Raw genomic sequence first — 57671 nt, 5'->3', positions numbered from 1 at the left:
TGGTGTTGGGGAAGAAGACACCGGTACCGAAGATACCCATCAAGCAGGCGAAGACACACTGCCAGACGAACGATGCCTGCACTACGTAGATCAACACACCGATTACCGCCATCACGACCAAGGAAACCATCAACAGGGTCCTCTGGTTGATCCGATCACCGATCCAGCCGCCGAACAGCCCTGCCACGCCTCCAATGCCTACGAAGCTGAGCGCCAATGCGGCCTCTCCGGTGGATACGTGAAGCTGAGTCGTCAGGAACGTCGGGTAGAGACCCAGGAACCCATACAGGGCGAGGGCACCGCACCCGGAGGCGGCAGCGATCGCCATGGAGTTGCGGTTGTAGGCCTTGGCCGGCATGTAGTCGTAGGAGCCCTCGGCGCCGGTCATGCTGATGGCCCGCTCAGTGAACTTTGGGCTGACCACAAACATGGCGACCACCGCGATCACCAGGCCGAGCAGCCCGAAAATGAAGAACGGGGCTCGCCATGACCCAAAATGGCCGGCGAACATGACACCCAGTGGCGGACCGAACGTCGCACCCAGACCGAACGCGAAGCCCAAGACGCCCAAGGCGAGGCCGCGACGATTATGGAAGAACGCGCCCACCGCGGCGAACAGTGCGGCGGCCTGCATCCCTTCCCCTAGACCCGAGATGATCCGGTACAGGGCCATATCGCCCCACGAGGATGCCAGCGGCGTAGCCATCGTGCCTAGGGAATAGACCACAATGCTGACTATCAAGACCGTCTTGCGTGAGAAGCGCTCCACCAGGAACCCTGCGGGAATGCCTGCGACGGCCATCCCCAGGGTGAAGATTGTGGCCAGCAGTCCGCCGGCTTGCAGGTTGAATCCGTATTCCGTGCTGATGGTGCTCAACAGGGGCGCAAAGACCTGCCGGTCCATCGCATTGAGCATGAACGTGAACGCCAGCACCCCAAGCGAAACGCCGGCCACCACCTTTGTGGGCAGGCCCTCAGGGTTGTTCTTTACACGGGACGGTGAAGGGCTGGACGGGAGTGCATCCATCGAGATCGCATCCATGGGCTCGGGGTACGTGGGCACAGCGGTGGAACCAGCTGCAGCCGGGGCTTGACCTGCGCTGGAAGGGGTCGAGTGGGACATCGTTGTCTCCTAGTCGAGAGAGGTTTGCGTTCGCGTGCGGATTTGACCGGCGGGAAGTGGGCAGACCGGAAGTGCCACAGGGCGGGCCCGTTCCGGTCTCACCGGAAGTCACCTACCGTGGCCGCCGGTGGACACACTGGTCCCTGCCGCTCTACAGCCCTTGGGCAGCGGTTCCTCCTGACCCAAGTCTGTGAGGCGGACTCCCCATCACATGAGGGGGAAAGTAACCAGTGCTAACGATAGCACGAGTCGAGTGCGAGTCAAGAGAGGATTTTGATTGTGAGTTGCTGTTGCCGGTGGCAGGCGGACAGGAGGGGAATCTCTTGGTCGAACCAAGCAGTTGACGCCCGGGTCTGACTCACCTCGAGCCGGGCCGAGTGGCAGGAACCGCGCGCGTCATCGAATCAGTTCCCTCGGGAGTTGACGCGAGGCTTGATCCTGGTCGGGCCTATGCTATCGTTAGCACATGCGCGCCGCGCACAACCATTGCTACCCTCAAGGGGGGCTTCGAACAGGCATCGGCGTGCTGGGTGGCCGCAATACTACACAGTCCCAGGCCATTCCCCCGCGTGCGATGATCCGCTAACAGACTTGTCAGGAGGAACGATGGTCACGACCAAGGATATCGCTGCACATCTGCAGCTGTCAGTCTCCACCGTCGGTCGAGCGCTGGCGAATGACACCCGCATCAGCGAGCAGACCAAGGTCCGCGTCCGGGAGGCGGCCTCCGAGCTGGGTTACGTGGGCAACCATGCCGCCCGGATGATGCGGGGCGCCTCAAGCAATGTTGTGGGGCTGGTCATCCCCGATATTCGCAACAGCTTCTACAACACCATCGCGCACGAACTATCCGCGATCATGGCTGGCGAGGATTACCAGCTGATGCTGGCCGAGACGTTCGACGATCGCCTCATCGAGCGGCGCCACCTGCGCGAGCTGTCCGCCAGCCGTGCGGCGGGCGTGGTGATCGCACCGACCCCGGCCCCACACAGTGATTCGGTCAACCTGCTGCGGGGTATGCCGCACGTCCAGTTGCTGCGAAGGCACTCGTCCTTGGGCGCGCACTGGTTCGGTCTCGATGATCGCCGGGCGCTGCAAGACGCTACGACGCATCTGCTGGATCTGGGCCACACCCGGATCGCATACATCGGCCCGCCGGCCGACCTGCCCACCGGCCGGGAACGACTCGAGGGCTACCGCCTGGCCCTGCGCGACCGGGGCGTTTCGCCGCGCTCCAACCTGGTCGAACTCGGCCCTCCGGCCTCGCCCGAGCACGCTCAAGAGGCAGTCCGTCGCTTGCTGAACTTGCCGGGCCCACCAACCGCCATAGTCCTGGGGTCCGTCCTGCACACCGTCGGCGTGCTGGACGGCCTGCTGGAGATGGGAGTCGACGTCCCCACGGAGCTGTCCGTCGTCGGCTTCGGCGATCAGAGCGGGTTCTCCTGGTGGGGACCCGGCCTGACCACCATCAGTCTCCCCATCGGCGACGTGGCCAGCTCCTGCGGGCTCTGGTTCATCCGCCGACTCAACAACCCGCCGACCGGCAACGACCCCTACGAGTCGACGTCGGTGGGCTGGCTTTTGCCGCGCGGCAGCACTGCCGCACCCCCGGCGGCGACGCGCGAGCGCTCCGCCTGAAACCGCTCCACCAGCAAGAGGCACGCGCTTGCGTGTGTACCAAAAAACGCGCGCTTGCGCGTCCTACAAGTAAAATTGCTAACGATAGCACCCTCGATTCCATTGGAGATAGACATTATGCTGCCACCGGTCGATCTGCGCCCCCCGTTCAACATCACCCGAACCAGCCATCTGCGCCTTAATGTCGCCGACCTGGCCGAGAGCCGCGACTTCTACACCAGGGTCCTCGGCCTGGTGGTGACCGAGGAGGACGAGTCAACCGTCTACCTGCGCGGCCTGGCCGAGGCCTGTCACCACAGCCTCGTGCTGGAAAAAAGCCGCGACGGCGGCACGGCCCGCCGGATCGGATTCCGCGTCTTCTTCGAGGAGGACCTGGACGAGGCCTACCGCTACTTCCGCGACCGCGGCCTCCCCGCCGAGTGGGTGCAGATGCCGCACCAAGGCCGCACCCTGCATGTCTCCGACCCGGTCGGGACGCCACTGGAGCTGTGCGCAACCATGGAGACCCGGCCCCGGCTGCACATCAACTTCGAGCAGTACCAAGGCGCCCACGCCCAGCGGCTGGACCACTTCCAACTGCTCACACCCGACGTCTATGAGTTGTGCGCGTTCTACAGCGCACTGGGATTCCGCAACTCCGAGTACCTGGAGTACGGCGACGATCTGGTAGGCGCCTTCATGTACCGCAAGGGCACCTGCCTTGACCTGGCCATGGTGCCCGGCGACGGCCCAAGCCTGCACCATTTCGCCTACACCGTCTCCGAGAGCCATGACATCTTCACCGCCTGCGACTTCGCCGGCATCTTGGGCTACGGCGACCAGGTGGAGCGCGGCCCCGGCCGCCACGGCCCGGGCGGCATGCTCTTCGCGTACCTTCGCGATCCGGACGGCCATCGCGTCGAGGTCTTCAACAGCCACTACCAGACCATAGATCTCGAGACCGAACCCGTGCGCTGGGACGCCGCATCGGTCAGCACCAACGCTCGCTGGGGGCTCCCCGCCCTGGAGCAGTGGTACTTCGAGGCCTCGCCCTTCAACGACGTCCCCCTGAAGTCGCCGGCCGTCCGTCCTGCCCCGATGACACTGGAGAAGTTCCTGTCCACCCCCCAGCCCCGCTGACCCCAACCCGACTGGAGTATCAAATCATGTCCCGAGTTCCCTCCCTGTCCCGCGACGACGCAGCTTCGGTCCACCAGCAGCCGCTGTGGGATCGCCTCGAGGCCGAGCGCAAACTGCCGACCGCCAACATCTTCCGCTCGCTGGCCAACGCCCCCGTTCTGCTCGACGCGTTCTTGTCCTACGCCAACGCCATGCGTGACGGCTCACTGCTGAGCCCGAAGCTGCGCGAGCTGGCGATCCTGTCGGTCGGCCACGCCAGCGGCTCGGAGTACGAGATCGCCCACCACCAGTCGCACGGACGCAAGGCCGGTCTCACAGACGAGCAGCTGGCCGCTGTGGCGGACGGCGCGAGCCCGGAGTCGTTCAACGAGGCCGAACGTGCCGTGATAGCCCTGGCACGCGAATCGACCACCAAGGTGCACGTGTCCGATGCCACCTGGGCGGACGCGGCCAAACACCTCGACGACCAGCAGATGGTGGAGCTCACGCTGACCATCGCCTGGTACAACTCCGGCGTACGAATCATGGGTCTGCTCGACATTGAGCTCGAGGACGGCTACCGCAAGTAACTTTTCCGGCAGGCCCACTCCCTCACAACAACCCTTTTCTTCCCTAGAAGGAGCCCGTCAATGGCGACGATGCGCGCAGCCCGACTGCATAAGATCGGCGAACCCATGTCGATCGACACCATCGAAGTACCCAAACCCCGGCCCACCGACGTTCTGGTCAGGGTAAAGGCCGTCGGCATCGTGCCGAACATGGCAAACGTGATCAACAATTGGCCCACCTGGTTCCCCCACCAGCCCATCCCTGCCTTCCCGGCCATCTTCGGGCTTGATCCCACCGGGGTAGTGGAGGAGGTCGGAGAGTCGGTCATCAACGTCAAGCCCGGCGACCGGGTGTACGTGAGCCCGCTGCGATCCTGCGGCAGCTGCTACGCCTGTTCCGGGGGCACCCCCAGCCGCTGCCGCTACTACACCCTCAACGGGTATTTCAGCACCTCACGCGACGGCCAGCGGATCTTCGACCTCTACCCTTATGGCGGGTTCAGTGAGTTCATGACCGCGCCACAGCAGGCTCTGGTCAAGATCCCCGACAACCTTCCGTTCGAGCTGGCCGCACGTTTCGGCTACATCGGCACCGCCTACGGAGCGCTCCGACTGGCTGGCGCCGGACCGGGCACCGTGGGCCTGATAGACGGCATCACCGGGACGCTGGGTGTGGCCGCGACTGTGCTCTGCTTGAGCATGGGAGTGGCCAAGATCCTGGGCACGGGCCGCAACGAGGAGCTACTCCAGCGGGTGAAGGCACTGGCACCGGGCAGGATCGAGGTAATGAACCTCGGCGAGCAGTCGTCCGGGGAGTGGGCCAAGGCCCGGACGCGTGGCGACGGCGCCCACTTCGTGATCAGCGCCCTCGGGGCCAGGGCGGACGCCGCCACCATGGTCGACTCCATGCGGGGGGTCCGGCGCGGCGGACGCGTGGTCAACGTCGGCGGGGTTGCGGACGAGGTCCCGGTGGACATGAAGTGGCTGATGGACGAGCAGGTCCAGATCATCGGCTCGAACTGGTTCACTGCGGCCCAGGGGCAGGAGATGGCCGATATGATCGAGACCGGCACCCTCGACCTCACGTACCTGGAGACCGAAGCGTTCCCATTGTCGGACGTCAACACCGCCATCTCCGGACGGCTGAAAGACCCGCGCGGGGGCTTCAGCAACTACGTCGTCATTCCCTGACGACACAGCGGCCGGTGGTCCACTTCATGGACCACCGGCCGCCGTGTAGGGGGGGGCGCGCGTGCGCCCCCCTACCTCTGCACTGGCCCCCTATAGCACTTAGGCGCTGACGCCGGTGAGCACAAACGCCACCGTCGCCGGCGCCTGCGCTTTATTCCGCCAGGCATGCCGTGCGGCGAGCTGCACGACGGTGTCGCCAGGCGTCAGGCGCACCTGCGCGCCGTCGTCCAACTCGAGCCAAACCTCCCCTTCCAGCACCACCCCGTAGTCGACGCTCCGGGTGCGGTGCTTTCCGTCCGGCTCAAACACCGTAGCCAGGTCCGGTGCGTAGCTCGCCAGTTCCTCACCCGCTGCGGTTGGATCGAAATCCGGGCTCAGCACCACCGATTCAGGGGCGTAACGCACGATCACGAAGCTTGCACCGCCAGGGCCTGGGACCACCGGCCCGTGATTATCGGTGGGCTCGGCTTCAGGTGGCGCGGTGGAGGGCACCCCGGGGGTAAACCAAACCCGGATCTGGGCCTGTCCAGGCATTGTCTCGAAATCGTGGCTGTTGGGCACCGTCCCGTCCGACACGAACACCGACTTTCCTGCCCCGTCCGTACCGGTGACCACTCTGCGCACTGTCACTTCAGTTCCTCTCATTGGGGCATGCGATCGTTAGCACTATCTCGCGGCTGGCCCACTCTGTCAATGATTCATGAGTCGGCGGCAATTCGGGGCTCCTCATCAGAGATCGCGCGCAGTCGCAGCATGATGGATCTATGTCGTCAGGGGGTGACGTCTCGTCCGCCGCTATGCTATCGTTAGCACATGATCGAAGATGACGACCAACATCCACACTTTGCCCCTACCGGCGTCGTGCTGGCCCAGGCAGGCTTGCCGGAGGAAACAGCGGCGGTCTGGCTGGTTCACCGGGACCGGGCGCTCCCGCTGGGGAGGTGGGCGGAGCAGTGGCCGTGCGCAAGGTTCACCTCGGTCACCGATCTGGTCCGGCAATGGGCCACCCATCGCGCCGGGCTTCGACGGTTGACCGATCTGCCCCAGACCGCGCTGGCGATCGCTGAGACTGGCATTCCAGTCGCCTCGCTCAGGCTGGAGGCTCCGCTCCGGCCCGGACAGCTGTTCTGTACCATCGGCAACTACAGGCGGCAGGTCATCGAGGCCGCTGTCGACGGCGGTGACGCAGCCGACGCCGATCGTCTGCGCGCAGCCACCGTGCAGGCGCTGAAGCAGCGACGCCGGGATGGCGCCCCCTACGTCTGCCTGACCAGCATTGACCGGGTCGGTACCCCGGAGGGTGAGCTCGTTCTGGATCCGGACGTGGACACCCTGGACTGGGAGGTCGAGATCGGTGCCGTCATCGGAGCGTCCGGCTCGAAACTGACGCCGTCAGATGCGCACGGGGTCATTGCCGGTTACTGCGTGGTCAATGACCTGACGATCCGCTCCCGCGTCGTCCGGCCCGACCTCCCCGTGCTGGGCAGCGACTGGTTGCAATGCAAAGGGATGCACGGATCGCTCCCGCTCGGACCGTGGTTCGTGCCCGTGTGGCAGGTCCCCGACCCTTCGGCGCTCCGGCTGCAGCTGTCCCTCAACGGCACTCTCATGCAAGACGACACTGCCGACGACATGCTGTTCAGCATTCCCGAACAGCTTTCGTGCCTGTCCCGGCACACCCGGCTTCGCCCCGGCGATCTGCTCTGCACCGGGTCTCCAGCCGGCTTCGGCCTCCATCACGGCCGCTTCCTTCGCCCGGGAGACACCGTCAGAGCATCGGTGTCCGGGCTGGGAGAACAGATCACCCGCTGCGTGAGCCCCACCTCTTATCCGATCAATTTCCACCCGATTCGGGCCGCACAAGGCTTGACCACGACTAAGGAGAACGCGCTATGACCCCGCAGCAGACCGTCCTGCTGACTGATCGGGCCTGGCCCGACGACAGCATCGAACGAGGCATCCTCGAAGACGCCGGCTTCAGTGTCGTCGCCGGCCCTGCCGACCCGGCGCCGGTCGAGACCATCGACGCCCTGGTCGCCGAACACCAGCCGGCGGCCATCCTCACCTGCTGGGCAACTGTGTCCGCCGCAGCGATCGCATCCTCGGCCCCGCTGCATGTCGTCGCCCGGATGGGGGTGGGCCTGGACAACATCGCCGTTTCCGCAGCCACCGATCATGGAGTGCAGGTCACGAACGTACCGGACTACTGCGTCGCGGAAGTCTCCGATCACGCCGTCGGGTTGGCGCTGGCCTGGACCCGCGGCCTGGTCACCGCCGACCGAGACGTCCGCGCCGGTAGATGGAACCCTGCCGGGGCTCGGCTTCGGCGCCTCTCGAACCTGACTTGCGGCGTTATTGGGTACGGCCGGATCGGCAAAGCCACTGCCGCCAAGCTGCGGGCGCTCGGAGCCCGCGTTGTGATCAGCGATCCGCACGCTCCTGCCGACACAGGCCTCGAGGTGCTGTCCCTGGACCACCTCCTCGCCACCAGCGATGTTGTCGTCCTGCACGCACCCTTGGTCCCGCAGACCCATCACCTGATCGGCGAACGGGAGCTGGCGCTTCTGCCGCAGGACGCCTTCCTGATCAACGTCAGCCGCGGCGGACTGATCGACACCACCGCCTTGCTCGCTTCCCTGGAGGCTGGGCATCTCGGCGGAGCAGGATTGGACGTCCTGGAGGAAGAGCCAACGGTTCCCGCAGAGCTGCTGACCCACCCCGGGGTGATCGTCACCCCCCACATCGCCTTCGCCTCCGACGCGTCGATCATCGACCTGCGCCGCAGCGCCGCCGAGGAGGTCGTGCGCGTCCTCCACGGCGAACCGGCCCACTACCCCTGCAACACCCCGTCCGCCCTCTCCACTGGAGTGTCATCTTGAGCACAATCCACACCGTCCATGGCCGACAGATCTTCGACTCCCGCGGCCGCCCGACCGTCGAGGTCGACATTATCCTCGACACCGGCGCCGTTGCCCGCGCCTCAGTACCCTCCGGGGCTTCCACCGGCACCCACGAAGCCCACGAGCTGCGCGACGGCGACCAGTCGGTGTTCGGCGGCCTCGGGGTTACCGCGGCAGTCGACAACGTGAACGGCGAGATCGCCGCCGCGCTGCGCGGCTACGACGTCGACGACCAGCGGGCTATCGACGAGCGGCTGCGGGAGCTCGACGGGACCCCCAACCTGTCGCGGCTCGGTGCCAACGCCGTGCTCGGCACCTCGCTGGCGGTCTGCCGCGCCTCCGCCATGTCCAGCGGGCTGCCGCTGTATCAACGGATCGCTCAACTCGCCGGCGTCGACGAGCCGGTGCTGCCGATGCCGATGGTCAACATCCTTTCCGGCGGCCTCCACGCCGGCCGCGGTATGGACGTCCAGGATTTCCTGGCCGTACCGGTCGCGGCCACCTCCGCACTCGAAGCGATCCAGCTCACCTCCCGCGTCCGCGCGGCTGCCGCTGGCCTCTGCGCCGAACGGGGGCTGCCGACCCTGCTGGCCGACGAGGGCGGCCTGAGCCCGGGCTGCCGCACCGGCGAGGAGGCCCTCGAACTCATCACCCAATCCATTGAAGCCGCCGGCCTGCAGCCCGGCACTGACATAGCCATCGCCATCGACGTGGCTGCGACCTCCCTGTACGACAGCAACGCCGGCGACTACCACCTGCGCCGGCAGGGACGGCATCTCAGCACCGCGGACATGATCGACATGGTTTCGTCCTGGGTCGACCGTTTCGCGATCGTCTCCATCGAAGACCCGCTCGACGAGGATGACTGGGCTGGCTGGCAGACGCTGACCAAACGCCTCGGCCATCGGGTCAGGTTGATCGGCGACGACCTCTTCACCACAAATAGCCAACGGCTCGCCGACGGCATCTCCCGCGGAGTCGCAAACGGGGTCCTGGTCAAGGTCAATCAGAACGGCACCCTGACGGGCACCCTCGATGTGGTCGCCGAGGCGCGCGCCGCGGGTTACGCCCCTGTAGTGTCTGCACGATCCGGGGAGACCGAGGACGACTTCCTCGCGGACTTGGCTGTCGGCACCGCAGCCGGGCAGATTAAGATCGGATCCGTGCGGAACTCCGAGCGACTCGCGAAGTACAACCAGCTGGTGCGGATAGCCGAGGACTCGACGCTCGGCTTCAGGAATCTGCCCACATTGGCCTTGTCCGCTGACGGTGGCCGATGAACGGCGCCGAGCCCCGGACCCGCGTGCAGGATTTCCTGCGCCGCCACGAGCTGATGCAGCCAGAGGAACAGGCAATACTTACCCCCTTGACCGGTGGCGTGAGCTCGGACCTGTGGCAGGTGTCCCTGCCTGGGCGAACACTTTGCGTGAAAGGGGCGTTGGCCCGGCTGAAGGTGACGCAGGAATGGCACGCGCCCATCTCCCGCAACCGGGTGGAGTACGAGTGGCTGCAGTTTGCCGCCGCCGTCGCTCCCACGCAGGTCCCCGAAGTGCTCGCCCACGACGAGCAAGACGGACTGTTCGCCATGCAATTCCTCCCGCCCGAGGACTTCCCGGTCTGGAAGGACCAGCTCCTTGCCGGGCAGGTAGACCCGGCCGCCGCGCACGCCGTCGGCGACCTGGTCGGCCGGCTGCACTCGGCGAGCGCCAAGGACCCCTCGGCCGCGGACCTGTTCGCCACCGACGACAACTTCAGCGCCCTTCGCATCGAGCCCTATTTCCGGGTCACCGCCCGTGCCAACCCCGATCTGGCCGACCGGATCGAGGAGCTCGCCGCGGTGACCGCCGGCACGCATCTGACGGTGGTGCACGGCGACGTCAGCCCCAAGAACATTCTTCTCGGTCCGCATGGCCCGGTACTGCTCGACGCGGAGTGCGGCTGGTTCGGTGACCCTGCGTTCGACGTCGCGTTCTGCCTGAACCACCTGCTGCTCAAGGCGATCATCGTGCCCGACCACACCGCGCGGCTGCACCGCTCTGTCCGCATGCTGCTGGATGGCTACGCCCGGCACATTGACTGGGAGCCGGCGGCAGACCTGATGGGCCGGGTCGCGGCCCTGCTGCCGCTGCTCGCCCTGGCCCGCGTCGACGGCGCTTCCCCGGTGGAGTACCTGGCACCCCCGCAACGCGGCCAGGTGCGCGACCTTGCCCGGGCCCTGATGTCCCGGCCCGGATCGACCGTCGACTCGATCGTCGACGAGTGGATGCTGACGCCCGGTGCGGCCGTCGCCGGCACGACGCACATCAAGGAGCAGACCCTGTGACGTTCTCCCTGTCCACCGTCCGGATCGACGGAACGCCCACCCCCGTGCTCCGGCTCCCTGACGGCCGCCTGTACAGGCTCACCGACCTCGCGCCCGAGATACTGGCCGCCAATCCGGCGGCCGGGCTGATGACCGTCTTCGCCAACTGGGAGACCGCCGAGCCCCTGCTGCTTGCCGCCGTCGACGCCCTCTTGAGCAGTCCAGTCGGGCCGGTCGCCGAGCCGGCAAAGCCCGAGGACTGGCTAACACCGCTGCAGTACCCAAACAAGGTCATCTGCACCGGCGCCAACTTCTACGACCACGTCCTCAACGACGGTGGCCACACGGACTTCTCGAAAGAGGACAACATCCCGGTCTTCTTCCTCAAACCGCCCACCACCACCCTCGTCGGCCAGGGTGGATCCGTCCACTACCCCACCCAGACCGAGAAGTTCGACTACGAGCTTGAGCTGGCGTTCGTCATCGGCCGGCGAGGCCGGCACATCCCGGTGGACCGGGCTCGTGAGCACATCGCCGGTTACACGATCGCCTTGGACCTGTCGGCGCGGGACTGGCAGCGCCATCCCAAGCACCTCGTCAAGTTTGACCTCTTCGGCGGCAAGGTCTTCGACGACAGTTGTCCGCTCGGGCCGGGCATCGTACCCGCACGCTTCATCGACGACACCAGCCTGCAGCTGCAGTTTTGGCTCAACGGCGAGCTCCGGCAGGATGCCAACACCTCCGACCTGATCTGGTCGGTGCCCGAGCTTGTCTCCCGGATCAGCGAGCACGTGACCCTCGAACCGGGCGACGTCGTGCTCACCGGAACTCCCGCCGGTGTCGGGCTCAGCACCGGGACCTGGATGCACGTCGGCGACCAGCTCCAGGGGCGGATCAGCGGCCTCGGAACAATCAGCGTGCAGATCATCTCCGCCGAGACAGACCGACCGGGCTGACCACCTGCGCACATCGCCGAGCGCGGGCCACCCAGTCCCCCAACCCAGACACGAAGGAACACAATATGAAAGCCGCCGTTCTGACCCATACCGGAACCACGCCAAGCTACGCAGATTTTTCGGACCCGCAGCCCGACGCCGGCCATGTTGTCGTCGACATCACCGCGGCCGGCGTCCACCACCTCGACCTTGCCCGGGCATCCGGCGCCTACGGCGACCCGGGAACACTGCCCTACGTGATCGGGGCCGACGGAGTAGGCCGGACCGGCACTGGCCGCAGGGTCTTCTTCACGTCACCGGTGGCGCCTCACGGCTCCTGGGCGGAACGCACAGTCGTTGCCGAGGATGATCTGCTCGACCTTGCCGACGGGGTTGACGACGTCACCGCGGCCGCACTTGGCAACACTGGACTGGCCGCGTGGCTCGCCCTCACCTGGCGGGCGAAGCTGCAGCCCGGCCAGAATGTGCTGGTGCTCGGCGCGACCGGCGCGCTCGGGTCGGTTGCCGTCCAGCTCGCCAAAGCCCTCGGCGCGGGCAGGGTGGTCGCCGCAGACAGGGACCCCGAACGGCTGGCCCTTTCCATTGAGCGGGGCGCCGACGCGACCGTCACGATCACACCGGACGCCGACTTGGTGGGCGCCTTCCGCAACGTCGCAGGCGACCGCGGCTTCGACGTCATCATCGACCCGGTCTGGGGCGACCCCGCCCTGGCCGCCATGCACGTCGCCGCCCGCGGCGCCCGTCACATCCAGATCGGCCAGTCCGCCGCGGCAACCATCCAGCTGCCGGCCAGCCTCATCCGCGGAACACGCCTGGAGATCCTCGGGTTCGCCCACGTCGATCCGCCGGCTCAAGTCCGCCGCGACGCTTACCTGAAACTGACCGGGCTTGCAGCCACCGGCGCGTTGACCGTCGATACGATGACCCTCCCGCTCGCTGATTGCCAGCGGGCTTGGGAGCTGCAGCAACAGGGCGCCCCCAGCAAGCTCGTTCTAACCCCATGATGCCGGCAAGTCAGCCCTTCCCGTTCGAGGGAGCAATACCCACCAGACCAACGACCATGAGAAAAACCAAGGCCAGAAGAAGGACCCCAATGATTGACGCGACGATCCGCTATGCCATAGAGGTCAGGATCACCCACCGCAGGGAGCTCGAGAACAAGCTCGACCGAGCCGTCGAGGGAGCGATCCGGGAAGCTCTCAAGGAACCCGGGCGCGGAGTGCTGGTGACCCGACATGACCACCAGACGTTCACCGTGGAGCTTTCCCACTCCGTTCCACACGGGACGATCTCCGAATTGGCCACATAAACGTCAAACACTCAATCCACACCGCATGTCTCGCGGACACTGCGGGTGCTCCGCTATACATGCAACTCTAAGGAGACGACGATGTCTGGCTCACGCTTTGAAGAAAACAACGAGAATACCGACGAACTGTCCGTGAGTGCCCTACTTGAGGAAGAGTTCAGGGCCGTCTTTGGTGGCGTCACGCCCGTCACCACTGCCTGGGTCGGCCTGACGTTCATCTGACCCCTCGCGCATTACCCCAAGACGCACGGCCCGACGCTGTCGGAGGGTACACAGGGTATTCAGGTTGACTTGAGTGGAAAACATGAAATGGGGGCTCGCGGACGCAAACAGGCAACCCCTCCGCTCTCTACCCGATTACTCCGCACTGGCGCCCAGTCCTGAGAAGCCCAGTCCGGGGCCAACGCCGGCAGGGTTACTTTCCAGAACGTGTGAGGCGAGCGGGCCGGCGGGGAGCAGCGGACTCGCTGGGAACCACCGGTGCATCCCAGTCGATGTGGTGGCGGTAGACCCAGTCGAAGTTGTCGGCTGTCTTCCGGGCGAGTGAGCGGAAGACAGCCTTCAACACCAGGTCTTCGAAGAGTCTCTTGAGTTGGCCGCGGATCTTCGGGGCGGCATTCCGGCGGCCCCATTCGACCACCAATTCCGCCCGGCTCCTGCGTTCTTTCTCATAGCGGGACAGGGCGCCGGGGATCTCGTCGGACGAGATGCCTCGAAGCGATCGCCCGAGCACGACGGCGTCTTCGATGGCCATGGAGGCACCCTGCCCGGACGACGGCGATGCAGCGTGGGCAGCGTCTCCCACCAGCACGAGGCTCCCTCGATGCCAGCTGGGAATGCTCGGAAAGTCGGAGGTGGTGTACGGCCGGACGATGCTGTCAGTAGCGGCGATGATCCTGGCCATGGGGGTCCGGTCCCCGGCCACGAGGTGAGTCAGCCAGGACTTGCGGGCGCTGTGGTCCAAGGTGGCCGGATCCTCCGATGACCGCTGCAGGGGGTTGGCAAACCACCAGATCCTGCCCTCCGGGTCCTGCATGTAGCAATAGAAGCAGCGCTTGCCGAAGACCATCTTCATGCGCCCCGGCTCGACGTCCACGAGCTCTGCCGGGAGCAACCCGGCTTCGACGATCCCGCCGGTGTTGAGCAGGGGGATGTTGCGCGGAGCCGGGGATGCGGGGTCGATCAGCGGCCGCACGGCCGAGTGGAGGCCGTCGGCGCCTACCACCAGGTCTCCACGCGCGGAGGTGCCGTCCGCGAAAACGGCCGTGACGCCGTCGGGCGCTTCCTTCACCGTAGCGAGCCGCTTGCCATACTCGATGCGGATCCCGCGGCGGCTGGCCGCCTCGCGGAACATGCCATACAGCTCGGAACGCGTCATGGTGCGGGCGGTGGTGCCGTCAGAGAGGGATCCGCCGTAGTCAAAGTCGATGAGGTGCTTCCCGGTGCTACCCAGATACATGGACATCTGCGGGGTGCTGAAGCCCAGATCGGCGGCTGCGCCCTTGAGCCCGAGGGTTTCCAGCGCATCGAAGCCATTGATGGCCACGGTGAGGAAGCCGCCGACGCCGTCCGAGGGCTCACTGTAGGCCTCGAAGACAGTGGCGTGATGGCCGGCTTTCTGCAGCGAGATGGCGGTGGCGAGTCCGGCGATTCCGGACCCGATGACGAGACAGTTCAGCATGGTGGACTCCCCTGAGATTTCTTTCGTTCGGTTAAAAGAAATATATGTTGGCGAGCAGGCGTCGTCAATCCTTTCGGTGAGACGAAATAATTTGCTAGCCTCAGAGGATGGAGACCCAACCGAGCCCCAACACTCAGCGCCAGGATTTGCTTGAGGCGGTCTTTGCCTCGGGACGGGAGCTTTCGACGGCGGCCGTCATGTTCCACACAAAGCTGTCCGAGTTGCGCGGACTGTCCGCAACCGAGGGTAAGGCGATCGACATCCTCCTGCGCTTCGGACCCATGACGGCGGGGGAATTCGGCGAACATTCCGGGCTGGCTCCGGCCTCGGTCACGGGATTGATGCAACGGCTCGAGAGCAAGGGTGTGGCACGCCGGGTCCGGCACGAGGGCGATAAACGGAAGGTCCTGATCGAGTTGGTCGGGGACCAGGTCATGGCTGCAATGCCCCACTTCGTCGACTTCATGGGCGGCATGGCGAGTCTCCTGGAGGGGTACAGCGACGAAGAACTGCGCGTCATCGCGGACTATTCGTCCAAAGCCGCGCGCATCCAACAGGAGGCGGCCGGGCGGCTGGGTGATGCGTCCGGCCGGAACGCGAACGACGACGGCGGCCGCGCGCCGTCGTCGAACTCCGCCTGAGCCGCTCCGTATTTAGGCGCCATGCCCGCGGCCGGCCTGGGAGACGGGCTCGACCCGTGTCGTAGGCGAGAGCACTAGAGCGGAAGATAACGATTGCCTGCAAAACCCAGAACCTCGGCCGTCCACACCGGATTGCCGTTACGCTGGTGTCTGTGACCAAGGATTCGGACTATCCCCTAAAGCAGAAAGTGCCCGTGCTGAGCGACGTCGCCAAGGCCGCAGGAGTGTCCGTGCCTACGGTTTCGCGGGTCTTGAACAGCAGCAAGTACGTGGCGCCTGAACTCCGCGAGCGGGTTATGCATGCTGTCGCGGAGCTCGGTTATCGGCCTAACGGAGCTGCGCGGGCCACCAGGTCCGGGAAGCGATCCATGGTTGCCGTGCTGACCGGCGCAACCTCAAACTACGGTTATGCCAAGACCATCGAAGGCATCGAGCAGGCCGCGCGGAACGCCGGACTGTCCGTGATCATCTCGGTGATTGAGTCCGATGACGATGACGCCGTCAACGCGGCCATCGACCTCGTCCTTTCCCAGCCCGTTGCCGGTGTCATCATCCTTGAGTTCGACCGGCCTGGCCTTGCAGCGGTGAAGGCATTCCCCCAATCCGTCCCGCTGGTGTCGGCCGGAGGTGGAAGCAGGCGGACTGGAAAAACTCCCGCAGCGCTTCTCGATGAGCGCGGCGCGGGGAGGGACGCAACCAACCATCTCCTGTCGCTTGGCCACCGGACGGTTCACCACGTTTCCGTTCCGACAATGGGCAAACATTCAGGCCGTACCGAAGGCTGGCGCGCAGCATTGACGGCAGCCGGTGTCCCCATCCCACCCGTCGTGCATGCCACCTGGGAGCCAGCCAGCGGCTACCGCGTAGGCAAAGAGCTGGCGGCCAGAGATGACGTAACGGCAGTCTTCTGCGGCAATGACGACGTTGCCATCGGTGTAATCAGCGCGCTTCTTGACAACGGCAAGCGCGTCCCGGAGGACGTCTCCGTGATTGGTTTCGACGACCAGCCCTACGTTGCCATGTGGCGCCCGGCCCTCACCACCGTGCGGCAGGATTTCCGCGATCTGGGCGCCAGGGCATTCGCCCTGTTGGCCTCGGCGATCGACACGGGCGTTGCGCCCAGTTCCTCGGGCATCAAACCTAAGCTTGTTATCCGGGAGTCGACTGCCGCCGTCGAGTAAGGTGCCTCAGAGGTACCTCTGACTATCTCGACCCGGCAATATTCACTGGGGTTCGAGGGACCACTCATCCAGCCAGCTAAGGCTTGCGCGCCCCCCGCCAATGCTGATTGGCAGGATAAGTGGCAGTGAGTTGTAGAGGTCATCCCGGTTCCATCGGTCGCCGAAATAGACATGGGAAACATCAGTGGAATCGACGATGGGGATGACGGCGCTGACCTGCGAATCGAACGTTCGGCTTCCAGGCGGCGCGAAATCCCGCCATTCCGACCATGGGCCCAGAAGGGAGGCGGCTGTGGCGTATTTATTGTCGTTCATGTTCCAGCCGGTCAAGTCTGAGCCAAAGAGATAATACAAGCCACCGCTGAACACCAGTGCCGGCGATTCGTAACCATGGCTTCCATCATTTTTCAGAGTAGTGGAAAGAACCGACTCAACACTCAGGTAGTCCGGGGCCAGACGGTACAGATGCAACCCGTTTTCCCGGTCTTCGGACATGAGCACACCCAAGCCGGTAGGCTCCTGATATACCCCGATGTCCCGACTTAAGTTGCCGAGGGGGCGCGAGCTGCCCAGGTATTCGTACGGCCCTACCAGTGACTTTGACCGGGCAAAGCCAAGCTTGGCCTCGGCGTAATCCGGTGAGTCGATATGTAAAAACATCACGTAGGTCTGCGTGTCGGGGTTGTAGAGGACTTTTGGCCTCTCGACGATCCTGTCCGGCCCCAGATCGCCGGCCTCTCCTCGCCGAAGGGAAGTCCCCTCGTGGCGCCAAACGGCAAAGTTCTCAGTTGAGTAGCACTCGACGGACGTAAAGAGCGATCCTGCACTTTTCTCTTCACCCCATGCGTAGTAGCGGCCCTCGTGGAACAGCACGCCAACACCGTGCAGCTGGGCTACTTGAGCGCGCTGGTCGGTCACTGCGGTTGCTGTTTGGACGGCTGCTGTCGAATGTGGGGAAGGCGTCATGCCTGCACCTGCTTTCATGGTTTAGAAGGGCCTGGGCTTGCGGACATCAGCTTGGAGGAGGACCTACAGACGGCGTCAGGGCCAATCCGACAATCTATAAACAATGGTCGATATTCCTGAGTTCTTCAGTCAGGACGGTTAGGCGAGGATTCTCGTCTCCGTCTCGCCGAACTTCACCGAGGGATCGAGGGTGGCGGTGTAGTCGCCTGGGCCATGACGAACAATGAGGATGCCGCACCTGCGATCCCGGTTGGCGGCACCGATCAACGACTGGACGGCGGCCTCCAAGCCCGGTAGCACGTCGCTGACGTGTGAGAACTGCAGGCGAATGGTTGAGGGGCTTGGACCAATCTGGTTCATGGTCTCTTGGTCATGTTCAATGGTGATGGCATTCATAAGGAAGTTCTCCTGTTGTCAATCAATAGCCGAATGATCTGGCGGCAGCTGTGGAGCCGCGGATAATGAGTTTGGGCTTGACGGTGGAAGGAAGCTGAGGCCTGTCGCCGCCCAATACCGTTTCCAGAAGCCGAAACGCGCGCCCACCCAGGTCTTGGAAATCCTGCCGGATGGTTGTCAACGGCGGTCGCCACATGGCTACATGGGGCTGGTCGTCAAAACCCACCACGGACACATCCTCCGGCACTCGCCTGCCGCATTCCATGAACGCCTTGATGACGCCTATCGCGACATCATCGTTCCCGCAGAACACGGCAGTGACGTCATTCCGGGCGGCGAGTTTCTGCCCCATCCTGTAGCCGCTGGCAGGTTCCCAAGTAGCATGCAGGATCCGGGGAACGGGAATCCCCGCCGCAGCTAAAGCAGCCTTCCAACCCTCTGTCCGCCCCGATTGCTTTCCCATGGTGGGGATCGCTACATGGTGCACTGTGCGGTGGCCCAGGGAAAGAAGGTAGTCTGTCGCGTCCTTGCCGGCTCCATGCTCGTCGAGCAGGGCGCCAACCGTCCCGATGGGGCTTACGGTACCTCCTCCCGCGGTCACCATAGGGATCGACGGGGGGAAGGCCTTGACTGCAGCCAATCCAGGGCGGTCGAATTCCAGGATGATGACGCCGGCGACAGGCTGGGACAGCAAGAGGTCGATTGCGGCTTTGACGGCCTCCTCGGCATCGGAGTCCACAACCGCGATAATGACGGACATGCCTGTTTGTCGAGCAGCCCTTTCGACGCCTTCGATGGTTTGCGCGTATCCATAGTTGGACGTTGCACCTGTAAGAACCGCCATCATTGAACGCTTCCCAGACCGCGTGGCGCGAGCGGCGAGGTTGGGGCGATAGCCAAGGTCGTTCACTGCCTTCAGCACCTGGGCCCGGAGCCCGGGGGCAACGTATTTGCTGCTGGTCAGCACACGGGAGACTGTTGGCACCGAAACACCGGCTAGCTTCGCGACATCCCCGAGGACTGGAGCCTTTGGGTTCGGAGGAGGACCGGACATTGAGGTCATGTTCATGCGCTCCGGTCTTCCGCTCCCGGCTGGAACTGAAAGTCGGTGAAGTCAGCGGTAACCATCAGACCAGCTCAAGGTCGGGGCCCAGACACCTGCCGAGTCGCCCAGACTCTTGAGGTCCAACACCGCTTCCGGCCCAGAGAACGAACCAGCGAACTCCCAGTTTTCGAGGTCACGGGATCGGTGGATGGGGACAATCGGGTACCCCTCGAAGGAGCTGTTCGCCAAATAGAGCCACTCACCCACACGGGTCAAGGAGGGATCGGGCGAAAACCCGGGCAGCACAGGGTTGCTAATGAGGGTCACTGATGTGTCCATCCTAGGAAAGCTCTTCAGGGTAGGCGAACGGCTGTCCATTGACGTACCGCTCCATTTCGGACACTACGTGGTCCCCCATCCGGAGCAATTCCGTGCCCATGGAACCAGCGATGTGCGGCGTCAGCACCACATTTGGCAGCTCGTAGAACGGATGTGTCGGGGGAAGCACATCCGGCACAGCCACGTCGAGGATGGCATTGATGCGTCCCCGGACGAGTTCTGTTTCCAAGGCTGACTGGTCAAGGATCTCGCCCCTGGCCGTGTTGATGAGGGTCGCACCGTCCTTCAACAACGCCAGCTCAGATGCTCCGATCATCGCTGTGGTTTCCTGTGTGACGGGAACATGGAGGGACACGATGTCGCACTGGGCCAACAACGTCCGCAGTGGAAGCAACTTCACGCCCAGAACCTCGGCTTCCGTTTCCTCCAAATAGGGGTCGTAAACCACCACCTCCAGTTCAAACGGCTGGAGCAGCTTGGCAACGTGACGGCCGATCCGGGAAGCCCCCACAAGACCGACTGTCTTCAGGTAGTTTCCCGCGCCGGGAAATTCCTGTTCCCGGTCTATCGGCGCCCGGCGCTCCCGGTAAACCCGCATGCTCTCAAAAGTCTGCTTGTTGGCCAGCAGAATCATGGCCAGCGTGTACTCCGCGACGGGACGCCCGTTCGCTTCCCCGGCATTTGAACCGACAATGTTCCTGCCGGCAGGAATGGGCAGTATGTTGCCTCCAATGGCTCCGCCGGCATGAATGATGGCGCGCAATTTGGGGGCGGCCGCAAGGACATCCGCGTCAATTTTTGGGCAACCCCATCCAGTAATGAGCACTTCGGTCTCCGCGAGCGCTGCCTGGGCCTCCGGCGTCGAGAAGTCTTCGAACACCTGCCCACGGAGGTCTGCCAGCCTGTTCAACTTGCTCATCGCGGGCGGCGAGATGAGCTTGGAGATGAGATCCGGTGGTGCCATGACTGCCATGGCAACGGGCCTTGCCGGCTGCCGATCCTTCTCCGCCAAGGTGTCGGCAAAAAAGCGTGTTGCGGTTTGCATGAACTTCTCTTCCATGTCACGGCGGACGAAATGAGACGCGCCGTCGAAGACTTCGACGGCGGCCCCGGCCGCCCGGGCGATCTGCTGGTGCTGCGTGGTGATCCCGGTTCTGACCGTGCCGGTGATGATCAGGGTGGGGATTCCCGACGCCGTGAGTTCGGCGACCAAGTCCGGCCAGGGCGTGGTGGGGATGACATTGCCATTGAGAACCAGTTGAGGGTCGCAATCCTCCTGCGCCTTGCAGCTGCGCCGAATCTCTGCGTCATTCCAGTTGGGCCATTCGCGCCTCCGGATCTCGGCACGTTCAGCAGGGGTGCGGGATTGAACGTCAACTAGGTGCGCATAGGCAGTTTCCGCGACACTCCGGTCCTGCAATGGTGTGACGGGCAGCCGCCAGAATGGGTCTTCGAGCAGGACACCTGCCGGGTGGAACCCGGCCGGTGTCCGCTCCAGCATGCTGGCTGCGAGGGCTGCGGCCACCGACCCGCCGGCGGAGTGACCGTAGTAGAGGGCCGGAAGGGAAGCTAAACCATGAAGTTTGTCCGATCGCAGGACCTCCAGGATGTCGCTGACCATCACATCGCCGGGGTGTTGTTCGAGGTCCTGTTCAGACCAGCGCGGGGAGCTTCCGTGCCCGCGAAGATCCAATGCCAGGACTACCCATCCTCGTGAATTCCAGTGCGGAGCAGCAGCTTCGAGGCATGCGGCGGATTCCATCAAGCCATGGACGGCGATGACCACTGCGGTGGCCGTTGCCGCAGGCATTGTCAGCCGGTATGACAGCATCACGAGCCTTTCTCCCGAAGTCTGTTCCGTGTCCTTCGTCAGGCATGCTTCTTGAGGTAGGCGTTGGCCTGCTTTTCCATCTCTTCCTGCAATTTGGCGACTCCGGCACCGTCCGCCGCCTTCTTCAGCTTGTCCAATTGGGTGTCGACGTCCACGACGCCATAGAAGAGGGGGTTGGCGAATTGCGTGATGACGTTCGACATTGCGGCAACCTGCTGTTTCACGGGCGTGACGTCAGGTATGAAAGAAGCGAAGGGATCCACAGTGAAGTTGTCGAAGTTCTGTGCCCAGTCGAAGATCTTCTCTTCGGTGGGGCTGATGGAAAGCGACTTTCGCTCCAGGCTTGGCCGCCAGGAAAGTGCGTATCCGGGAAACGCGTAGTCATTGAGGCGCTTGAATTTATTGCCGTCCGCAGGTTCCCAGTCAGTGCCTTCGATCCCATATGTTAGGAGATCGTGGTTTTCCCTGATGGAGAGCCAGTCCTGAAGCTGCATTGCTCGGTCCAGGTTGCCGCCCTTGGAATTCACAACGACCATATTGTCAGCTTGGAAGGTCTGGTTTGGCTTGGCGGACAAACCGCCGCTCAGCGGCATGATGTTTGCCAGTGCTGCCTTGGGAACAGCCTTTTGCAAGGTGTTGAGGGAGTTGCTGGAGGTGCCATCGGTCATTGCCCATCCTGCTGCAAACTTGCCGGCCATCCACTGACTCGTGAGAGTGGCACCATCCACGTTCAGTGCGTCGGCGTTGATGATTCCGTCGTTGTAGTACTTGCGGATCCTGTGCAGGGTTTCCACTACGCCTTCGTCGTCCCAGAAAGCCTCGGGCGCAGAGGACCCCGTCTTAGCAGCATCCTTGGCGAGTATGAAGAACATGCCCTTGCCGCTGAATGCGCGGGCGATGGTGTCCGGGCTCTGCCAGGACCTGGCGTTGAACATTCCGGTGGGAACGGGCACTGCGTGAAGGTATCCACTGTTGGAAGGGGCACCATAAGGCACCGTGCCATCGTTTTTCTGTTTCACAGCGTAGAAGAAGCGCTCGAGCTGTTCGAAGTCCGTGATGGTGGAGAAACCAAGCGAGTCGGCCAGGTCCTGGCGAATGACGAAGTGCTGGACCCGCGCCGCACTGTTGACTTGCGGGATTCCCCAAAGCTTGCCGTCCCAACTGTTGGACTCCAGCAGCTTCTTTGGCAGTGTAGCGCTGAGGTTCTTGTACTTGGCTACCTCGTTGGTGAGCTCGACAAGCGAACCGCTTTGCTGCAACTGTGCCATGTTCAGCCAGAGCGCTTGCAGCGCCGAGTCGAACTTCTCCCCGGCCGTGAACTTGAGCAGGGACTGCTGCTGGTAGTTGGACCAGTTAATGAATTGTGCGTCCAGTTCGAAACCCAAGTCGTTTTTGAGCTTGCCGTTCAACTTGGTCAGGACCGCATTCCATGTAGCCGGGGCGGTGCTGGGCAAGACAGCTACGGACGTTCCTGTGACAGCTCCGCCGGTGCTTGAAGCACCGGATGTGCCGCAGCCGGCAAGTGCTGCCGCGGCGCCGAGGCCGCCGGCGAGTCCAAGGAAGCCACGCCGGGAGACTGATGTGTTGGGGATCATGTGCTGCACTCCTTTGTACGCTGGCATAGTAAAGCCAGACCATGTTTGGGATCGAAGATGGAACAGAGATAGTTTGCTTAGCCCTTGGTGGCACCAAGCGTGAGGCCCTTGACGAAATAGCGCTGGGCGAATGGGTAGGCCAGGAGGATGGGGCCGATGGTAACCACGGTCAGGGCAAGGCGAAGTTGGTAGATGGGAGCAACCGAACCGGACCCGGGCAGCATCGCAGCGTTTGTCACGTTCGCGATGAGATTCTGCAGCATTAGCTGCAGCGGGTACTTCTCCGGATCCGAGATGAACAGCAGGGCCGTGAACCACTCGTTCCAGTAGGCCACGGCATAGAACAGCCCTATGACAGCCAAGATGGGCTTGGACAACGGCAGGACGATCTCAAAGAAAACCCGCAGCTCTCCAGCTCCGTCCACCTTTGCAGAATCGAGGATTTCCTCGGGGAGCTGCCGAAAAAAGCTGACAGCCACGAACACGAGGAACGGGGCCATCATGTGCGGAAGGATGACGGCGAACCAGCTGTTCTGCAGCTGCAGTACCTGCGTTACCAACAGATAAAGCGGAACAAGACCACCTGAGAAGAGCATGGGCAGATAGGCGAAGATCGTCAAAGGCCTGCTGATTCGGGGCATACGTCGGGCGATAACCCACGACAGCGACGCCGTCGCACACAGGGACAGGACCGTGCCCACTACCGTGATGAATAAAGTGGCAGCATAACCTTGGAAGACGGCCGTTCCGCTAAAAATTGCAGTATAGGCGTCAAACGAGAACGGCTCGGGAAAGAAGCTGTAACCGCTACGGGCCAGAGTGGACTCTGCCGTCAATGAGCCAGCCACGATCATCCACAATGGAATCAGGGCAAAGAGGCCAAAGATTGTGACGCCTACGTAGCTAACGGCCGTGAAGGGCTCAAGCCTGGTGGCTCGTTTGGTGCCTTTGTAACCCGGGTTTGTTGCCCTGGAGAAAATGGTGCGACGTTGCTTGGGATTCATTCGGTCTGCCACAGCAGGATCATTCGCTGCTGCCACGACGGGTGTTGTGGAAGTGCTCACAGAATGCTGCTTTCTTTGGAGTAGCGGCGCTGGATTAGCACTGCCACTGTGACGAGGATGAATCCGACGACGGACTGGAACAGGCCAATCGCGGCGGTAGTGCCGAAGTCACCGATTGTTCTGAGCGAACGGAAGACGTACGTGTCAATGACGTCAGTGGTGGAGAAAAGAGTGCCGTTGTCGCCGATGATGGCAAAGATGGTGCCGAAGTCACCGTAAAAGATTCTGCCGACGCCCAGAACGATCAGGATGGCGGCTGTCGGCTTCAGAAGAGGCACCGTAATGGACAATGCCATCCGGGCCCGGGTAGCGCCGTCAAGCATTGCTGCTTCGTAGACGTCCTCGGGTATGGAGGTGATGGCCGCCAGGAAAATGACCGACATGTAGCCGCCCAACTGCCAGACTTTCACGATGGTGAGGATCCAAGGCCATGGCCCTGGTTCTGTGTACCAACTGACCTCGGGAAGATTGAACAGCCCGAGCGCATCGTTGACCGCACCCCCGTGGCCGCCCGCACCGGCAAGGATGACCTGCAGGATGATGCTGATCACAATCGGGGAAACGAAGTATGGAAAAAAGATTGCAGACTGCATGAACTTCTTGAAGACCCGGGCGCGCAGTTCATTGAGCATGATGGCAAGTGCCAGTCCAGCTCCCAACGTCGCTGCAAGAAATAGAACATTCAGAACGAGTGTATTCAGCACGATCGCGGGTGCATCGCCGCTTTCGATAAAGTACTTGAAGTTATCAAGGCCGCTCCACGGACTGTTAAAGATGCCTTTACTGACATCGAAGTTCTTGAATGCGACGATCAGGCCGGCCATGGGAGCGTAGGCGAATACCACAAACCATGCGATGCCCGGCGCGGCCAAGAGCAACAAGACGCCTGAGCCCCCGCTGCGCTTTTTTCGCGGGCGCCTGGCGGCGACCTTGTGGCCGGGGTCCGCAGTGGCTGCAGGGTTCTCTTTTTGGGTGGTCATGCGCTGTTGCATGGCACACTCCCTTGACTGTAGAAGGTTGGGACTCCGAGGAGCGGGAGACGATGCCACCATGGCATCTTTCCCGCTGGGAGGCTTGGATAGGAATTTTGGGAAAACGTTATCCTCTATTTTGAGATCAGAATCACAGCGTGTCAAGAGGCGGCACAAAGTCGCCTGAAGAGTAATCCGGCAACATGGCGGTGCCCGGAGAAGGTTGTAGGAAAACGATTGCCTCAACACCGGCACGCAGCTAAGCTTGCCGACTATCGGCCGTTACAGCCTTGGTCATGCGGGACCGGCGACGCAGAATTTCACGGCGACAAGCTTTCAGGCTCGTCAAGAGCTACTCCCCTTCGCCATGAATCGCGGGGCTACCGTGCGGCCGCGTACGAACACCCAGCTCCGGAGTAAACAGCAGAACTGCACTACATCACTCAGCCAACACTGATCGATCCAGGAGGACCGATGAAGCATCCTTCAACCATGCGGCAATGGGCTCGCGTGCTCACGATTGCCGCCGCCGTTGCCCTGGTGGCACCGGCCGGCGGCATACCCGCCTTTGGCGGCTCGGCACCCGCAGTTGCCGACACTGGCCAGGAGGTGACCATTTCCGAAAGCGTCGACGCGAGCGGGTTTGTCCATCCTGGAATCGGCGTAAGCGCCAACAGCCTTCGCAATGCTCGCGCCATGGTACAAAGCGGCACGGAACCATGGAAGAGCTACTACCAAGCCATGGCCGATACGCCCTTCGCTGCGCGGGACTTCCGTTCCGCCAATGCCAGCAGCACCACCGACCAGCCCGGCACCACCGCGTTCAACTCCCAAGGCGTCCAGAGCAAGCTCATCCGGGACGCCTTCGGAGCCTACACGCAGGCCACTCTGTACGTCATCACGGGCGATCCCGTCTACCGCGAGAACGGTATGCGGATCATACGCACGTGGAGCAATATGGACCCAGCCAAGTACGCCTACTACCCGGATGCCCACATTCACTCCGGCGTCCCTCTATACAGACTTGTAGCGGCAGCCGAAATTTTCCGCTCCACTAGTGTTCCTGCCGGGTACACGGCCTACGACCTAGGCTGGAGCGACCAAGACACCAGCAAGCTCAGCACCAATCTCATCGTGCCGATGACGGAAACTTTCCTGCACACCAATTGGCGCTACCTGAACCAGCACACCTACCCTCTTGTGGGTGCCATCGCGGGGTACATCTTCACCGGGAACAGGGACCGCTACTCAGAGGCAGTCGAGTGGTACACGGTCAACGCTTCGACGTCCCGGCCGGAGCAGAACGGCTCCATCGCAGCCCAATTCCCCCTCATCTCGGCCGACAATCCCCGCAATCCTTATGGTTACTCCTTCGTTCAGCACCAGGAGATGGGCCGCGACCAGGCCCATGCCGGAGATGGCATCAACACCACCGGGGCGATTGCCCGTTTCCTGACAATCCAAGGGACCACCGTGGATCCTTCAGCCGGCACCGTCTCCACGGCTCCGGATGCAGTCTCGCCCTACAAATTCCTGGGCAATCGTCTCCTCAAGGCCGCGAACGCCTTCACCGGTTACATGCTCGGCTACGACATTCCGTGGATAGACACCACCGGCGGACCGGGCCGACTGTCCGAGGCATACCGGGGACGTTTGTACAATCCCATCGACGAGCTCTACAACGTCTACAAGTATGAGCTGGGAGTGGACGTTGAACGTGAGGCGCCCTATGTCGCCGAACTGCACGCCAAGGCTGATGGGCCAAAGTTCTTCTGGGGCGTCGGCGCGTACAACTCCTGGGAAAGCAACCCGGACTACAGCCCCGAGTTCTGGCTGTCCCTTCCGCCCTCAGTTGCCGGCCAGACCCGCCCCACCGCTACCGACGCCAAGGTGCAGCTGGAAACGCGCAGCTCGGCAACGGACGGGAACAAGCTCAAGGTCAAGAGCGAAGACGGGCGAACATATGTTCAGGTCAACGCGACGGGCAATGGCCGCACTATCGCGGTACGTACCCTCATGTATGTCAGCCGGAGCGGCTACAGCCCCGTAGGCATCCAGTTTCGGACCAACGGACCCGCTACCCTCGCCATTGGTAAGGACCCTGCAAACCGGCTCTCGGTTCCCCTCCCCAACACTCATGGTCAGTGGCGCTACGTCACCTATGACGTTGACGCCGAGAAGCTGACCGGCAAGAGCCTTGGCGGAGAGAACCTGGCCTACTTCACTGTGATGGGCACGGACGATACGCAGGTTGATTTTGACTACGTGAACCTCGAAGCCAAGAAGCAATTGACGGTTCCGCAGTTTCCCAAGGACACCGTCACTCCCGTCATCGGGCTGGCAGGAACCGTGCTGTCCCGCTCGCTTGCAGCCACAGATGCCGGTGGCGAGGCGCTCCAATATTCCTCGGTAGGGCTGCCCTCGGGTGCCCGGCTGGATCCCAGCACCGGGCTACTTACGTGGACAGCACCGGCCGACGCAACCGGCAAATACAGTTTCCAGGTCACTGCCGACGACGGCACCACCGTCGTGACCCGACCCGCCACGGTAATCATTGGGTTGAACCGCCAAGCCGCATTAGACGCCGCCCTGGCCGGTTTCGATCCCAAGGCCGTCTACGAATCACCGTCCGCTGCAGCTTTCGAGACGGTTAGGGCTGAAGTCCGCGCAGCCATGGATGCGGCCGACGACGCCGGCTTCCTTGATCAGCTCGTTCGTCTCCAAGACGCGGTCAAGGCACTCAAACTCCTGACGCCGCACCTTGCCAGCGACGGATCAATCGACTATCGAGGGTTGGTTACGAGTAACCCTGCCAGCATTCAACCCATGAATTTGGTAGACGGAAACTTCGACACCACCACCGGGGATCTGCGGGCACCATTCACCCTCGACTTCGGCCAAGGTTTCCAAGTCTCAGCGGATGCGTTTGGCCTGCAGGCCCGATACAACTTTGCCAACCGTTCCCAAGGGGCCAATGTGTATGGTTCCCGCGACGGACGAGCCTGGACCCTGTTGACGGAGCGTGAAACCACGGACACCACTGCCTCCGGCTTCGCCATGGAGACCATTCCGGTGCGTGCCGAGGTGGCAGGGCAGGCTTTCCGCTACCTGAAAGTCCAGGTGGACCATCCCGGTGTGCCAACTGACCCCGCATACCCTGGCATCTCCTCGTTCAGTGAGCTCCGCATCCACGGGAACCGCCACGAATTGGCGGCGGCTGTTTCATCGTTGTCCATTTCAACGTCGAACGCCGACAAGGGCCTGGCAACCAACGGGGACACAGTAGCGTTCAATGCCGTGGCCGCCGAGCCGCTCTCCAGCCTGAATGTCGTCGTCGAGGGACAACCCGCGGCAGCCACGTCCAGTGACGGAATCAACTGGAAGGCCACCGCCCAACTTCCGACGGACGTCGCGTTCGGCCGCGACGTGCAGTTCACGGTGGACTGCCGGACGACATCCGGCAAGGACTGCGGGACGCTCACGGCCACGACTGACGGCAGCCGCCTTGCCCTGTGGAATACGGCGATTAAGCGGCTTCCGGTAGTTCAGGGATGGGTGAACGCCTCTACACGCGCTTGGCCGGGAACGGGCACGCCGCAGGAGAACGGGTGGAAGATGTTTGACGGCAACACTGCCACGTACACGGACACCACGACGGCGAATGGCTGGGCATCGGTGACACCCACCGACGGAACACGCATTGTGGCCGATATCGTACGGGTATTCCCGAGAACCAGTCACATAAGCCGCGGCAATGGAACTTTTGTCCAAGGTTCCAACGACGGCGGGGCCACGTGGCAGACATTTCTGACGATCACCGGAATGGCGGCGGCCAACTGGTACACCTTCACGCTTCCACAGCGTGTCGACTACGCCCAGGTCAGGGTGTCCGACGAACACGGCGGCAACACCAACCTGGCGGAGGTTGAGTTCCTGCACAGGGAACCGTAACCCTATACAGCAGAAGGCCGGGCAACCGGGACCACGAACTGCTCCCCGAAAGTTGGACTGGCTTATCAGTCCTGTCTTACGGGGAGCAGTTCAGGTCATCGGCACCTCGCTTCGGGGATCCAGCCCTTTACCACCTCATCCCTCCGAAATGATTCACATAGGAGTACAACAGTGACAGCGACCGACTCGACTCACAGTAAGGTGACCGCGGCGCATATCCGATCACCCTTCCGCAGGAAGATCCGCAATGCCGAACACTTACCTTCCACCAGGTGCCAGCCGTCTTCCACGTCCTCGCGGTCCGGTGCCGAGGCGGAACGGTGACTGACATCCCGAAACCGCTGTTCCGCGACCCGATCCACGACGGAGCCGCCGACCCGACGGTGATCTGGAACCAGGCTGCCGGAGAGTGGTGGATGTTCTACACCAACCGCCGCGTCTTGGCGCCCCCGATCGACGACGTCTCCTGGGTGTTCGGCACCGACATAGGCATCGCTGCCTCCTCCGACGGCGGAGCGACCTGGTCCTACCGAGGGACCGTGCAGGGCTTGGAGACCGGCTGGGGCCGGAACACTTTCTGGGCGCCTGAGGTTTTGGACGACGGCGCGATCTACCACATGTACGTCAGTTACATCGAGGGCGTGCAGACGAAGTGGGGAGCCCCGTCGGTGATCCGTCACTACACCAGCACGGACCTTGCGCACTGGGAATACGAGTCCACGCTTGACCTTGGCTCCCAGCACGTCATCGACGCGTGCGTCGTCCCGCTCCCGGAAGGGGGCTGGCGCATGTGGTTCAAGGACGACGATCACGGCACCCACACCTACTGGGCCGACGGTCCCGACCTGTACCGGTGGAGGCCGGGCGGCGCGGCCGTGGAGAACCTGCCCCACGAAGGGCCGAACGTCTTCGCGCTGGGCGGCTCGTACTGGATGCTTACTGACGAATGGGCCGGCCTGCGGGTGCACCGCTCCACCGACCTGCGCACCTGGGAGATCCAGGACCGTATCCTCGCCGAGTCGGGCTCGGGTGAGGACGACGGCGGCAACGGGCTCCACGCCGACGTCGTCGTCGTGGGCGACGACGCGTTTGTCTTCTACTTCACCCACCCTGGGCGCCTCGCGGGCGAACTGGCCAGCGACAGCCTCTACACGCACCGCCGCACCTCGATTCAGGTCGCTCGGGCGCGTGTCGTCGACGGGCGGTTGGTGTGTGACCGGGACGAGGTGCTGACCGCTCCGATATTGCCCCCGGGCGGACCGTGAAACCCGCGGCTACAGCCGACTCGTTCACAAGCTAAATGACTAACCCGAAGCGACTTTACTTACGCCATAACCATAGAAGGAGTGGTCCAGTCTGATGAGTTCCAGCCGCGAGTATGCGGGGTACCTCTACGTTCATTTCAAACGCGAATCGGTGGATGGAGAGCAGATCCATTTTGCCCTGAGCGATGGGAACGACCCCCTCCATTTTGACGACCTTAACGGCGGCAAGCCCGTCCTGTACTCGACTTTGGGGGAACGCGGCGTCCGCGACCCGCATATCGTGCGTTCGCCGGATGGCAAGCGGTTCTACCTCGTCGCAACAGACCTGCGCGTATTCGACTGCGACGACTGGGAGCGGCTCCAGCGCCGGGGCAGCCGCTCGATCATGGTCTGGGAATCAACGGATCTCGTGACTTGGGGAGAAGGCCGTCTCGTCGAGATCGCGCCGCCCGAGGCCGGCAACACCTGGGCTCCGGAGTCTGTCTGGGATCCCGAGCAGGAGGCCTATCTCGTCCACTGGTCCTCCACGCTCTACGACAACGCCGAACACGAGGGCGAGAGCTACAACCGGATCATGTACGCCACTACGCGCGACTTCCGCGAGTTCTCCGAGCCGCGCGTATGGATCGACCGGGGCTGGTCGACGATCGATGCCACGGTGATCGAAAGCGAGGGCCTCTATTATCGCTTCATCAAGGATGAGCGCGCCCGGGGCGGACAGGCGCCGACCGGCAAGTCAGTCTTCTCAGAGATCGCCGTATACCTCAGCGCGGTCGACTGGAAGCCGCTAGCCGAGGGCATCGGACTCGACGCGATCAACCGGGGCGAGGGTCCGCTGGTGTATAAGGCGAACACTGAGGATAAGTGGTTCCTCTGGATCGACGAGTTCACACCGGAACGCCGCTATGTTCCCTTCGAGACGACCAGCCTGTCCGGCGGACAATGGACTCCCTCGCAGGACTTCCGGCTGCCAGAGGACCCCTGCCACGGCGTCGTGCTGCCCGTGACCGCCGAAGAGTATCAGCGGCTCAGCCGTCTGGGGTGACGCGGATCCCTCCTGGCACCAGCAGGTGACGCCATACGTAGATGAGAGCCCAGAAGGGGCCCAATCCCCACGAAAAGAGACAAAATGACCATGATAATCACACCGGCCGGTATCGAGTGGCGAGGTGACGGTGAGACCGTCCGCATCGATGCCTGGGGTGCGGGGGTGCGCGTCCGTGCTTCGCAGGAGCAGTTCCCCGACGCCGACGGGGCCTTGATTCCCGAGGCCCGCAGCACTGCAGCCGTCGATCGGATCGACGGGCGGACTGTCCGCATGCAAGTCGCAGGCACGGTGGTCATCGCCCAGGAGGAAGAGCACCCAAACTGGGGTGCAGGCTACCTCACGAGCTCACTGCGGCTCCGCTTTGAGAACTCCGATGGGCGCGTATTGCTCGAGGAGCTGGGCGGCGGAGGTGCGCTCAAACTCATCGCCCGCGACTACGCACCGCATGCCGGAGGCCGTAGCGCGATCACCGCGTCGTTCATCTCGTCGCGCACTGAGCGTCTCGTTGGCATGGGGATGTACCAGCAGGACACCCTTGACCTGAAGGGAGCTACGCTCGAACTGGCCCACCGCAACTCCCAGTCGTCGGTCCCCTTTGTCATCTCCAGCGATGGCTACGGATTCCTCTGGAACAATCCCGCCATCGGACGGGTGGTGTTCGGGACCAACCGCACAGAGTGGCATGCTGGCATCACGGACGGGATCGACTACTGGGTGGTCGCCGGGGACGGGCCGGCCGCGATCGCCGACGCTTACGCGGAAGTTACGGGGCGGGCTCCGATGATGCCTGAGTATGGCCTCGGTTTTTGGCAGTGCAAGCTGCGGTACTGGAACCAGGAGCAGCTTCTCGGAGTCGCCCGGGAATACCGCGGGCGTGAGATCCCGATCGACGTCATCGTCGCGGACTTCTTCCACTGGCCGGCGATGGGTGACTGGTGCTTCGAAGAGGAGTTCTGGCCGGACCCGAGCGCCATGGTCAGCGAACTGGCGGAGATGGGCATCGAGCTCATGGTGTCGGTCTGGCCGCAGGTGTCCACGGAGTCGCGGAACTTCGGTCGCCTGCGGGACGAAAACCTCCTCGTCAAAACGCTGCGTGGCATCGATGTGCAGTTCTTCTTCGACGGCGATTACGCACGGTTCATCGACGTGACCAATCCCCGGGCGCGGGATTTCCTGCGGGAGCGCCTGAAGGAAAACTACGGGGCGCACGGCATCCGGCTTTTCTGGCTTGACGAGGCCGAGCCGGAGTTTGCGATCTACGACTTTGATCACTACCGCTATCACGCGGGGCCGGGCGGGGCGGTGACCAACCAGTATCCTCGTGACTTTGTCCGGGCCATTGGCGGTGAAGCCGTTGAGCGCGGCGAGCGGCCGGAGGTTTCGCTGGTGCGGGCGGCATGGGCCGGTTCGCAGCGCTACGGTGCGCTCGTCTGGTCGGGAGATGTTCACTCCACGTTCCAGGACCTTCAAGCCCAGATCACGGCCGGCATCCAGATGGGAGCCGCCGGCATACCCTGGTTCACGACGGACATCGGCGGCTTCGGGGGCGGCGACGGAGAAGACCCGCAGTTCCGGGAACTGCTGGCGCGGTGGTTCCAGTTCGGCACCTTCAGCCCCGTCATGCGCCTCCACGGCGACAGGCGCCCCGGCGCCCCTGTCAGCACCGCTTCCGGCGAGCACCGCCTCAACACAGGCTCTGACAATGAGGTGTGGAGCTTCGGTCCGGAGCTCGAAAACCTCATGATCGAGTACATCCGACTTCGCGAGGACCTGCGCCCCTATACGCGTGCCGCGATGGAGCAGGCACACACCAGCGGCGTGCCGGTCATGCGTGGCCTGTTCTTCGAATTCCCCGATGACGACACCGCCTGGATCGTGTCGGACCAGTACTTGTTTGGAGCCGACATCCTCGTAGCCCCGGTTGTCGAGTCCGGAGCCCGCAGCCGCCGCCTTTACCTTCCCGGAGCCGGGACGTGGACAGAAGTCCGGACCGGCAAGCGTTTCACGGGTGGCCAGTGGGTGGAAGTTGACGCGCCGATCACGTCAGTGCCCGTCTTCGCACGCACCGACGAGGCGACGGAACTGCTGAAGCGACTATCCGCCGTCGGGTGATCCGGCAGGCGAGGTCAGCCCGTTGACTCGACACGGTAGATCTCGCCCCCGCGGGCCGGCCAGCTCCACCTCCAGCGGCCGGCCCGCGACGGCGGCCCAACAGTGGGCGTGACCACGGCACCACCGCTCGCGGTGACGTGAGGACGGAAGTCGTCGTCGGCTTCGATTGTGACGGCACCGTCCCGGGACGGAGTGATCGCGGCTTGTGCGAGCGAGCCGCCGCACCAGGCGATGTCCAGCAAGACTCCGCCGCGGGCCCGCAATCCCCTCGCGCGTCCGTCGCTCCAGGACCGCGGCAGCGTTGGCAGCAGGCTGAGCGCCTCATCGTGGCTCTGCAGCAGCAGTTCGACGATCCCCGCGACTGCTCCCAGATTGCCGTCAATCTGGAAGAGCGCCCCACCAGGCCAGTGGGCATGCGGATGCATGTCGAGTAGTGATGCCGAGGCGAGATCGCCGGTCAGGCGGTCAAGAGCCTGCTGCGCGATGTCCCGGTCGAACGTGCGTGCGGCCAACGCAAGCACCCATGCCTGGCTCCAGCCGGTGTACCCGCCGCCGTGGTCCAGCCGTGAGCGCAACGCTGTGTGTGCGGCGGCGAGGAGTGCGGGTTCCTTGCTCGCTGTGATGCGATCGCCTGGGAAAACCCCGTACAGGTGGGACAAATGCCGGTGATCCAGCTCGGTGGGTTCATGCCCGCTTGGCCACTCTTCCAGCCGCCCCTCCGCGTCGACGCCAGGTAGGTAAAGGTCCATGAGCGCGTCGCTGCAGCGTTGCGCGAGCGGTTCTGCGGTTCCTAGGCGACGGGTCAGATCCACGTAACGGCCGAGGATTTGCGCCGCTAGCTCCTGATCGACAGTCGCACCCGCGGTCACAGCGCCGCGCTGGCCATTTCGCGTGTACGCGTGCTCCGGAGAACTGGATGGGCTGACCATCAGTTGCCCGTCAGCCGTTGCGGCAAGCATGTCGAGGAGAAACTCAGCACTGTCCCGCAGGAGCGGCAATGCAACATCCTCCGCGAACTTCGCCGGCGGGTCGAAATCGAGTCGATCGCAGACCTGTGCACAGAGCCATGCCAGGCCGGTCGCCCAGTTCGACCAGGTCGGTTCACCCTGGACCGGCTCCGTGTATCGCCAGAGGTCGCTGTTGTGGTGGCAGGTGGAGCCGCCGGCACCGTAGACCGCGGCTGCCGTCACACGGCCGGCGTCGCCAAGCTCACGAGCGAGGTCAGTGAGAGGCTCGGCTGCCTCAGGCAAGCCCACCAGCTCGCTCGCCCAGTAGTTCATCTGCACATTGATGTTCGTCGTGTAGTTCGAACTCCACCCGGGTCGGATGTCCGGATTCCAGATCCCCTGCAGGTTTGCCGCCTGCGTTCCGGGCCGCGACGAGGAGATCAGTAGGTACCTTCCGAGATCGAAGTAGGTCTGCGCGCGCCTGGCCCGGGGGTCCGGCGATGCCGAGAGATCAATCTCCACGCGCGTGAACAGCTCCGAATACTCGGCGAGGTGCCGGGCCCGCAACTCCTCAAGCCCACGGCCCAGCGCGCGCCCCACGCAATCGGATGCCCGGGCGGACAAGGCGTCGACATCAATGCTCGGATCACTCTGCCAGCCACGGAATCCCCCGGCTGCCGCGACGATGAGGAGGCGGCCGCCGCCGGGTACGGGCGCCTCGGCCGCCACCACCGCCCAACCCATGCCAGCCGGTGCCGTGGCACCGGCTGCTGCGGGTTCGTCGCCGTACACCACCGCATCAACAGCATCCACATAGTTCGGCAGTGCGATGCGCGGCGCGCGACCGCTCGCCCGGAGCCACCGGACGCCGCCAACATCATCCCGCGCAACATCAGTGCCTGGGTGCACCGCCGCGAAACCGAGTTCGCCACTCGCCACACCGCCCTGTTGGTGCAGGACGATTACGTCGTCGGGCTGCGAGACCCAGGCATCAAGCGTCGCCTCTCCGTGGACCACCCGTACGCTCGCGTGGTCCATGTCGAGCGTACGGCGGTAGCTGAGATCAGGGTCCGGCCTCGACCACTCCCAGCGCAGCGAACCCAGCGGCTGGTACGACTCCGTCCAGTCGTCGGATTGCAGCGCGCGGGCTTCGGCGTCGGCCGCCGCAACATCGCCTGCCGCGATGGCTTCCCGGAGGCGATGCGCCGTCTCCACGCGTTGTGCGGGAGCACGGCGGCGCGGTCCGCCCGACCACACAGTGTCCAGGTTCAGGCCGATTTCCTCGACACCGGGCCGGCCCGGCACGATCGCCCCGAGAGAGCCGTTCCCGATCAGGAAGGAATCCGGGAAAGAGGCAGCGGGGGTGGTCAAGGTGACCTCCGACCCGGTACGGAGCTCGGCATTCGACAACGGCATTCCTTCCAGAGTCGGCTCCGCACAGCACCGGTCACAGACCCCTTGGCACGAGGCCGGACGGTGCGGTCCGGCTCCAGGTGTTGGGATCGGCCGCATGCGGCCACGATGCCGGCGACTGCGGCAGGAGCAGTCCGCTTGCCAGTGTAATGTCGATCACTAACATCTGCCCATCGACGCACCTTGATCCGGCAGGTTCCTAGGCTTGGAATCGCAATAATGCCGCACCGTGGGGCTCCAATGTCAGATCGATCGCCAGGCAGCCCGGCGCCACTCCTCGAGCGGCATTCGACTGGACAAGCACGGTGCGCGGCTCAAGCGCCGTCGACGTCCACAGCTCCTCCACCTTGCAACCCGGGACTAGCGGGAAGCCCAGGTTCCCGAAATCGAGTGTTAGGTCCAGCGGGGCCTCCGCAAGGTTAAAGGCGGCTGTGTAGCGGGTGTCGCCGGCCCCCTCGGCGGCCCAGAGGATCAACGGCCCCTCGCGGAAGATTTCCCGGCTCCCCCGGGAGTTCTTCAGCACCTCCAGTACCGCGTCATTAGTGAAGAGGGCAGTGGTCGCCGGGTGCGAGGACGGCAGATCTCCTCCGATCATGAGCGGCGAGCGCGCAATGACCCAAAGGGTCATGAGGGTCACCCGTTCATCCGGCGTCAGACGGTCGTCGCGGGGCTCCCCCCTCTCGGCCCGGATGCCGATGCGACCCAGAGGGAGCATGTCCCCATCCGGCCAGCCTTCGGGGCCCGCGTGCGGAGCCCAGCGGGCAAACCGGGAGAAGTTCGGCTCCACGTGGTCCCACTGGTCCCAGAGGTCGTCGCAGATCCGCCACATGGTGGCGTGACCTCGCAGATGGTCAAGGCGGGTCAGCGAGAGGTCCCTACCCGGGGAGAGGCTCAGCATTATGGGCCGCCCGCAGCGTTCGATGGCCCGGGCGAAGGCCTCGATGTCGGCCTGCTGGTACGGCCAGAGCATGTCGTCAGCCTTGATGAAATCGACACCCCAGCCCGCGTACAGGTCCAGCAGCGAATCGTAATACGCCTGGGCGCCCGGGTGGCCGTGGTCCAGACCCAGCATGTGGGGGTTCCACTCGCAGACGTTGGAGGGATCGGCGGCGTCGCGGGCGAAGAACCCGGTGCCGTGGACGATGGTGTTCTGTTCCACGGCTCGCCAGGGGATGCCGCGCATCACGTGGATTCCGAACCTTAGGCCCATGGCGTGGATCTGTTCGGCCAGTGGGGCGAAGCCGCGCCCACCGGCGGCGCTGGGGAAGCGTGCCGGGTCTGGCAGCAGGCGGCCGTACCCGTCCAGTTCCAAGGGTGCGCCGTCGTTGTAGCCGTGGGACCGGGCAGTGGGATCGGCCCAGTCGATGTCCACCACCACAGTGTCCCAGCCGTACGGGAGCAGATGCTCAGCCATGAAGCGGGCGTTGGCCAGGACCTCTTCTTCGGTGACCGTGGTTCCGTAGCAATCCCAGCTGTTCCAGCCCATCGGCGGGTGGGAGGGGGTTGTCAAAGTCATGGAAATCTCCTGTGTTCTATGTCTTCAGCCGAGGGAATCCGCGGTATCGGTCAGCAGCAGCAGGCGGCTCAGCCGGGGCATGGGGCGGCCTTCCTGCGGGGCGAGGAGCAGGCGGGCCTCCTGCCCTCCTCCGGTGCTGAACGGCATCTCCCACACGCCGTCCGCCCCGGCGGTGACCTCCACGGCCGTCGGGTGGTCGCCGCCGGAGAGGAGGAAAGGCTCCTCTCCCTCCCCGGGAACGCATTCGACGCGGAGGCTCGTGCCGATCGTCGTCCAGTCGCGCAGCGTGAGCGAGAGCGGCCCCTGGGGACGGAGCCAGCGAGTCCCGTCCACCGTCACGCCGCGTTCCGCGCGGGAAACACTGACCTCGTGGTCGAGTTCAGGCTGCTGCTCCCCGAAGGTGATCCCATCCACCACCCGGGCTTCAAGGGCCGTGGACGCTCTGTCCTGCTCGACCAGCGCGTCCCGGACCTCACTGACCTGGCTGCCGTCCTGCGCCACGGGCCAGGAGAGCAGGTACCGGGAATCGTGGATCCTGTGCAGGGGCTTCAGGCGGACCCTCTGCCCGTCCGTGGCGAGGACAGAAAGCTCCCCTCCCTCGCCAGGCACTGCGTCCAGGTCTCCGGCGAGCAGCACGGGGGTGTCCGAAAGGGGCCGGAGCGGGCCGGAGGCGATATGGGCTGTTCTGGCCCCGCCCGCCCGGTAGTCCAAGCTGTCGTCGGGTATCTCCCCGGCCAGGACGGTGGGCCCGTACTGGATCCATGCCCAGGCCGAAGCGTCCGGGGCCGGGACCAGGCGGGGCTCTCGCTCCATGGTGAGCCGGATCTCCTCCGTGCCCTCCCAGCTGCGGCGCAGGTTCCACCAGCCCGCGTCATCGTGATCGATCAATTGACCGTCGCCCAGCACGGCGGCCGCCCCCCGCGCCCACTGCGGGACACGGATGGCGAGTGTGAACACCTGCGGTTCCGGCGCCGTCACCCGGACGCGGGCGGTGCTTCCAACGGGCCAGTCTGAGTCGATGGAGATCTGCACACCCCGTTCCTCCCAGTTGAGTTCACTGGCGAGGAGCCAGGTGATGCGGAGTTCGTCCCGCTCGGTGACGTACACGTGGGCGCCGTGCTTCGCATGCGCCTCATAGCCGGAGCCCATGCAGCACCAGAAGCCGTCCTGCTCGGCTGAATACACCCGATAGTGGCCGGGACGGTGCGAGGTAAAGTAGACCAGCCCGCCATGTTCCGGGTGCTGGGTGGAGAGCACATGGCTGCACTGCGTCACCTCGATGTAGTCCAGATAGTGATTCTCTCCCTCCAACAGATAGAGCTCGCCTGCGAGCTTGACCATGTTGTAGCTGTTGCAGCTCTCCGGACCCTCACGGCCGAGGAACATCGGGGAGAAGTCGTCCCTGCGGTGGAAATGCTCCCGTACGCTGTTGCCGCCGATCGCGCTGCTGCGCCTGCCCACGACGTCGTCGAAGAAGGCCTTGGCCGCCTCGCCGATGCGCGCGGTCGCCCGGTCTTCCGCACCCAGTTCGCGGGCCGCCCTGGCGATGGTTGCGTAGCCGACCACCACGGGGATCTGCGTATTGGCGTGCAGGCCGGCCAGGGAATCCTGGTCCCGCTCGCCGGGCAGGGCCAACACCCGCGCGATGAGCTCCTCCCGGACGAATCTCTTGGCCAGGTGCAGGTAGCGGGTGTCCCGGCGGAGCAGCGCCAAGCGGGCGAACGCCTCGGTGAGGCCCCCGAACTCGGTGACCAGCACGCCCTCCAGCATCTCCTGGTCCAGGCGCGCCAGGATCTCCAGCCACCAGTTCCCCAGATGGTCCAGGAGCCGGTCCGCCTTCGCCGAGGGGACGTGCCAGGCGACGTCAATGAGGCCGGCCAGCGTCTTGTGCAGGTTGTACAGGGGGACCCAGCGGCCGTTGAGCTCAAAGGGCGACGCCGTGATCTCACCGCGGGCGAGCTCGTCCCAGAGCGCTTGCCCGCGGTGGACACCGCCCAGGTAACCCGTGCCGCCGGCCAGCTGCGCTTCCCGCAGCCCGGAGAGCATGCGTCCAAGCATCTCCCCCAGGCGGCGGTCGCCGTCGCCCGCCACGGCAACGGCGAGGGCCGAAAGGACGTGGCCCGCGGTGTGGCCATCGAGCCCGGAAGACTCCCAGCCGCCGTAGCCCTCCGCGGCGGCAGGAAGGCCCGCCTCACGGCGGAACGGGGCCAGAAGGCGGTCCGGGTCCAGGCGCAACAGGGCCTCACGGTTCACCCGCTGGGCATCAGCGAAGCGGCCCTCGCGGAGCCGAACCTGCCTCAGGGGCCGGTAGTCACGATTCATGGTTGTCTCGTTTCATGACAATGCAGGTCAAACAGGTACCCCATCGAAGCCGAGACGATGGGGTACCTGTGGTCGTTTTCAGTGCTCAGCAGTTGAGGCAGGGCTTGCTGCCGGTGGCCGAAGGGGTGGCCACCGCGGCGGTAGCGGCTGCGGCCTCAGGCGCTTGGCCGGCCAGTGTGCCGCGAACGGTCGCGAACGAGTGGGCCGGCAAGCGGAGTACCAACTGGCCGTCGCGTTCCTTCACGGCCAGCGGACGAGGTGCGACGGCGTTGGGATGCGCCGGCGCGTTGAACGCTGCGACGCTGTCTCCGCCGAGCACCAGGGCCTCCACATGCTCCAACTCGCCGCCGCGCAGATCCAGGACCACCTCGCGCTCGTCCTCCAGTCCAAGATTGGCCACGGAGATGAGCACCTGGCCATCCTTGGTGCTGGCAGACGCAGTAAATGTCGGGAGCTGGGCACCATCCAGCTCATGGGCGGCACCGGAGTCCACGTGCGTGTGCAGCACCGCGGCGTCCTGGTGGCCGGCGTTCATGGCGAAGACATGGAAGGTGGGGGTCTTGACCAGGGCGCCGCTCTCCGGATCAGTGAGCAGCATGGCCTGCAGGACGTTGACCGTTTGGGCGATGTTGGCCATGACCAGGCGGTCCGCGTGGCGGTGGAAGGAGTCGAAGTGGATGGCCGCCACCAGGGCGTCACGGACGGTGTTCTGCTGGTACAGGAAGCCGGGGTTGGTGCCGGGCTCCACATCCCACCAAGTGCCCCACTCATCCAGGACCAGGCCCACCGCCTTGTGCGGGTCATAGACGTCCATCATGGTGGAGTGGGCACTCAGCAGGGTCTCGATGTGCTGGGCTGCCTTGACGGTCTTCCAGTACTCCTCTTCGCTGAATTCAGTGGCAGAGCCCTTCGCATCCCAGTGGCCGGACATGGTGTAGTAGTGCAGGGAGATGCCCTGGTACGGGAACGGCTTGCGATCCACTCCGCCCTTGTCAGGCAGCGCCTCCATCAGGGCCTTGGTCCAGGCCACGTCATCCGCGTTGGCACCGGCTGCGATCCGGTACACCTCGTTGCCATTGTGGGAACGGACGAAGGTGCTGTACTGCCGGGCAACATCGGCGTAGGCCTCCGCGCGGAAGTGGCCACCGCACCCCCAGGGCTCGTTGCCGATGCCGAAGAAGGGAACCTTCCAGGGCTCGTCGTGGCCGTTTTGCCGGCGGAGTGCAGCCATGGGTGAATCATCGGCACGGGTGAGGTATTCGATCCACTCGCTCATCTCCTGGACGGTGCCGGAACCCACATTGCCGTTGACATAGGCGTCCGCGCCGAGCATCTCGCAGAGGTCCATGAACTCATGAGTACCGAAGGAGTTGTCCTCCACGACGTCGCCCCAGTGGGAGTTGACCATGCGCGGGCGCTGTTCCCGCGGGCCGACGCCGTCACGCCAGTGGTATTCGTCGGCGAAGCAGCCGCCCGGCCAGCGCAGATTGGGGATGCGCAGCTCACGCAGGGCTTCCACGACGTCGTTGCGGATCCCCCGGGTGTTGGGGATCTCGCTGTCCTCCCCCACCCAGAAACCGCCGTAGATGCAACGGCCCAGGTGTTCAGCGAAGTGGCCGTAGACGTGGCGGCTGATGGTGGGGCCCGCGATGTCCAGATTGACGACGAGCCGGGGCGAAGATGCCATGTTCAAGATTCTCCAAAGTCTTTGAGTAGATTCAGTTAGTTGATTCCCGGACGATGAGCCGGAAGGGGGCCACGAGCTCGCGCCCGGGGCGGGGAGAACGGTCTTTGATCCGTTCGGTGAGAAGAGCGAGCGCCGTGCCGACCATCCAGTCATGGTCCGGGGCGATGGTCGAAAGGGAGGGAACGGAGAATTCCGCCTGCTGGATGTCGTCGAAGCCGACGACCTTCACGTCCTCGGGGACACGGAGCCCTGCGTCCCTGAGGCCGCGGATAACGCCGAAGGCCACTGCATCGGTCACAGCGACCACGCCGTCGAATTCGACGCCGTTGCGGACCATCTCCTTGATCCCCTCAGCAGCATGCCGCATGCTTGGCAGTTCCATGGGCACGTGCAAAGCAGGGTCCTCGATGAGTCCTGCTTCCTCCAGCCCCTGGCGGTAACCCCTGAGACGGTCCAGCACCACGTTGTGGAGCTCGGTTTCCAGCGAGGGATTGCTCGCCCAGGCCACGCGTCGACAGCCCTGCTCCACCAGATGTGCGGTTGCGGCACGGGTTCCTTCTGCATTTGGCATGACCACGTGATCCACGGCCTCCCCGTAGCGCTTTTCGCCGAGGAGGACCAGGGGAATGGACTGATTGAGAAGAGTTGCTTCTTCCGGTCCGAGCATCAGGGCCGACAGGATCAGCCCGTCGTATTCCAGATTGTGGGACATGGCGATGGCGTCGAGTTCGTCCTCGACGTGCTGGCCAGTCTGCTCCACGGCCACGCGGTACCCGAGATCCGCTGCCTGGGCGATCACCCTGCTGCTGAGCTCACCGAAATAGGCGTGGCTAAGGGTAGGAACCGCAAGCCCGATCACACCCGTCGTTCCGGTGCGCAAGGTCCTGGCCGAACGGTTCATGGTGTATCCGCTCTGCTCCACTGCCTGAAGCACCCTTTTGCGGATCTCCGTATTGACGGAGCGGCGGCCGTTGATGACGTTGGATACCGTCATCGTCGACACACCAGCCAGACGCGCCACATCAGACATTGTGACCATTGCAGACCTCGTTTCCAGGGACCTATTTGATGCCGGCAGAGCCGAAACTTTCCGGGCAGCGCTGCTGGACGAAGAAGAACACCCGTGCAGCCGCCGAAAGCTGCGACGGCCGCCACGGCCGGGGTGAGACCGGGGAAACCGCTGCGGTTCATGGTGTGGTTTTCATACTGCGCACCTTTCTTCCTACACGCCAGGAGTCTGCCAATGGCCAAGGATGTATCGATAAACGCCCATTCCGGATCATTGTCAGGACGGCTGCTCGGGGAGGTGTTTATCGTTACACCGAGGCGGGCGGCCGTCAAGACTTACCTCCAACTTTTCTCAGGTCCGGCGGCCCTCGACAAATGGAAGAGTCAACAGCCTTGCCTTTTTTGTGTTAGCGCTAACATACTCTATATCAGAGTCAGACGGGCCGCGGAACCCGTGGCCCGCCCGACGACTCTAACTCCGGCACGGACTTCGTCCGCATTAAACCCTGCTTCGCCAAGGACACATCATGACTATCACCCTGGACCCCACCCCAAGCCTGCACCTCGTAGCCGGCAGCGCCGCCGAACTAAGCATCCAGCTGGCAGAGGCCTTCGAAGCCCTCCTCCCCACAGCCATGGCCCTGGGAGACCATGGCATCCTGGTCACACGCCTGAACGACCGCGAATACCTCGTGGCGCTGGATCCCTCAGTCCCCTTCGGCACCACCATCGAGCGTTGCGCCTGGGATCGCCTCGGGTCACAATGAGCCCGTCGAAACCGCCTTGGCGATACGAGACGACTAGCTGATCGGGACGGCGATGGACCATGGTGTGCGCAGCGCGCGCTCTGCAAGCAATCGCCGCTCGCCGATGATTGTCACCTCAGCCGTCACCGGGGCCTCGGCAGCCGACGGGCCGGCGATGAGCCGCAGCGGGCCGGGGTCCACTCCGAGCGTCCCGTCTTCGCCGGTGATCGCGAGCCGGGCGGCATCTACGTGGAAGGAGACGGTCCGCGTTTCACCGGACCGGATAGGGATCCGCGCGTACCCGATAAGCTGTGCGGCCGGGCGAACAACCGGCGCCGACGGGAAGGCCGCGTAGAGCTGGACGACCTCTACGGTGTCATCGCCGCCGTTGCGTATCGTCACGGCCGCGTCGAGCGAGCCATCAGTGCTGAGGTTCGCGGCCGCGGTGATTGTTTCGTAGACGATCGCGCCCCGGGTGAGCCCGAACCCGAACGGGTACAGCGGCGCGTTGTCCAGAGCGGTGATCCCGGGGTTCGAGAGCCCGAGCGCCGGCTGCAGGTACGTCGTCGAGGCGTAGGGATAGCGCGGGATCTGCACGGGCAGGCGTCCTGTTGCCGGGACGCGACCGGAGAGTACTCCGGCAACCGCGGCGGCGCCGTCGGCTCCGGGGAAGAAAGCCTGGACGATGGCGCGCGCTTTCCCGTAGTTGCCAAGGGCATACGGGCGACCGGACAACACGACCAGGACAGTCGGCACCCCCGTGTCGAGGACGGCGGTGGCGAGCGCGTCCTGCCCGCCGGGCAACCGAAGGTCCGCGGCGTCGCAGCCTTCGCCTGAGGTACCGTCGCCGAACAGCCCGGCAATGTCTCCGACTACCACCACCGCCACGTCACTGTCGCGAGCGAGCGCAACAGCGGCGGAGACGGCGTCGGAGTCATCGGAAGTGATTTCACCACCGGTCTCGAATCGCACCCGGTCCGCTCCGAACTCTTCGCGGATAGCGGCCAGCACCGTCTGAATCTTGATGCCGAGGTCGTGCCCAGGGTGTTTCGAAAGCACATGGTTGGGGAACGCGTAGCATCCGACGAGGCTGCGGAATTGGTCAGCCGCCGGGCCGAGGACCGCGATGTTCCCGGTACTGAGAAGCGCCAGCGCATCCTCGTCGCGCAACAGCACTACCGACTCCTCGGCGATGCGCGAGGAGATCTCCCGATTGCGACTGCTGTCGAGGTCGACGCTTTCGGCATCGACCGGGACAAGCGGCGCGTCATCGAACAGTCCCGCCTCGAACTTGTGCCGGAGGTGGCGCTGCACCGAGCGGTCGAGGTCGCGCTCGTCGACTATGCCCTCTCGGATCATGCGCGGCAACTCGCCATACGAAGCTGTCTGCGGCAGTTCGACGTCGACTCCTGCGCCTAGAGCAAGCCGGCCCGCGTCGGCCGCGTCGACCGCGACGTGATGCATCGCAGAGAGGAACGGCACGGCCCAGTAGTCGGCCACCACGGTGCCCTCGAAGCCCCAACGATCGCGCAGCAACGTTGTCAGCAGGTGCCGGTTTGAGCTGCTCGGCACCCCGTCGATATCTGTATAGGACGTCATGACACTGCGGGCGCCTCCGTGCCGCAGTGCGGCCTCAAATGGCGGCAGCACGGTGTCGGCGAACTCGCGCGCACCCATGCTGACGGGGCCGTGGTTGCGGGCACCGCGGGACGCCGCGTACCCGGCAAAGTGCTTCAGCGTCGAAATGATCCCCGTGCTCTCCAGTCCCGCGACATAGGCGGCACCGAGCTGCGAAACGACGTAGGGGTCTTCGCCGAGGGTCTCTTCAACGCGGCCCCAGCGGTAGTCCTTCACCACATCGACCACGGGGGCAAGTCCCTGGTGAATGCCGAGCGCGCGCATGTCGGAGCCGATCGCTTCCGCCATCTGGCGCACCAGATCCTCGTCGAACGTCGCCGCCCAGGCGAGTGGCGTCGGGAAGGCGGTCGCGCCATAGGCCGCAAGCCCGGTGAGGCACTCTTCGTGTGCGATGGCTGGAATGCCGAGGCGGTTGCCGGCAACGACCCGCTCCTGCAGCTCGCGCAGGCGGCGCACTCCCTCCGCGACGGTGACCGGTTCCGTGCCGAAGACGCGGGTAAGCTGGCCGAGCCCGTCTTTGAAGGGATCGGCTGAGGTCTCGGGACCGCCCTCCAGTTTTGGCGCGAAATCGTCTGCTGAATCGGTAAGCCAGACGGATCCGAGTTGGGCCGCCTTCTCTTCCAGGGTCAGTTCGGCGGTGAGAAGGCGGGCGCGTTCCCCGGGAGGGAGCGACCGGTCCCGCCAGCCTTGTTGGCTGGGCATATCCGTTAGTGCGGTCTCGGGCAATGCGGTTGTGCTTGAGATGTTGTGCGGCATCAGCCCTTGAACGCCCCATCCATGATCCCCGACACCATGCGCCGGCCGACGAAGAAGAACACGATCAGCAGCGGCAGGGTAGCCAGGAAGGAACCACCCATGGCGAGAGCCACATCGATCGTACGGTTGGCCTGGAGTTGCTTGAGTGCGATCTGCACGGTGAACAACTCCGGCGATTTCAGGACAATGAACGGCCACATGAAGTCGTTCCACACCCCGGTGAACGTAATCAGGCCGAGCACGAACGCCGCCGGACGCACCACCGGGAATGCGATCCCCCAGAACATCTGCCACGAATTGGCACCGTCAATGCGGGCGGACTGGATGAGCTCGTCACTGACGGTGGTCGCCATGTGTTGGCGCATCCAGAAGATACCGAACGCGCTGGCCAGCCCAGGCACGATGATTGCTTGCAGAGTGTCGACCCAGTCAAGCCCGGACACGATCAAATACTGCGGGATCACACTGAGCTGCGCAGGGACGGTCATTGTCAGCAGGACGATGAGGAACAACAGATTCCGGCCGGGGAACTGAAGCTTGGCGAACGCGAAGCCCGCCATCGCGCACATGATGGCGGATACGACGGCGATCGTGAGCGAGACGAACACGCTGTTGACCAGCGAGGCGAAGAAGGGGACGGTGTCGAACACCTTCGCGGCGACCTCGAAGAATTGCGTGCCCGGGTACATACGCGGCGGGATCGAAGTCACGGCGGTGGCTCCCGCGGACGCGATGACAAACATGTAGTACAGCGGGAACACAGAGACGACGACGGCGAGGGCCAGGAACACGTACACGCGCCGACTGACTCCGCCGCCTTTGCCGCGACGCTTGGGGAGGCGGGCCGGCTTCACTTCGCGTGCGGCCACCCGCTGCGGGACAACCTCATCGATCACATCGGACATCAGCTGGCCTTTCTCGTACGGGTGGACAGGAAGAAGTTGAGGAGCGATACGAGGACGACGATCACGAACAAGACGACGCCGATCGCGGAACCGTAACCGAACTTGAAGAGGCCGAAGCCCTGCTCGTAAAGAAAGAGAGCGAGAGTCTGGCACTGCCGGCCCGCACCGCAAGTGAGGCCCGATTCGGGCGCTACGAGGAGCGGCTCCGTGAAGATTTGCAGCCCGCCGATGGTCGACATGATGACACTGAAGACGATGATGGGGCGCAGCGACGGGATCGTCAGGTGCCGGAACTGCTGCCAGCTCGAGGCGCCGTCCACGGAGGCCGCCTCGAACATCTCACGCGGCATCGACTGCAAACCAGCCAGGTAAAGCAGCGTGTTGTACCCGAACCAGCGCCACATGACCATCGCCGAGATAAGGATCCAGGAGCCGTAGTTGGTCGCAAGGAAGTTCACCGACGGGAGCCCGAACAGCCCCAGGACCCAGTTGATGAAGCCGAAGTTCTTGTCGAAGATCTGAGCGAAGACGATCGCGGTCGCCGCGACGGAAGTGATGTACGGAACCAGCAGCGCCATGCGAAAGAAGTTCGCCCAGCGCAGACGCGCATGGTTGAGCAAGTGCGCGAGGAAGAGCGCGAGAAGCAGCTGCGGGATCGTCGAGATCAGGAAGATCCCGAACGTGTTCAGGAGCGCATTCCAGAACCGTCCGTCGGCGAAGAGCTGCTCAAAGTTCCTGAGCCCGACGAAAGTCTGCTTTCCTATGGGGTTCCAGTCGAACAGCGAGACGTAGAAGGTAAAGAGGAGGGGGAAAAGTCCGAAGACGATGAAGATGATGAAGAAGGGCGCAACGTACGCGTAGGGAGCGATGCGCTCGGAGAGCGAGTTGCGGATCCGCGTGGCTTTCTGAATCGGGCCTTTACGCTGCTTGCGGGAGAGAGTGGCTGTCGCCGTTGACACAGGGGTACCTCCGTCGAAGGGGGCGGCCCGGCGCTGTCCACGCCGGGCCACTCGGGTGGGTGGGACGGTCAGCCGCCGATGGCCTGCTTAGCCGTGTCAAGGGCGGTCGTCCAGGCTTTGTCGGAGGTGACGCCGCCGGATTCCAGCTGGACGAGCGTGTTGAGGAGCCCACCGTTGATCGGAGTCGTGTCGGGGCCGTTGTAAAACGACGGGAACTTCTGGACGGAAGTGGCCATGACCTTGCCGATCTTCGAATCTCCGAAGAACGGGTCCGTGTAGTCGAGGACTGACTGGCTTGCGACGGCGGAGGTTGCCGCCGGGAAGGTGCCCGACTGCGTGAAGTGGTCCGTTTGACCTTCGGCCGACATCATCGTCTTGATGTACTGCCAGGCGGCCTCGGGGTGCTCGGCGCGGGCCGGGATGGCAATAACGCTGCCACCCCAGTTGCCGCCGACGCCGGGCACGCTGGCGATGCGCCACGTGCCCGCGGTGTTGGGGGCGTCGGTCTTGATGCCCTTGAGTATCCATGAGGGAGCGATGGTGACGGCGAAGGCACCGTTCGCACGGCCTGGAGCCCAGCCTGAGGACCAGGCCGCTATACCCGCACTGATGCCGGCGTCATGGGTTTGGACGGCGACGTCGAATGCGTCTTTCACCTGGGGGTTCGTGTCGTAGACGAGCTTGCCGTCGGGCGAATAGTACTTCTCGCTGACCTGGTTGACGGTCGAGAAGAAGACGCTGGTCTCGATATTGTCGACGAACGGCTTACCAGTGGCGGCCGTGTACTTCCGGCCCATTGCGATGAACGAGGGCCAGTCCTTCCACATGGCAGCGACCTCGTCAGGCTTTGTCGGCAGACCGGCCTTCTCGAAGAGATCGGCACGGTACGCGAAGCCCAGTCCTCCGACGTCCGTCGGGATGCCGATGACGGAGCCGTCCGTCGCGGTCGCAGCGCCGGCTGCCCAGCCGAGGTAGTCGTCGGCAATTTTGTCGCCGCCGAGGGTGCGCAGGTCAAGGAAGTTGGAGCTGTTCTCGACGAACTTGGGCAAGTCGTCATTCTGGATCATGACGAGGTCGGGGACCTTGCCCCCGGCCAGCGCGGCGGTGAGGGCCGTGGCAGTCTCGGTGGTGCTGCCCACCTCGGTCAGTTTGACCTTGGCGTCGGGCGCCTTCTTGGCGTACTCGTTGACGCTGTCTTTTGCGTTGATCCCGGTGAAGGACCAGAAGGAGACCTCGGCATTCGGGTCGCCCGATTTGGCACCGCCTCCGCCAGATGACGAGCATCCGGTCAGTGCGACGGCAAGTGCTGCTGCTGTGGCGACTATCGCCGTCAAGCTTCTTTTCACGACAATTCCTCTTCGTTGGGGACTTGCAAGGGATGTCAGAGCCTTCAGACTCCGAGTGAGAGAACGATCTCTGGCCACAACGGTAGCCTGCTGTTCAGCATCAGGCAATAGCAATCCGTGCAAAAGAATTACTCACCGGAGCATCGATCTCTATACTGTTAGACAACAAAGTTTTGCCAAGGGGACGGATTTCGCTGACGGGTTCTCGTTCTCGTGGGAGCCTAGAGATCGAAGTCTGGTGCCCTGGCCTCCCGCCAAGGACCGAGGCCAATAGTCGACGACCCTTCAGAAGGATGCACAATGCCAAGACCCACCCTGGTGGACGTTGCCAAAATAGCGGGCGTGTCCCGCGCCACGGCTGCGCGGGTACTTGCGGGCGAGACGAAAGTCGACGTCAGGATGGCAGCGGCTGTCGAGCGCGCCGCCAAGGAGCTGGGCTATGAGGCCAACAGCGCCGCCCGTGTGCTGCGAGGCGGACGCGCGGGGGCAATTGCGCTCATTGTCGCCTTCAACGAGTTGGACAGCCTGACAGGCACGTTCTTCACGTCGGTGCTCAAGGGCGCCGCGAAGGGCCTTTACGCCGGCGAGGTCCAACCCGTCCTGTTGCCGGCCGACCACGAAGAAGGCGACCGCATCCCACGGTTTCTGCGCTCGGGGGCGATAGACGGTGCGATCGTCATCCTTCAGCACGAGATCACCCATCTCGCGCGGGCGCTCGTCGACTCCCCCGTGCCGATCGCGTGGGTTGGGCGCCCCCGCGTCGCTCTTGCTCCCGACGCGATAGTCATCGACTCGGACAACTATGGCGGCGGCAGGCTCGCCGCGAGGGCGCTGGTCGACGCCGGACGGCGACGGCTGGGCATCATCGCCGGCCCAAACGATATGGAGCCAGCCCGCGAGCGCATCAGGGGCTGGCGCGACGAGCTCGCGGAGCACGGCATCGACGACAGCCCGATCGTGCATGGCGAGTTCACCCTTGTGAGCGGTTCGGCCGCGATGGCGCGCCTCCTCAAGCGACACCCAGACCTCGACGGCGTCTTCGCTTCCTCCGACCTGATGGCGAGCGGAGCGATTCGGGTCCTCCAGGCCGCTGGTCGGGATGTCCCGTCCGACGTCGCCGTGATCGGCTTCGACGACGTCTCCATAGCGACCACCATGGATCCAACACTCACCACGGTTCGTCAGCCGCTGGAGGATATGGGGCGCGTCGCAGCAGAGACGATCCTCGCGGTCCTGCAAGGGCGCGACGTCGACCGGCGGCCCATTCTTAGCACCACGCTCGTCCAGCGAGAGTCGGCATAACGAGGGCACGCCCTGCGAAAGCGGAGCTTGCACAAGTTTCGATTTTCCGAGACAACTGCGTAGCGATCCCCCAGCACACCAAGGATGACGATGACTGACCTTTCCCCCGCTGCCCCTGCGTCCTCCGCGTCCCCCGCGAAAGAGGGGCCCGTCTTTGTGACGGCCACCGAAGCCCCCTCCTGGGAAGAGGGACTCATCGTTGGCAGCGGCCGGGTCGGCGCCGTGGCATACGGTCCGGCCGACGCGATCACCATTTCCCTCGCGCACGAGCGCTACTTCCTCCCCGTGAATCCGCGGCCTGACGCACCCGACCTTGCTCCCGTGAGGGAGCGGCTGCGGGACGCGCTCCTCTCTGGCGATGCCGACGTCGCAGGCGCCGCGCTCAGCGAGGGAGCCCGCGCAAGCGGGTACGGCGACGGCCTGATCTGGACCGACCCGCTCGGTCTCTGCGCGACGCTCACCATCCGCACCCCCGGCGGCGTCGCCGAATTGCGGCGGACCATCGATCCGCTTCTTGGCGAGGTCGCCGTTGAGTGGACCGACCTTGAACTCGGGCGGCACGCACTCCGGCTCATCGCCCCGCACGGTGGCGAGTCTGTCGTGCTTGCGCTCGAATCGGAATCCGAGAGCACAAGCATCGTCGAGCTAGGTCTGGGTGCCGGCGCGCCAACGTCCTTTGACACCGGGGTTCCCGACGCCTCCGCCGCGGTCAGCTCAAGTGTCGAGGGTGGGGCCCGCGGCTCACTCGTGGCCGACGCGGGCCATGGATCGACTGCCATCCGCGCTGCCGTCACGGCAGTAACGGGGACACCGTGGCAGGTCGATGGAGACGTCACACGCTCCAGCGTCCAGACCGGGCCCGGGGCGTCGCGGCTGATCCGGCTGGACCTCGCGCTGCCGACCACCCCGCACAGGGCTGAAGCGGCCAGCGGCGTGCCCTCGTCGTGGGACACAGTCCGCAACGAGCAGCGGGAAGCGCGTTGCCCCCTGATCGGCGCGTCGATGCTCAATCTGCAGGGCGCCTCGTCCAAGACACGAACCGAGGATCTTTGGGCGAAGGCCCGCACGGGCGACGAGGGCGCGCGCCGCCGCGTGGTCGAGGCAGCGTACTTGAGCGGCCGGGCGAACATCATCGCCTCCACGGGCGAGCTTCCACCGACCCTGCAGGGTGTCTGGCAGGGCACCTGGCGGCCCGCCTGGTCGGCCGACTACACCCTGAACGGTAACGTGCAGAACGGCGCGATGGCCGGCATGACTCCGACGGGCACCCCTGAGCTTGCCCTGTCGCTCCTTAACCTCGTACTTCCGCACCTCGACGACTACCGCGATAACGCACGCCTCGTCTTCGGTGCCGAGGGAATGTTGTTACCGTCGCGGATGTCGACGCACGGCCGCGCCGACCATTTCGCCGAGCAATACCCCCACCTGTTCTGGACAGGTTGCGGTGGCTGGGTTCTGCGGATCGTAGCCGACGCGGTCGCCACTACCGGCGACCGATCGATCGTCGATGACAGGGTGTGGGAACTGGCCGAAGGAGTCCTCCGTTTTGCCGAGACTGCACTGCTTAATGTCGACGGCGTCCGCAGAATTGTTCCTTCCTATTCGCCCGAGAACACACCGGGAGGCGCCCGGGTCCCCCTCGCGACGGACGCGACGATCGACGTCGCCATTCTCCGCGATGCCGCCCGGGCGACTGCGCTGCTCGGCCGAGCCCGCGGCGACGGCTCCCTGGATGCACGATGGTCACGTGCCCTGCGCGGGCTGCCGCCCTATCGCGTCGCAGCCGACGGCGCTCTCGCCGAGTGGCTCGACCCGCAGTGGAACGAGAACATCGCGCACCGCCACGCCTCCCAGCTTTACCCGCTGTGGTACGAGATCGATCCGGCCTTTGACGGCGACGGCGAGGAGGCGACGCGATTGCGTGCAGCCGCCTCTGCGACCGTGAGGAACAAGATCGCGTGGCGTGCTGAGGCGCCCACCGCGCCGCCTGGACGGATGGAGATGGCATTCGGCCTCGTCCAAGTCGGGATGGCCGCTGCGGCGCTCGGGGATGCAGCAGCGGCCGAAACCTGCGTCAACTGGCTCGCGATTGAGCACTGGAGCCCGACCCTGACAACAACGCACGATGCGGGCAGGATTTTCAACCTGGACGCCAGCGGAGGTCTTCCAGGCCTCGTTGCCTCGATGCTGCTCGGGTCCAGTACCGACTCGCTGTCGGTGCTGCCGGCGGTACCCACCGCATGGCCGCTCGGCAGCGTGACGGGACTGCGCGCACGCGGGGGCCTCGCCGTCGATCGTCTTGACTGGGAGCCGGAAGGTGCCTCCTTCACGGTGCGTCGACTTCCTGGAGCCGGATGGCTGGCACCGTCGGAAGGGACGCGGATGCGGCTCCCCCGCGCCGCGGCAATCCGCGTTGACGGTGAGCCGATGAAGGGCGTCCGGCTCAACATCGGCGAGCGCCCGGTTCGCGTCGAGCTGGAATGGCTGGACCACTAGGAACTGGATCACCGTCATAGGGGCTCCGCTTCGCGTCAGATATCGATCTCTGACTTTACTAGCACCGCGATTGACGGTATGAATGTCTCTATGCCATTCCCCCGGGTGATCCACCTCACCACTGATAACGTGTCCGTTCTCCTCACTCAAACGGCAGGTGCGCTGCCCGTGATTGCGCACTGGGGTCCTCGGATCAACGCGAGTGACCGCGACCTCATCGAATACGCCGGAACCAGCGTCCGCACAGGCATGGACGGGCTATCTGACGTCCCATACGAGCCCGGCATCCTGCCCGAGCACTCCCACGGGTGGGGCGGCCTTCCCGGCATCAGGGCCCACCGCGCAGGCGCCGCGTGGTCACCCCGGCTGGACGTGGTCTCGGTCGCCGTGGACGGCGAGACGCTCGCCGAAGGCGCCGTGGTGCAGCGGGAGAGCGGCTTTGTAAGCATCCATGCGAACGACGAGTGGGCCGGAATCGGAATCGATCTGGAGATCGATCTCTCCTCTTCTGGCCTGCTTCGGACACGGGTGAGCGTGCGCAATGACAGCGATGCACACGAACACCTCGAAATAGTCGGCGTGAACCCAGCCCTGCGCGTGCCGACCGATGCGCGCGAAATACTGGATTTCTCAGGCCGCTGGGCCACCGAGAAGATCCCGCAGCGTCACCCCGTCGTCTTCGGGACCCATACCCGCGAGTCCCGCCGCGGCCGCACCGGCCTGGACGCAACGACGGTCGTCGCCATCGGGACGCCAGGCTTCGACGCAAGCGCCGGCTGTGTGTGGCTCTGCCATGTCGGCATCGGCGGTAACCACGAGCACGCCGTCGAGCGGAGCGACGGGCATTTGGCCTTCCGCGGCGGCGAACTCCTCCTGCCCGGTGAAGTGCGCCTTGCAAGGGGTGAGCGCTACGCGTCCCCTTGGGTTTACGGCAGCTTCGGGGTGGGCCTGGATGCGGCCGCCGCCCGGTACCACGGCTTCTTGCGGGAGCGCTCACGTTCTTCGCGTCGTCCACGCCCCGTCACGCTCAACGTGTGGGAGGCTGTGTACTTCGACCAGGACTTCGACACTCTGGCAGAGCTCGCGACGCGCGCCGCCAGCCTCGGAGTGGAGCGCTTCGTGCTCGACGACGGCTGGTTCCTGGGCCGAAGGGACGACACCGCCGGTTTGGGCGATTGGATCCCGGACCCGGCGTCGTGGCCGGACGGTCTCGCCCCGCTCGCGGAGCACGTCCGAGGCCTCGGGATGGAGTTCGGCCTGTGGGTGGAGCCCGAGATGATCAATGAGGACTCCGACCTCGCCCGCGCGCACCCCGACTGGATCCTCAAGGCGGGCGCCGAACTGCCGCCACGTTTCCGCTACCAGCAGGTCCTCGATCTGAGCAATCCGGACGCCTTCAAGCACATTCTCGGGGTTCTCGACGGCCTGGTCACGGACCACGGCGTGACCTACCTCAAGTGGGACCATAACCGCGACCTGATCGACGCGGGCCACCCGGTGACGGGAGCGCCGGCCGTGCACGATCAAACCCTCGCTGTGTACGAGCTGATCGATGAGCTGCGCCAGCGACACCCGGAGCTCGAGATCGAGAGTTGCGCGTCGGGAGGCGGCCGCGTCGACCTCGGAATCCTGGAGCGCACCGACCGCGTGCACACCTCCGACAATCATGACCCCCTCGACCGATCCCGAATGCTCCGCTGGACCGGGCTCCTCGTCCCGCCCGAGATGCTCGGCTCTCACGTTGCCTCAGCCGTCTCCTCGGTCACCGGGCGCACCAGTGATTTGCACACCCGCTGCGCGATCGCGTTCCTCGGTCATTTCGGCATTGAATGGGACATCCGAGAGCTGGAAGACGCGGAGGCGGTCATCCTTTCCCGGTGGATCTCGGCATATCAGGAGCATCGGGAACTCATCAGCACCGGCCGCGTCGTCGCCGACGGCGACTTCGACCCTGACGCACCGGCCCTGCGCGGTGTCGTGGCCGCCGACGGCTCGGAGGCCATCTACACAATCGTCACGCCGGCGCTGTCCGCGGATTCGCGACGTCGAGTCCGCCTGCCAGGGCTTTTGGCGGAGGCGCGGTACCGCGTCGAGTCCGCTCGCCCCGACTCGCTCGGCCCCTGGTGGCTGAGCCCATACTGGCTGGACCAGACCGCCGGTCTCGACTCCGACGCCGAGGCGCCATCCTACTCGGGGAGCCTTCTCCGGGAGGCGGGTCTCGACCTGCTGACCTTCCAGCCGGACCGGGCGCTCGTGTTGCGACTGGTCCGCGTCGACGGCTGACCGTCCGCCGTGCGCGCACGCTTTCGGTACTCATGAGTTCATGTCCCATTGCGAGTTGCCCGGGGCCGACGCCTACGGCAACATAGGGTCAGGCACGGTCCAGGAGATGGCCGAATGGGTCGAGTATCTGACGGGTGCGGGCAAGTCTGTGGGTGCGGGACAGCGCCGATTCTGCCCGAGCCCGGTCAGTCGGTGGAAGGCCGGCCGGTCTGGTCAGTCCTCTGCGTCCATTCCGAGGATCGCGCGGCTCACAGCGCCTGGGTTTCGCGAAACTCCGACCGTACTCTGCCGTATGACGAGCTCGGGTTGCACGACTGCGAGTTGTTCCTGGCGGTCCGCACCGGCGATCTGTTGGAGAAGCAGATCCGCGTCCGGCGGCGGATCAACGGTTGGGGTTCCTGATGGGCACTGCGCAGTCATTGCAAATCGCCCTGGCAGGGTAGGGAGGCTATCTTCATCGATATTCCGCACCCTGGCGAGGCCGGGACAGGGATCCCGCCACTCAGAAGCCGGAGAACATTAAATCTGCGATGTTCACTATGTGTGTCTGGCCGCTGAGGTCGTGCACCGCGAAGAAGCCCAGCTGGTCCGGCGCTTGATCCACTGTTACGACGCCGATGGTCCCGATACGGACAAAGCAGCCTTCGGAGACGTATCGCCGCATGTGGCGGGAATGTGCGAGTGTGCGAGACATCATCTCAATCACCGATCCGATCTGGTATGTGAACGCTCACATGACTATTGTTAGCGCTAACAGATCAGATGTCAACGGTGGAGGGGCAGTATACCTGCTGGGAGGAGGAAGGCCCGCGTTCCGGGCCGCCGGACTATTCAACTGTGCCTGGCCCACCGCCCAACGCTGCGCTGAACGATACGCTGCGATGGGTGACGCGAGGCATTGACCGACCGGTCCTCACTCCGGCACCGGGCGGTGATCCGAACCCTCAGCAGTTTGTACAAGATCGTCCATCTGTGCTGGAAGCAACGGCTGGGACCGGCTCGTTGTCCCGCCAGGCGGACAGGACGGCGGCGCCGTCTGGGGTTTCGCCGCGTGAGATCGCGTCGCGGATGTGCTTTCAGAAAGTATTGCGTTACACCGAAAAAGGTGCGCAGCGGGGAACGGGGTGCCCTCCAGCGTCCTCTGCGAAGGACACCCCGCCGTGCCCGGCTACTGCTGGTTCAGCCATTCTTCGAAGCGGGTGTCAAAAATGGTCGCTTCATTACCGGGTAGCAGTTCGCGATCTTCGAGCAGGGCGTAGAAGTAGCGCGCGGTGGGGTCGGTGACGACCTCGCGGGGTCGCCTTGGAGCTGAGACCCTTGCGAATGAGCTCGTCGAGGCCGAGGTGCTCGGGACCGGCGACTTCGACGGTGGCGACTATGATGCGCCCGGGGGATTTTCTTCGCTCAAACAAGCCGCCAGCCCAAACGACGGTTGGCCGCTACAAACCGGGAGCTTCGTCCGCAAGATTATGAACGGCAGAGTTGGAGGTGGAAGAGCACGTACGCGGATGGTCCGTTCAGTGGATTACGACCATTGCCTTGCGATTCCAGCATCTTCATTCCCTGATCATTGCGGACGCTCTGCATACCGGCGGGAGCTCCGGACTGCCGAAGCGGCCCGAATGCGTCTGGAGAGTACGAACCCAGCCCATAGCTGGCATTGCCCGTTAGTTCCGGCAAAGTCGATGACGCTGCTGAGGCGCTTGCGCTCGTTTTCGTCGGGTTCCGGCGCGTGGGCGCGCATGATGGAGGTTGGATTCAACGCCGTTGGACCGGATCAGGCTTGTAGAGAGGCCTGACCTCAGTGGCCATACTGAAGGGGTTCAGTCCGAACCGCAGAAGCATATCGAGGGAGTATTGATGAGAATTGCAGTGACCGGTGGAAGCGGAAAGCTGGGGCGGCACGTGGTACGCCGGCTCACGGACGACCGGCATCACGTGTTGAACCTGGACCGTGCGGGCGAGAGGAGCCCTGGTCTGGTGATCGTGGACCTACGTGACTACGGCCAGGTGCTGGACGTGTTCATGGGGCTGGATGACCGGCATAGCGGCTTCGATGCCGTGGTGCATCTGGGTGCCATTCCCGCGCCCGGCATCGTCCCGGATGCTGCAACGTTTGAGAACAACATGCTCTCCACGTACAACGTGTTCCAGGCAGCCCGCCGGGCCGGCATCAAGAAGGTGGTTTACGCCTCCAGCGAGACAGTGTTGGGCCTGCCGTTCGATGTCGACCCTCCCTATATCCCGGTGGACGAGGAATACCCTGCCCGCCCGGAAAGCACGTATTCGTTGGTGAAGCATCTGGAGGAGCAGATGGCCGTCGAGCTGACGCGTTGGGACCCCGAGCTGAGCATTGTGGGGCTGCGCTTCTCCAATGTCATGGACGTGGAGGATTACGAACAGTTCCCGTCATTTGACGCCGATGCCAGGTTGCGTAAGTGGAACCTGTGGGGGTACATCGATGGCAGGGATGGCGCGCAGGCGGTGGCGCGGGCCCTCGAAAACGGCAAGCCCGGGTTCGATGCGTTCATCATCGCCAACGCGGACACAGTCATGAGCCGTTCCAGTGCCAGCCTGGCCGCAGAGGTCTTCCCCGGCGTGAACGTGACCAAGGAACTGGGCAAGCACGAGACCATGCTCTCCATCGACAAAGCCAAGCGGCTGCTTGGCTTCGAGCCCGAATACACCTGGCGCACTTCATAAGACTCGGTGAGGTTGGTTCAGCGTATTTGCGGTAAGCGACGATCAACAGGCCCCGCTCTTCATTGTTGAAGAGCACACGACAATGGACAGAACACCGTGGGTCTGCCAGAGTTCCAGCCCCTGCAAACACTGGGCTCCCCCGGAAACATGCGGAATTCGGCCCGATCCGACCTATTACGACCCAGTCCGAAGCCCAAAGTGTGCACATTGTGCACAGCCCCCCAAATCCTCCAACTCCGCGGTGTCCGCGAGTTCGGAGACCGTTGCATAGATGACTTTCTCAGGCTGGCCGGCGTCATTTCAGCGACCAGCCCGGTCACGCTGGGCTATGGGGGAAAGGCGCCTGGCGTCCGGCGAGCTGATTGAATCCAACCATGTTCCGTGGTCAGAGTGTCCGTTGTCCTCAACCGAGAGACTGGCCAGATCCAGTAAGTCATACCGCAACGGTATTGACGGGATCCTAGACGCCGTT

Annotated in this window: 43 protein-coding genes (1 of these 43 running past the window's edge); 23 read left to right on the top strand and 20 right to left on the bottom strand. The window is 64.2% G+C overall.

Annotated features, from left to right (window positions below; all coding sequences use genetic code 11):
• Positions 1–1042: the 5' portion of an MFS transporter gene (locus tag NVV90_RS09385; RefSeq protein WP_258440876.1), read on the bottom strand. It extends 242 nt beyond the left edge of the window; 1042 of the gene's 1284 nt are visible here — the first part of the coding sequence; its start codon is at positions 1040–1042; the stop codon falls past the left edge of the window.
• A gap of 687 nt (positions 1043–1729) precedes the next feature.
• Between NVV90_RS09385 and NVV90_RS09380 the strand changes: the two genes are divergently transcribed.
• The 4 genes from NVV90_RS09380 (at position 1730) to NVV90_RS09365 (ending at position 5619) form a co-directional block, all read left to right on the top strand.
• On the top strand, positions 1730–2761 hold the full coding sequence (locus NVV90_RS09380) for a LacI family DNA-binding transcriptional regulator (RefSeq protein WP_258440875.1): 1032 nt from the start codon (positions 1730–1732) through the stop codon (positions 2759–2761).
• 117 nt (positions 2762–2878) lie between these two features.
• A complete protein-coding gene (locus tag NVV90_RS09375) occupies positions 2879–3880 on the top strand; it encodes a VOC family protein (RefSeq protein WP_258440874.1) in 1002 nt (333 codons plus the stop codon).
• A gap of 26 nt (positions 3881–3906) precedes the next feature.
• Complete coding sequence (locus NVV90_RS09370; protein ID WP_258440873.1) at positions 3907–4449, top strand: carboxymuconolactone decarboxylase family protein; 543 nt, start codon at positions 3907–3909, stop codon at positions 4447–4449.
• 60 nt (positions 4450–4509) lie between these two features.
• Positions 4510–5619 carry an alcohol dehydrogenase catalytic domain-containing protein gene (locus NVV90_RS09365; RefSeq protein ID WP_258440872.1) on the top strand — a complete coding sequence of 370 codons (1110 nt, stop codon included), beginning with the start codon at positions 4510–4512 and terminating at the stop codon, positions 5617–5619.
• A 99-nt stretch (positions 5620–5718) separates the two neighbouring features.
• Here the strand turns inward: NVV90_RS09365 and NVV90_RS09360 are convergent, their stop codons facing one another.
• Positions 5719–6249, bottom strand: a complete 531-nt coding sequence (locus NVV90_RS09360) for a cupin domain-containing protein (protein ID WP_258440871.1) — start codon at positions 6247–6249, stop codon at positions 5719–5721.
• Positions 6250–6432: 183 nt separating this feature from the next.
• Here NVV90_RS09360 and NVV90_RS09355 point away from each other — a divergent pair, with 183 nt between their 5' ends.
• The 8 genes from NVV90_RS09355 (at position 6433) to NVV90_RS09320 (ending at position 13308) form a co-directional block, all read left to right on the top strand.
• Complete coding sequence (locus tag NVV90_RS09355) at positions 6433–7515, top strand: fumarylacetoacetate hydrolase family protein (protein ID WP_258440870.1); 1083 nt, start codon at positions 6433–6435, stop codon at positions 7513–7515.
• A complete protein-coding gene (locus NVV90_RS09350; RefSeq protein WP_258440869.1) occupies positions 7512–8498 on the top strand; it encodes a C-terminal binding protein in 987 nt (328 codons plus the stop codon). Before NVV90_RS09355 ends, NVV90_RS09350 begins: the two co-directional genes overlap by 4 nt.
• On the top strand, positions 8495–9799 hold the full coding sequence (gene eno, locus NVV90_RS09345) for a phosphopyruvate hydratase (RefSeq protein ID WP_258440868.1): 1305 nt from the start codon (positions 8495–8497) through the stop codon (positions 9797–9799). The genes NVV90_RS09350 and eno overlap by 4 nt, the downstream gene beginning before the upstream one ends.
• Positions 9796–10842: an aminoglycoside phosphotransferase family protein gene (locus NVV90_RS09340; RefSeq protein WP_309304108.1), complete on the top strand. Its 1047-nt coding sequence runs from the start codon at positions 9796–9798 to the stop codon at positions 10840–10842. Before eno ends, NVV90_RS09340 begins: the two co-directional genes overlap by 4 nt.
• The gene (locus tag NVV90_RS09335) at positions 10839–11777 is read left to right on the top strand and encodes a fumarylacetoacetate hydrolase family protein (protein ID WP_258440866.1); all 939 of its coding nucleotides are present in this window, start codon (positions 10839–10841) and stop codon (positions 11775–11777) included. Before NVV90_RS09340 ends, NVV90_RS09335 begins: the two co-directional genes overlap by 4 nt.
• Positions 11778–11842: 65 nt before the next feature.
• On the top strand, positions 11843–12781 hold the full coding sequence (locus NVV90_RS09330) for a zinc-binding alcohol dehydrogenase family protein (RefSeq protein ID WP_258440865.1): 939 nt from the start codon (positions 11843–11845) through the stop codon (positions 12779–12781).
• An 89-nt stretch (positions 12782–12870) separates the two neighbouring features.
• Positions 12871–13086 (top strand): hypothetical protein, encoded by a 216-nt coding sequence (locus NVV90_RS09325; RefSeq protein ID WP_258440864.1) that lies wholly within the window; start codon positions 12871–12873, stop codon positions 13084–13086.
• An 81-nt stretch (positions 13087–13167) separates the two neighbouring features.
• A complete protein-coding gene (locus NVV90_RS09320) occupies positions 13168–13308 on the top strand; it encodes a hypothetical protein (RefSeq protein ID WP_258440863.1) in 141 nt (46 codons plus the stop codon).
• Between the two features lie 193 nt (positions 13309–13501).
• Here the strand turns inward: NVV90_RS09320 and NVV90_RS09315 are convergent, their stop codons facing one another.
• Positions 13502–14767 (bottom strand): NAD(P)/FAD-dependent oxidoreductase, encoded by a 1266-nt coding sequence (locus NVV90_RS09315; protein ID WP_258440862.1) that lies wholly within the window; start codon positions 14765–14767, stop codon positions 13502–13504.
• Between the two features lie 107 nt (positions 14768–14874).
• Here NVV90_RS09315 and NVV90_RS09310 point away from each other — a divergent pair, with 107 nt between their 5' ends.
• Entirely contained in the window at positions 14875–15408 is a 534-nt protein-coding gene (locus NVV90_RS09310) for a MarR family winged helix-turn-helix transcriptional regulator (protein ID WP_258440861.1), read from the top strand.
• A gap of 152 nt (positions 15409–15560) precedes the next feature.
• Positions 15561–16589: a LacI family DNA-binding transcriptional regulator gene (locus tag NVV90_RS09305; RefSeq protein ID WP_258440860.1), complete on the top strand. Its 1029-nt coding sequence runs from the start codon at positions 15561–15563 to the stop codon at positions 16587–16589.
• Positions 16590–16631: 42 nt separating this feature from the next.
• On the opposite strand, the gene NVV90_RS09300 is transcribed toward NVV90_RS09305, so the two are convergent.
• From NVV90_RS09300 to NVV90_RS09270, 8 genes are all read right to left on the bottom strand, one after another.
• Complete coding sequence (locus NVV90_RS09300; RefSeq protein WP_258440859.1) at positions 16632–17507, bottom strand: hypothetical protein; 876 nt, start codon at positions 17505–17507, stop codon at positions 16632–16634.
• Positions 17508–17693: 186 nt separating this feature from the next.
• Positions 17694–17951 carry a hypothetical protein gene (locus NVV90_RS09295; RefSeq protein WP_258440858.1) on the bottom strand — a complete coding sequence of 86 codons (258 nt, stop codon included), beginning with the start codon at positions 17949–17951 and terminating at the stop codon, positions 17694–17696.
• Between the two features lie 22 nt (positions 17952–17973).
• Entirely contained in the window at positions 17974–18918 is a 945-nt protein-coding gene (locus tag NVV90_RS09290) for a substrate-binding domain-containing protein (protein WP_258440857.1), read from the bottom strand.
• Between the two features lie 147 nt (positions 18919–19065).
• Positions 19066–19335, bottom strand: a complete 270-nt coding sequence (locus NVV90_RS21060; RefSeq protein WP_396125371.1) for a family 43 glycosylhydrolase — start codon at positions 19333–19335, stop codon at positions 19066–19068.
• Position 19336: 1 nt separating this feature from the next.
• Positions 19337–21121 (bottom strand): alpha/beta fold hydrolase, encoded by a 1785-nt coding sequence (locus tag NVV90_RS09285; protein ID WP_258440856.1) that lies wholly within the window; start codon positions 21119–21121, stop codon positions 19337–19339.
• 83 nt (positions 21122–21204) lie between these two features.
• A complete protein-coding gene (locus NVV90_RS09280; protein ID WP_258440855.1) occupies positions 21205–22761 on the bottom strand; it encodes an ABC transporter substrate-binding protein in 1557 nt (518 codons plus the stop codon).
• Between the two features lie 77 nt (positions 22762–22838).
• Positions 22839–23825: a carbohydrate ABC transporter permease gene (locus NVV90_RS09275; protein ID WP_258440854.1), complete on the bottom strand. Its 987-nt coding sequence runs from the start codon at positions 23823–23825 to the stop codon at positions 22839–22841.
• A complete protein-coding gene (locus NVV90_RS09270) occupies positions 23822–24817 on the bottom strand; it encodes a sugar ABC transporter permease (RefSeq protein WP_258440853.1) in 996 nt (331 codons plus the stop codon). The genes NVV90_RS09275 and NVV90_RS09270 overlap by 4 nt, the downstream gene beginning before the upstream one ends.
• A 453-nt stretch (positions 24818–25270) precedes the next feature.
• On the opposite strand from NVV90_RS09270, the gene NVV90_RS09265 reads away from it, so the two are divergent.
• The 4 genes from NVV90_RS09265 to NVV90_RS09250 all read left to right on the top strand — a co-directional run bounded on the left by NVV90_RS09265 (position 25271) and on the right by NVV90_RS09250 (position 33172).
• On the top strand, positions 25271–28747 hold the full coding sequence (locus tag NVV90_RS09265) for a putative Ig domain-containing protein (protein WP_258440852.1): 3477 nt from the start codon (positions 25271–25273) through the stop codon (positions 28745–28747).
• A 320-nt stretch (positions 28748–29067) separates the two neighbouring features.
• Positions 29068–30012: a hypothetical protein gene (locus NVV90_RS09260; RefSeq protein ID WP_258440851.1), complete on the top strand. Its 945-nt coding sequence runs from the start codon at positions 29068–29070 to the stop codon at positions 30010–30012.
• Positions 30013–30106: 94 nt separating this feature from the next.
• Positions 30107–31057: a glycoside hydrolase family 43 protein gene (locus tag NVV90_RS09255; protein ID WP_258440850.1), complete on the top strand. Its 951-nt coding sequence runs from the start codon at positions 30107–30109 to the stop codon at positions 31055–31057.
• An 84-nt stretch (positions 31058–31141) separates the two neighbouring features.
• Positions 31142–33172: a TIM-barrel domain-containing protein gene (locus NVV90_RS09250; protein ID WP_258440849.1), complete on the top strand. Its 2031-nt coding sequence runs from the start codon at positions 31142–31144 to the stop codon at positions 33170–33172.
• A 14-nt stretch (positions 33173–33186) separates the two neighbouring features.
• Here the strand turns inward: NVV90_RS09250 and NVV90_RS09245 are convergent, their stop codons facing one another.
• The 5 genes from NVV90_RS09245 to NVV90_RS09225 form a co-directional block, all read right to left on the bottom strand.
• Complete coding sequence (locus NVV90_RS09245) at positions 33187–35490, bottom strand: glycoside hydrolase family 95 protein (RefSeq protein WP_258440848.1); 2304 nt, start codon at positions 35488–35490, stop codon at positions 33187–33189.
• 241 nt (positions 35491–35731) lie between these two features.
• Positions 35732–37048, bottom strand: a complete 1317-nt coding sequence (locus NVV90_RS09240) for a glycoside hydrolase family 27 protein (protein ID WP_258440847.1) — start codon at positions 37046–37048, stop codon at positions 35732–35734.
• A 24-nt stretch (positions 37049–37072) separates the two neighbouring features.
• Positions 37073–39370 (bottom strand): glycoside hydrolase family 127 protein, encoded by a 2298-nt coding sequence (locus tag NVV90_RS09235; protein WP_258440846.1) that lies wholly within the window; start codon positions 39368–39370, stop codon positions 37073–37075.
• 85 nt (positions 39371–39455) lie between these two features.
• A complete protein-coding gene (locus NVV90_RS09230; protein ID WP_258440845.1) occupies positions 39456–41057 on the bottom strand; it encodes an alpha-N-arabinofuranosidase in 1602 nt (533 codons plus the stop codon).
• Positions 41058–41088: 31 nt separating this feature from the next.
• Positions 41089–42051 (bottom strand): LacI family DNA-binding transcriptional regulator, encoded by a 963-nt coding sequence (locus tag NVV90_RS09225; protein ID WP_258440844.1) that lies wholly within the window; start codon positions 42049–42051, stop codon positions 41089–41091.
• Between the two features lie 541 nt (positions 42052–42592).
• Here NVV90_RS09225 and NVV90_RS09220 point away from each other — a divergent pair.
• Positions 42593–42832, top strand: a complete 240-nt coding sequence (locus tag NVV90_RS09220) for a hypothetical protein (RefSeq protein WP_258440843.1) — start codon at positions 42593–42595, stop codon at positions 42830–42832.
• A 33-nt stretch (positions 42833–42865) separates the two neighbouring features.
• On the opposite strand, the gene NVV90_RS09215 is transcribed toward NVV90_RS09220, so the two are convergent.
• The 4 genes from NVV90_RS09215 to NVV90_RS09200 all read right to left on the bottom strand — a co-directional run bounded on the left by NVV90_RS09215 (position 42866) and on the right by NVV90_RS09200 (position 48415).
• Complete coding sequence (locus NVV90_RS09215) at positions 42866–45205, bottom strand: glycoside hydrolase family 3 N-terminal domain-containing protein (RefSeq protein ID WP_258440842.1); 2340 nt, start codon at positions 45203–45205, stop codon at positions 42866–42868.
• Entirely contained in the window at positions 45205–46110 is a 906-nt protein-coding gene (locus NVV90_RS09210; RefSeq protein ID WP_258440841.1) for a carbohydrate ABC transporter permease, read from the bottom strand. Before NVV90_RS09210 ends, NVV90_RS09215 begins: the two co-directional genes overlap by 1 nt.
• Entirely contained in the window at positions 46110–47069 is a 960-nt protein-coding gene (locus tag NVV90_RS09205; protein WP_258440840.1) for a carbohydrate ABC transporter permease, read from the bottom strand. Before NVV90_RS09205 ends, NVV90_RS09210 begins: the two co-directional genes overlap by 1 nt.
• 68 nt (positions 47070–47137) lie before the next feature.
• On the bottom strand, positions 47138–48415 hold the full coding sequence (locus tag NVV90_RS09200) for an ABC transporter substrate-binding protein (RefSeq protein WP_258440839.1): 1278 nt from the start codon (positions 48413–48415) through the stop codon (positions 47138–47140).
• Positions 48416–48715: 300 nt separating this feature from the next.
• Here NVV90_RS09200 and NVV90_RS09195 point away from each other — a divergent pair, with 300 nt between their 5' ends.
• The 4 genes from NVV90_RS09195 (at position 48716) to NVV90_RS09180 (ending at position 57199) form a co-directional block, all read left to right on the top strand.
• The gene (locus NVV90_RS09195) at positions 48716–49717 is read left to right on the top strand and encodes a LacI family DNA-binding transcriptional regulator (RefSeq protein ID WP_258440838.1); all 1002 of its coding nucleotides are present in this window, start codon (positions 48716–48718) and stop codon (positions 49715–49717) included.
• Between the two features lie 90 nt (positions 49718–49807).
• Positions 49808–52213: a glycosyl hydrolase family 95 catalytic domain-containing protein gene (locus tag NVV90_RS09190; RefSeq protein WP_258440837.1), complete on the top strand. Its 2406-nt coding sequence runs from the start codon at positions 49808–49810 to the stop codon at positions 52211–52213.
• Positions 52214–52318: 105 nt separating this feature from the next.
• Complete coding sequence (locus NVV90_RS09185) at positions 52319–54496, top strand: alpha-galactosidase (RefSeq protein WP_258440836.1); 2178 nt, start codon at positions 52319–52321, stop codon at positions 54494–54496.
• Positions 54497–56356: 1860 nt separating this feature from the next.
• Complete coding sequence (locus NVV90_RS09180) at positions 56357–57199, top strand: NAD(P)-dependent oxidoreductase (RefSeq protein ID WP_258440835.1); 843 nt, start codon at positions 56357–56359, stop codon at positions 57197–57199.
• The last annotated feature ends 472 nt before the right edge of the window (positions 57200–57671 follow it).

The sequence above is a fragment of the Arthrobacter sp. CJ23 genome (genome assembly GCF_024741795.1).
Lineage (GTDB): Bacteria > Actinomycetota > Actinomycetes > Actinomycetales > Micrococcaceae > Arthrobacter.
The sequence above is the reverse complement of the archived record's forward strand: the minus strand, read 5'-3'. Positions and strand labels throughout refer to the sequence as shown.

Coding starts and splice junctions, on each gene's coding strand:
- NVV90_RS09320 (WP_258440863.1), top strand. CDS start 13,168: ATGTCTGGCTCACGCTTTGAAGAAAACAACGAGAATACCGACGAACTG.
- NVV90_RS09380 (WP_258440875.1), top strand. CDS start 1,730: ATGGTCACGACCAAGGATATCGCTGCACATCTGCAGCTGTCAGTCTCC.
- NVV90_RS09265 (WP_258440852.1), top strand. CDS start 25,271: ATGAAGCATCCTTCAACCATGCGGCAATGGGCTCGCGTGCTCACGATT.
- NVV90_RS09340 (WP_309304108.1), top strand. CDS start 9,796: ATGAACGGCGCCGAGCCCCGGACCCGCGTGCAGGATTTCCTGCGCCGC.
- NVV90_RS09250 (WP_258440849.1), top strand. CDS start 31,142: ATGACCATGATAATCACACCGGCCGGTATCGAGTGGCGAGGTGACGGT.
- NVV90_RS09375 (WP_258440874.1), top strand. CDS start 2,879: ATGCTGCCACCGGTCGATCTGCGCCCCCCGTTCAACATCACCCGAACC.
- NVV90_RS09315 (WP_258440862.1), bottom strand. CDS start 14,767: ATGCTGAACTGTCTCGTCATCGGGTCCGGAATCGCCGGACTCGCCACC.
- NVV90_RS09325 (WP_258440864.1), top strand. CDS start 12,871: ATGATTGACGCGACGATCCGCTATGCCATAGAGGTCAGGATCACCCAC.
- NVV90_RS09230 (WP_258440845.1), bottom strand. CDS start 41,057: ATGGCATCTTCGCCCCGGCTCGTCGTCAATCTGGACATCGCGGGCCCC.
- NVV90_RS09220 (WP_258440843.1), top strand. CDS start 42,593: ATGACTATCACCCTGGACCCCACCCCAAGCCTGCACCTCGTAGCCGGC.
- NVV90_RS09190 (WP_258440837.1), top strand. CDS start 49,808: ATGACTGACCTTTCCCCCGCTGCCCCTGCGTCCTCCGCGTCCCCCGCG.
- NVV90_RS09225 (WP_258440844.1), bottom strand. CDS start 42,051: ATGACGGTATCCAACGTCATCAACGGCCGCCGCTCCGTCAATACGGAG.
- NVV90_RS09355 (WP_258440870.1), top strand. CDS start 6,433: ATGATCGAAGATGACGACCAACATCCACACTTTGCCCCTACCGGCGTC.
- NVV90_RS09195 (WP_258440838.1), top strand. CDS start 48,716: ATGCCAAGACCCACCCTGGTGGACGTTGCCAAAATAGCGGGCGTGTCC.
- NVV90_RS09180 (WP_258440835.1), top strand. CDS start 56,357: ATGAGAATTGCAGTGACCGGTGGAAGCGGAAAGCTGGGGCGGCACGTG.
- NVV90_RS21060 (WP_396125371.1), bottom strand. CDS start 19,335: ATGGACACATCAGTGACCCTCATTAGCAACCCTGTGCTGCCCGGGTTT.
- NVV90_RS09255 (WP_258440850.1), top strand. CDS start 30,107: ATGAGTTCCAGCCGCGAGTATGCGGGGTACCTCTACGTTCATTTCAAA.
- NVV90_RS09365 (WP_258440872.1), top strand. CDS start 4,510: ATGGCGACGATGCGCGCAGCCCGACTGCATAAGATCGGCGAACCCATG.
- NVV90_RS09215 (WP_258440842.1), bottom strand. CDS start 45,205: ATGCCGCACAACATCTCAAGCACAACCGCATTGCCCGAGACCGCACTA.
- NVV90_RS09370 (WP_258440873.1), top strand. CDS start 3,907: ATGTCCCGAGTTCCCTCCCTGTCCCGCGACGACGCAGCTTCGGTCCAC.
- NVV90_RS09210 (WP_258440841.1), bottom strand. CDS start 46,110: ATGTCCGATGTGATCGATGAGGTTGTCCCGCAGCGGGTGGCCGCACGC.
- NVV90_RS09235 (WP_258440846.1), bottom strand. CDS start 39,370: ATGAATCGTGACTACCGGCCCCTGAGGCAGGTTCGGCTCCGCGAGGGC.
- NVV90_RS09295 (WP_258440858.1), bottom strand. CDS start 17,951: ATGAATGCCATCACCATTGAACATGACCAAGAGACCATGAACCAGATT.
- NVV90_RS09310 (WP_258440861.1), top strand. CDS start 14,875: ATGGAGACCCAACCGAGCCCCAACACTCAGCGCCAGGATTTGCTTGAG.
- NVV90_RS09330 (WP_258440865.1), top strand. CDS start 11,843: ATGAAAGCCGCCGTTCTGACCCATACCGGAACCACGCCAAGCTACGCA.
- NVV90_RS09350 (WP_258440869.1), top strand. CDS start 7,512: ATGACCCCGCAGCAGACCGTCCTGCTGACTGATCGGGCCTGGCCCGAC.
- NVV90_RS09270 (WP_258440853.1), bottom strand. CDS start 24,817: ATGCAACAGCGCATGACCACCCAAAAAGAGAACCCTGCAGCCACTGCG.
- NVV90_RS09280 (WP_258440855.1), bottom strand. CDS start 22,761: ATGATCCCCAACACATCAGTCTCCCGGCGTGGCTTCCTTGGACTCGCC.
- NVV90_RS09240 (WP_258440847.1), bottom strand. CDS start 37,048: ATGACTTTGACAACCCCCTCCCACCCGCCGATGGGCTGGAACAGCTGG.